This window comes from Pseudomonas sp. MWU15-20650, from assembly GCF_023242475.1.
Lineage (GTDB): Bacteria > Pseudomonadota > Gammaproteobacteria > Pseudomonadales > Pseudomonadaceae > Aquipseudomonas.
In genome coordinates, this window is record NZ_JALJFG010000025.1 from 1 (window position 1) to 57,671 (window position 57,671).

The following is a 57,671-nucleotide window of genomic DNA, read 5'->3' on the forward strand; positions in this document are numbered from 1 at the left end:
GCCTCCCACATTTGCCCTGTGCGCACCGGTCAGATCAGGTGATATCGGCCGACACCGGTGCATCCAGGCCCATCGCGTGCAGACGCGCGTAGTAGCCGTTCTGCGCCAACAACTCGCCATGTGTGCCGCGCTCGACGATCCGGCCATCGTCCATCACCAGGATCAGGTCCGCCTTCTCGATGGTGGACAAACGGTGCGCGATCACCAGGGTAGTGCGACCTTGCATGACCTTGTCCAGCGCCGCCTGGATATGCCGCTCGGACTCGGTATCGAGGGCCGAGGTGGCCTCATCGAGGATCAGCAACGGCGAGTTCTTGAGCAATGCACGGGCAATCGCCAGGCGCTGGCGTTGACCACCGGACAACAGCACGCCGTTCTCGCCGACCTGGGTATCGAAACCCTTGGGCAACTGGTCGATGAAGTCCTTGGCATTGGCATCTGCCGCCGCAGCCTCAACATCGGCACGCGGTGCGCCAGCCAGGTCGCCGTAGGCGATGTTGTTGGTCACGGTGTCGCTGAACAGGGTCACGTGCTGGGTGACCTGGGCAATGTGCTTGCGCAGGTTAAGCAGCTTGTAGTCTTCGACCTCTACGCCATCGAGCAGGATTTCACCGCTTTCATGGTGGTAGAAGCGCGGGATCAAGCTGGCCAGGGTCGACTTGCCGCTGCCCGAACGGCCCACCAGGGCGATCATCTGCCCAGGCTCGGCGGTGAAGCTGATGTCCTTGAGCACATGGCGCTCGGTGCCAGGGTAGGTGAAGTTCAGATGACGCACTTCCAGGCGACCGCTGACCTTGTCGCGCTCGATAGTGCCGTGGTCGATCTCAACATCTTCATCCAGCTGTTCAAAAATGCTTTCGGCACCCGCCACGCCTTTCTGGATCGTCGAGCTGACTTCCGACAGTTGGCGGATCGGCTTGGGCAACAAACCAGCCAGCGTGATGTAGGCCACCATGTCACCGGCCGACGCATCCCCACGAAGATACAGGACCAGGAACATCAACACCGCCATCGCGGAGTAGATCACCAATTGCAGCGCCGGGGTGTAGATGGCCCCAGTGCGGGTCATCCGCAGCTGCTTGTTGGTGTTGCTCTGGCTGGCCCTGAAGAAGCGTTTCTGCTCGTAGACCTCACCACCGAAGCTGCGCACCACGCGATAGCCCTGGATGGTTTCCGAGGCCACGTGGGTCACGTCGCCCATGGCCACCTGGATTTTCTTGCTCTGCTTGCGGAATTTCTTGCTGGCCGTACTGACCATCACGGCAATCAACGGCAGGATAGCGATCATGACCAGCGTCAGGCGCCAGTTCATGTACAGCAAGGAGGCAAACAGGAAGATCACCGTCATGCCTTCGCGAATCACCACCTTGATCGCATCGGTCGCCGCCCCCGTGACCATGGTCACGTTGAAGGTGATGCGGGAAATCAGGTGCCCGGAGTTGTGGTTGTCGAAGTAGCGGTTTGGCAGCGTGAGCAAGTTGTTGAACAACTGCACCCGCAGGTCGTGCACCAGGCCCAGGGAAACCTTGGCCAGCAGGTAGTTGCCCAGGAACGACCCCAAGCCCTGCCAGGCTGCAATCAGAATGATCAGCAGCGGCACAGCCTGCAGCAATTGCAGGTCGCGCAGTAACGGCACGGTGGGGAATAGCACGGCTTCCGGATTGGAAAGGCCGTCGACAAAATACTTGAGGATGTAACCCAGCATTGGCTGGGTCGACGCGAAAATCAGAAATCCGACGATACTCAACGCGAACAAGCCCATGTAGGGCTTAACGTAACTAAGCAGGCGGAAGTATATTTTCAAGCTCGAAGGGCTTGCGCTCGGACTGGAGTCGGTCATATCACGCGGCGTTTTGAAAAAGGAGGCTGACTTTATCACAGCTTCTCTGTTGTACTTGCACCCGACGTAACCCGCGGCTCTGTTGGATCTGACCGACGACATTACATAGCCACTACCTTAAGATGGTCGGCTTTCTCTTTCTGGAATGGCTCTACTGTATGCACTCCAAGCGCTTCATCTATGGCTCAAATCGCTTTTTAGACTTCTTGATCCTGTGGATTTTGCCCATCGGCCTGTTGCTGCTCCTGAGCTCATTGTTTTTTGTCACCAATCGCAATGTGCTGCACCGGTTCTTCTACATCACCTTCAGCGTGCCGACCCTGTTCCTGCTGTGCATGCGCCCTCGAGAGCTCAAGGAACTGTTGCGTGAGCCCCTGGCCATCGCGTTTCTGGTTTTCTCTGCCTGGGCGCTGACCAGCATGCTCTGGACCCCGGAGTCTTCCAACGACTCGGACCTGTTCAAGCGCCCGCTGAATACGTTCATGCTGTTTGGCGGCTTCGGGTTCTTGTTGCATTACCGTAACGAACTGTTCAAGCCGATCTTCTTCAGTGCCGCAGTGATTGCGCTGGTGGTGTGCTTGTGCAACCTGGTGGCGTTCGCCAAAGGCTTCGAACCGGGCATGCGCATGATCGGTGGTCGGGGAGCCCTCGACAACCCGCTGCTCAGCTCTCATCTTTTCGGCTTTTTCAGTATTTACTGGCTTTACGTTTGCATGACAACCCAGCGCCTGAAGGTGTTGTGGTTCAGCGTTCCAGCCCTTGCAATCATGATCGCAGCGGTCTTTTCGACAGGCTCCCGAACACCATTGGTCGCGTTGACGCTAGCAATCCTGTGGATGAGTTTTATCAGCCGTAACCGCCGCTCGGTAATATTTATTGCTGGATTGGTCCTGAGCTCTATTGTGCTCCTGCTGTTCTATCCAGCGTTGATCACTGACCGTGGCAGCTCGTTCCGCCTTGAATTGTGGAGCATGTCGCTGCAACGTATCGCCGAACACCCTTGGATCGGCCATAGCTACGACTCCGAGCTGTACTTGACACTCGCAGATGGCAACCAACTGCGCGAGCCCCACAGCTTCGCCCTCGGCGTGCTTTATTACGTCGGCATCATCGGTTTTATCCCATGGCTCTTCATGCTCGGCTGGGGCCTGCGCAAAGGCTTCAAGGAACGGGCACAACCGCTGTTCATCCTGGCCTCTTCCCTGCTGGCCTACGGCATCGGCGCCGGCCTGACCGAAGGCGGCGGCATTCTGTCGCGCCCCAAGGAACATTGGTTCCTGTTGTGGATTCCCCTGGCCATAATCGCCGGCCTGAGCATCGCCCAGCGTCGCCGCAGCGTACTGCGCATGCCCGTGCAAAGCATCAAGACCCAGGCATTCGATCAGCTTTGCAACAACGCCCATGTGATAGAAGCCGACGGCCTGGGACCAAAAGTCTTACGCCTGGAAGACGGCAGCTTCCTCAAGATCTTTCGCGCACGCCGCTGGTACACCTCGGGCAGCTTCAACCCGTATTCCGAGCGTTTTGCCAGCAACAGCGAGCAATTACGCACCTTGGGGATCCCCACCCCTGAAATCCTCGCGCTCTACCGCCTGGACGACGCCAGCAGTGCCGTGACTTACACCCCCTTGCCCGGCCTGACCCTGCGCCAGGCGCTGCAAAGCCTGGACAGCAGCTTGCGCGAATCGCTGATTGAGCGCTTTGGCCGGTTCATGGCGCAGTTGCATGAGCGCGGCGTGTACTTCCGCTCGCTGCACCTGGGTAATGTGCTGTTGATGGACGATGGCGAGTTCGGCCTGATCGACGTGGCCGACCTGCGCATCTACCCCTCGTCACTCCGTTATGCCCTGCGCCAACGTAATCTGTGCCATATGCAACGCTACCCGCAGGACCGCAACTGGCTGTTCGAAACCCACTTCGAGCAACTGCTCAAGGGCTACGCGTGCGTTGCAAGCCAGAGCGCCACGACGAAAATTCGCGAACAGGTGCAGCGCCTCCCCCGCCCCGCCAAATGACAAAAAAGGCGACTATCACAGGTGATAGTCGCCTTTTTCACATCCCTCGCCGCGCTCAGCTCCTGAGCGGCATCAGATACAGCCGCACCAGCCCACGCAAGGTCTTGCGTCCCCAGAACTTCAGCGGGATCTGCTTGAGGATCTCCCGCGCCAGCGGGCGGTCACGGTCGGCAGTCTTGAGGAACATCGAGTTCAGGAAGTTGTAACGAACCTGATCATAAGCCGGGTGATCGCTGAACAAGCCATAAGTCTTGAGGATGTTCTCGATCATGTAGCGATGATTCTTGTACGTGTTGGTCGCGTGCTGACGATAGCGCGCCATTACCACGCCCAATACATCGATGGTGTAGCCCGCATGGGCAATCTTCAGCTCGATCAGCAGGTCTTCCAGGGGGATCAACGGATCGAAACCACCCACCTCTACAAGCGCATCCCGGCGAATCATCAAGGTGGGCGCCGGAGGGAACGGCTTGCGGTCCAGGAACAGGTCATCGAAGTCCAGGCTGCGAAACGGCAGGTCGCGGTGCTGCTTCTTCTCAGGGTACGGTATGCCTTGGCCATCGATCAGTTCAATGTTGCCGGCGCAGATGCCAACCTTCGGCTTGCCTTCCATGTAGGCCACTTGGGTCGCAATACGTTCGGGCAGCATGATGTCGTCGGAGCCGAACGGAACGATCAGGCTCCCCTTGGCCCGGGCGATCGCGCCGTTGAGGGTGTTGGTCAGGCCCTGGTTCTGTTGCACCTGGAAATCAAAGCCGTGCTCGGCCTGCAAGCGCCGGATGCGTTCGACACTGTCATCCTTGGAGCCGTCATCCACCACCAACAACTCGATAGCGGTATAGGTCTGCCCCAGCACACTGAGGATACTCTGTTCGATATACGGGCCATGGTTGTAGGACGCAATGATCACCGAGACCAGAGGTTGTTGCCGAGTCATGCTCTACCCACTTCACGTAAACCGGTTTCAATCAGAGTCAGGTACTTGTGCCTGAACTCTTCAAGGGTGTGGTTGGCCTGCAGATAGCGGAACACCTCTTCACCCTTGGCGCGTAACTGTTCATCGCTCAGCGCCAGATAAGTATCCAGGGCGACGGCCAATTGCTCGACGTTGCCCGGGTCATGGGACAGGCCGCCCGCGCCCTGCACCAGTGGCAACATCGCAGGGCCGTTGGAGGCGATGACCGGCAGGTGTCCACTCATGCCTTCCAACAGCGCCAGGCCCAGGCCCTCAAACAGCGACGGCATGGTCCAGATGTCGAAGCCACGCACGTACCTCATGCCGTCTTCGCGAAAGCCCAGCAAATGCGCGCGACCGGTCAGGCCCAGGCGCTCGATGTCTGCACGCAAATCGGCTTCTGCACGACCGGAACCAATGATGCCTACCTGTGCCTCGGGGTACTTGTCCTTGAGGCTGGCAAAGGCTTGCAGCAGGTGAGTGTGGCCCTTGATCGGCACCAGCCGCCCCAACGCGCCGATCATCCGAGCGTCCATTGGCAGGCCCAGGGCCTTGCGCGCCTCTTCGCGGGTGAACTGCAAGGCTTCTGCCTGGGGAATATCGATCGCGTTGGTGACATAGCTGGTGTTTTCACGGGTGAACCCACAGTCGAGGTCCACCAGATAATCCTTCACCGCTTCCGACACCCCCACAAAACGCCACGCCGGGCTGACCCAGCGTCGCGTCTGGCGCCGACGGTAACCACGGTCATACTCGCCAAAGCCGTGCGAGATACCAACGCACAGCGGGATTTTCAACCAACGGTTGAGCGACAGCATCATGTTCACCGACTTGAAGCGGTTACAAATGACCACATCGAATTTCTGCTCGCGGCAATATTTGTAGATCTGCCACATGGCGCCAAAGCGGATGCCCTTGAGGGACTTCTCCGGCAGCTCGAAATAGTGGGAGTGCTCGGCCACACTCAGGGGCTGGCCCGGCAATGGGCGCCCACTGAGAAACCCCGATGTGACCTCGAAACGCTCAGCCGGCAAGGATTTGACGATTTGCTCACCCAAGTCGGCGAAGTCATTGGTCTTGACGTTGTAGTCCGGCTGTAACTGCAAAACCTTGAAACGAGGCTTCATAACTCTCCATACAGCGATCTGGCGACGGGCACGCGGCCCGGTAAAAGGGCGACAAGCGATTGTTAGCCTGCCTTCGATAGGTTCTCAATCCTGCTTCAGAACCCACAGCAGTTCGTGCCGACGCACGGCCTTGCGAAAGAATTCGTCCTCTCCATAAGGCGACGGCCTACGGCCCGCCAGTATCCGCTGCACAACCCGGCGCACCCGACGCTTGAACGGCGGTCGCGGCTGCAGGTCATGCATCATGCCCAAGGCCATGGCCTTGTCGTGCTGCTGGCTCAAGGTGAGCGAGAAGCTGCAAGGCACAAACTCACCCCCAGCATAGAAATGCGGTGGCAGCGCCACGCCAGCCCCCGAATCCCCCATGGGCCATCGGTCGTTATCATGCAGGTGATTGGCATAGCCGAGCAATGTGTCGGGCTGCCACTCCAGGCCCTTCAAGGCTTCCAGTGTCGCCGCATGGGCACAGATGTGGTCAGCGTGAGGGTCGAGTAATGGCGTGGGCAACACGACCACCTGCGGCCGCGCCTTGAGCAACAGTGCCCGCAAGTCCGCGATCAGGTTGTTCCAGGTCGGCGCACCATCCTCGTCGCCGGGCAGTGTAAACGCGTTGAACTGGCGAAACAGTCGTGTGTCGCTCAATTCGGCTTCGCGAGAAGCCTTAGGTTGACTCGGTTCGGCCTGCATGGCCTGCAGCCGCATGCAGAAGTAACCCAATTGCACGCACTGGGCCTCGGGCACGCCCGCCCACCGCGGCACGGCAATGCTGTCCCAGGCACGCAGGCGGCCCTTGATACGCGCCGCTTCAGCCTTGGGCATACCCATTTTCCGATAATGCTCGGCTTCGATTTCACCGGCAGTCAGGGTGACAATCCAGCTTTCGGCGGCCTGGCTGTATAGGGCGAATGCGGCCAGTTCAGCATCGTCGGCGTGGGGAGCAATCACCATGACGCGCTGTTGCTGATAGTCCGCGTGACGAAAGCGCCACAGCGTCGGCTGCCCCTTGATCCGGCAAAAACGTCCGCGCAGCGTGATCTTGCCCGCGCTCAGTGCTTCGGCGGCCCCCGTGAGGTTGAGGTAGCGAAACCCAGCAACACCGCGCTCGAACACCTGCCGGTCCCGCGTACCCAGGCCCCGCAGCTCCACCGCAGGGTCGACGAAGCGCCCCAGCCACGTGCTTTTCAACTCGACACCGACGATCAGGGTTTCGTCGGCCCCCAGGGGCGTATCCAGAAACAGCTGCCCGGACTCCAGGCGCAAACCGGGCTGCTCGCTGCCGGCAGGGAACGCGTACTCATAATTGTCTTTGGGCGAGTAAAACAAGCTATCGGCAAACCAGGCTTCATGGGCGACCCACAGCAGCACCGCCAGGATCGGCGGCAACCACCAGGCCACAAAAATGCCGACCTTGAGCAGCAACAGGAAGCCGATAAAGAGCGCAATGCGCTTATTACGCCGATGGCGCTTGAGCAGTAGTTGCTTGCGATTCATACGCTGAAAACCTGCACTGGATTGCACCAGCGCTCCTTGTATTCGCGGTCGGAACGCCCAAAAGAAAAGCGCAACGACTTATTGGCCGCTCGCGCCTGTTCCCAGGCGCTTTGGGTGTTGAGAAAGCTCAGGACACTGCCGGGGCTGAACGCACGGGTTTCAGGGTCGACACCGCCGTTGACGTACTCAGCACTGAACCATTCGCTGGACTGCACCTGATACACCAATTGCACAGCGATCGCGGCATCATTGAGAAACAGTACCGAACCGAACAAGAAATCCTTGAGCAATTCCAGCACCTCAGCCAGACGCGCCGCGCCTACGGGTGGGAAGCCCCAGCGACGTTGGAACAGATCGCAGTAAATCGCCGCCAGCTCCACGCTGGAAAACTCACTGACCGCCCGTACCACGCCGCCCGCTTCTTCCAGCAGACGCAACTCGCGCCGCTGGTTGTAGCGAAACTTTTTCGACAGTTCTTCAGGGGTGCGTGCCATGGCCAATTGCTCGGCCTGAGGCTTGAGGGTGCTGACGCGCCCATCGTTCAACGCCGACAGGTAGCGCGCACGATGACGCAACGGCACCTGTGCATCGGCGGCAATCGGCAAGATGATCTCGGCATTGCCCAGGTCAAACAGGCCTTTCTTGCCGGCACGCTTGAGTACGTCCTTGGACAGCGCCAAGTCCCGCCCCCAGGTGGCTATCGCCCCCTTGAGTTCACCGCCTTGCTCCCAGCCCAGGTAACGCACGGGAAGCTGAGCCAGGCAGGCCAACCGTTCGATCACCTGCGGATGGGTTGCCACACTGCCGCCGTAACGCTGCCAGGCCTGGGCGTAAACCTCGGCCTCGACAGGCGCCCAGCCACGTTCACGCCAACCCTGAAAGCGATTTAGCATCTAGACCACAGCGTCATAAGGGTCCACACCCTCTTTGACGACCAGGATGTCTTCCATAATCAGGTACTGCAGGTCCGAACCAAAAAACATGTTCAGCGCGTCGGTCGGCGAGCAGATCATTGCTTCGCCACGACGGTTGAGCGACGTGTTCAAGGACACGCCGTTACCGGTCAGCACTTCCAGCTCTTTCATCATGTCGTAGTAGCGCGGGTTGTATTCGCGCTTGAGCACCTGGGCGCGGGAGGTGCCGTCTTCATGCACCACTTCCGGCACGCGGGTTTTCCATTCTTCCGACACTTCAAAGGTGAAGGTCATGAACGGCGCCGGGTGATCGACCTTGATCATCTGCGGGGCCACGGTGTCGAGCATCGACGGGCAGAAAGGCCTCCAGCGCTCGCGGAACTTGATCTGGTGGTTGATGCGGTCCGCCACGCCGGTGGCGCTCGGGCAACCGATGATCGAACGACCGCCCAGTGCGCGCGGGCCAAACTCCATGCGCCCCTGGAACCAGGCCACTGGGTTACCGTCGACCATGATCTTGGCAATGCGCTTAGGCATGTTTTCGATCTTGCGCCAGTTCGGCTTGCTCTCGTGCTTGGCGCACGCGGCAATCACGTCCTCGTTGCTATAGGACGGGCCGAGATAGACGTGTTCCATTTTCTCCACCGGAACACCACGGGCATGGGACACATAGGCAGCAGCCCCCACCGCAGTACCGGCATCGCCGGACGCCGGCTGTACGAACAGCTCTTTGACGTCATCGCGGGCGATGATTTTCTGGTTCAGCTTGACGTTCAACGCACAACCACCGGCGAAGGCCAGCTTGCCGGTGTCCTTGAGGATGTCGCCCAGGTAGTGGTCGATCATCTGCAGGGCCAGCTTCTCGAACAGCGCCTGCATGCTGGCCGCGTAGTGGATGTACGGTTCGTCAGCAATATCGCCTTCGCGCTTGGGCCCCAACCACTCGATCAGTTTTGGCGAGAAGTAGAAACCCTTGCCCTTCTCTTTATAGCGGCGCAGGCCGATGACGTTGGCGTAGTCGGTATTGATCACCAACTCACCGTTTTCAAAGGAGGCCAGGCGCGAGAAGTCGTACTTGCTGGCATCGCCATAGGGCGCCATGCCCATGACCTTGAACTCACCGTCGAGCATCTCGAAGCCGAGGAACTCGGTGATCGCGCCGTACAGGCCGCCGAGGGAATCCGGATCGTAGAATTCCTTGATCTTGTGGATCTTGCCGTTTTCGCCGTAACCGAAGAACGTGGTGGCGTACTCACCTTTGCCGTCGATCCCCAGGATCGCGGTTTTCTCCTGGAAGCCCGAGCAGTGGTAGGCGCTGGAGGCGTGGGCCAGGTGGTGCTCAACCGGTTCGATCTTGATTTTCTTCGGATCGAAGCCCAATTGCTCCAGGCACCAGACGATCTTGTTGCGATAGCGCTTGTAGCGACGGTTGCCCATCAGGATCGCGTCAAGCGCGCGGTCCGGGGCGTACCAGTAACGCTTGGCATAGTGCCAGCGTGCCTCGCCGAACAGGCTGATCGGTGCGAACGGGATCGCCACCACGTCAACGTCCGAAGGCTTGATGCCGGCTTGTTCCAGGCAGAACTTCGCCGATTCGTAGGGCATGCGGTTCTTTGCATGTTTGTCGCGTACGAAGCGCTCTTCTTCGGCGGCCGCAATCAGCTTGCCGTCGATATACAGGGCTGCGGAAGGATCATGGCTAAGGGCGCCGGACAGGCCAAGAATCGTCAATGCCACAGGGGTCTAGCCTCTTTTAGTCTGCATGCAGGCGCAGGGCGCCTGAAAAAAGTGTGCCTCTCGCCTGGGGCGGGAAACAGCTAAAGGGCGGGATTATAGCTTAAAAGCAGTAGGAAGCTGTTAGCGGCGAGGACCTAGCGCAGCTCAATGCTGCCGTCGACATTTTGCCGGTAGATCGTATAGGGCAGGATGAGCGTATCCAGAACGCCAGAAATGGGAACATCGATAAATGCCCAAGGAACGTCGTTCAACGACACGCCACTTCCGGAATGCGGAGGGGCGTGCAACACACAAAGGTCATAGGCCACTCCGCTGTAGACACGCGGAACTGTCTGGCAATAGGTTCTGTTCGCCTTGAGCTCACGTGCTACCACATCGCCGTCCCGAAACACCGTCGTCACGGTCCCGCAGCCCTCCAGAACCGAAACGATCCCCATCAGCACCAGCAGCCCCTCAATTCCCGCTTTCATACTGTTCTCCCCTGTTGAGGGCTGGAACCTAACACCCCAAGGCCCGCACTCACAGGCACCTCGCTACGCAATCAGGCGTAGGAAGCGTCCGATTTCCCCACCCAGACCATAGCGTTCGGCAAAAGAAGAGGTAACCGTTAAACTTGCGCTCTTTTGCGCCGACGCCAACCACTGGCGTCGCGCTATGGACCCAGCCTGCCTATGAATCCTTCTGCCCTTTCCGCCCTGCTTGCATTGGGCCTGTGCACTACCGCCCTGGCTGATGACGCACCACTGGTCCTCGACCCCAGCGTCGTCACCGGCTCACGCAGCGCCAGCCCAACGTTCGACCTGCCGTACTCGGTAGATGGCATCAGTCGCGAACAGATCAGCGACGGTCAGTTGGGCATCAACGCCTCCGAAGCCTTGTCCCGCGTGCCTGGCCTGGTGGTACAGAATCGCCAGAACTACGCACAGGACCTACAGATTTCCTCCCGCGGCTTCGGTGCGCGCTCGGCATTTGGTGTCCGCGGCATCAAGTTGATCGCCGATGGCATCCCCGCCAGCACCCCGGACGGCCAGGGCCAGGCCGCTACGTTTAACCTCGACACAGCTGAACGTATCGAAGTACTGCGCGGCCCCGCGGCGACGTTATACGGCAGTAATGCCGGTGGCGTGATCCAGATGTTTTCCCGCGACGGCGAAGGCCCGCCGCGCATCGGCGCCGAAACCCTGGTGGGCAGCGACGGCCTCAACAAAAACCACCTCAGCGCAGAAGGCGCAGCCAATGGCGCAGGCTTCGTACTCGACGCCTCGCGCATGGACACCAACGGCTACCGCGACCACAGCAGCGCCCGCCGCGACCAGACCTTCGCCAAACTCAACTTCCAGCCTGATGACGACAGCAAGCTGGCGTTGATCTACAGCAGCCTGGAGCAGAACGGCACGCAAGATCCGCTGGGGCAAACCTGGGCGGCGTACAAGGCCGACCCGCGCTCGGTGGCGCCTGCGGCCCTGCAATACAACACACGAAAAAGTATCGATCATCAGCAATTGGGCCTGAATTACGAACGTTACATCGGCGACGCGACGTTGCAGGTCAACGCGTATACCGGACGGCGGAGCGTGATTCAGTACCTGTCGATTCCGGGCGGCACGGCACCCGACAAGCGCGGTGGTGTTGTAGATTTTGACCGGAAGTTCTACGGAGGCTCAGTCCACTGGCTACAGCCTGTCACTCGCGCACCGGGCGATCTGACGGTTATTGCTGGCCTGGATTACGATCGCAGCCAGGATGATCGCCAAGGCTATTCCAACACCCTCAACGGCGAGCACGGCGTAAAAGGTGCACTAGGCCGCGACGAAATCGACACGGCCACCAGCCTTGACCCGTTCGTGCAAGCCAACTGGCTGCTGGGCGACTGGACACTGCAAGCCGGGCTGCGCCACAGCACGATGAAAATGGACGTGGACGACCACTTCCTGAGCGACGGCAATGACAGCGGCAACAAGACCTACCAGAAGAGCACGCCCTCGGTCAGCGCGATGTACGCCTTCACTCCCGACCTGCACGGATACGTCAGCGCCGGCAAGGGCTTCGAAACCCCGACCCAGGCCGAATCGGCTTATTCGACGACCTCAAATGGGTTCAACTTCGCTCTCAAGCCGTCGGTCAGCAAGCAATACGAAATAGGGCTCAAGGCAAGGATCGGCCAAGATACGCGGCTCAATGCCGCCCTGTTTCAAATTACCACTGACGACGAATTGGTCGTCTTATCGTCCAAGGACGGCCGCACCACCTACCAAAACGCCGGCCGCACCCTGCGCCGAGGCTTTGAGTTGGGCGTCGAAAGCCAACTCAGTGAGCAGTGGAGCACCAACCTCGCCTACACCCGCCTGCAAGCCACCTACGACAGCGACTTCATCGGCGGCGGCAAACCCGTGGACAAAGGCAACTACCTCCCCGGCGTCCCGCAAACCACCTTGTTCGCCGAGCTGAACTGGAAGCCACGCGACTGGGTCAGCACCGCCCTCGAAGGCATGTACCGCAGCAAAGTCTACGTAGAAGACACCAACCAACAACACCCCGCGCCAGGCTATAGCGTGTTCAACTGGCGCGCGCGGTTCGAGCAGAAAGTGGAGCACTGGACCTTTCACCAAACCTTGCGCCTGGACAACTTGCTGGATCGCCAGTATGTGGGCTCGGTGATTGTCGGCGACGGTAATGGCCGCTACTACGAAGCGGCGCCGGGGCGGTCGTGGTATGCGGGGGCAGGGGCGCAGTATCAGTTTTGAATGCAGCGCATGGACGGCCGCCATCGGGGACAAGCCCCCTCCCACACTTTATTAATGTGGGGGCTTGCCCCCGATAGGGCCGAAGGCCCGCTTCAACTGGCGACCCTGATCTCTTTAGGCAAGCGCTGATCAATCACCTGATACAGCGCACTGCTCTGCGGCCAATTGCGCATAAACCGCGCACGATCCTTGGCATACGCCGGGGCGAAGCTGGCAATGGAACGGTGCTGACGCATGGAGTCCAGGTCGATCATCGCCCAGCGGCCTTCATCCCAGTACAGGTTGTGGCCCTTGAAATCGCCATGGCTGATGCGCTCGCCAATCAACTCGGCGAACAGCTGGTCCAGCGCCAGCAGTTCATGTTCAGGGGCATCACCGTGCTCAACATACGGGGCGAAGCGCTCGATGATGTCCGGCCCCGGCAGGAACTCAGTGACCAGGTACGCACGGCTGCGCAACCAGAAACACCGTTTTTCCAACACAGCCAGCGGCTTGGGCGTGGCAATACCGAGGAATGCCAGGCGGTTGCCTTCGCGCCAGGAGTGCCAGGCGCGGCTCGGCCGCCAAAAGCGGGTGAGCCAGTGAGCGAAGCTTTTGATGTTGTAACGCTTGATCACCAGCGGGCGGCCGTTCACTTCGACCTTGGCCACGCTCGCAGTGCCACCGGTTTTATACAGATGGCCCTGGTCGAGCAATGCATCCGCCTGCGCCAGCACCGGCAACATCGCCGCCTCTTCTTCGCGACGAATCGCTCGCAGGCCAAAAGCGCCACGCACCACGCTGAACAGCGTGCATTCGCGCCCCACTTTGCTCAAGAAGTCTTTCAAGCGCCAGGCGCTGACTTTGTGCACCTGCTTTTCGAGGGCCTCCAGGGGCAGAGCATGCTCGCCGTTGCTGAGCAGGTAGTACACCAGCAACTCTTCGGTAAACGGCGCGAGGCTTTTGGGCAACTGGGCAAAAAACACCCCGAGGTTTTCCAGCACCCGGTTACGCGACAGCGGCTTGCCCGGCGTTTCGACACGGACCCCGGCACCATCGATCAAATACAACTGGCCGCCCTGGCGCAGCAGGTTGTCCAGGTGCAGGTCTTCCTGCCAAAGCCCTTTGGCGTGCATCAGGGCAATGGCGCCCAGTGCCTCGGCGAGCACAGCGGTCTGCTCGTCCGCCAATGGCGGCAAACCTTCGACGGCATGCCAGGCGTCGGCCAGGCTCTGGGCACCTTCGAGAAATTCGAACAACAGCCAGCCACCCTCGCCTTCCTGCAAGCCATCGGCCAGCAACAAGGGTGTGACCAGGCCCTGCTCGGCCAACAAACGCACGCCCTTGAGCTCACGCTGAAAATGCCGCACAGCCTTGCTGCCGACCAACAACTTGGCCAGCACCGGGCGACCGCGCCACACCGCCGCACCCACATAGCGTTGCCCCGGCAGAACGCGCAACAGGCTCAACAGCTGCAACTGCCCAGGGCCTGCCGAATCCGCCAAGTCGAGGGTCAACGGCAAGCTGGGTGTACGGCCGGCATGTTTGAGCTCGGATAGACGCATCAGCGGTTTTCCTTGTGGCTGCGGCGCGCCGTCAGGCGTTGTTGCCAAGTGCGAACCAGCGAGCTGTCCTCAGGTTGCTCAAGGTAAGCCGCCAGCAATTGCCGCTGCTGCGCCGGTGCCCATTGCGGGGCTCGACGCAGCAGCGGCTCCAGATCCTTGACCCGGTCGCGCCAGCCAAACAACAACGGCCGGGTTTTTTCCAGGTCGATCAACTGCGCGGCATAACCGTCACCGTTAGCCTGCATGAAAATATGCTTGGGGTAAAAACAGCCGTGCACCTGCCCCATGCTGTGCAGGTGGCGCGCCAATTGGCCACAGGCCAACAAGATAGCGCGCTGTTGGGCATCGTTCAGTTGCGCCCATTGCTCCAGCAACGAGTCCAGGTCATTCCAGTCATCCAGGGCACGGGTGAGCAGCATCGCACGATGCTCGCCCTTCACCTTGCGTTCGCCAAAAAAGGCCGCTTGCAACGCAGGGATCCCATACTTTCGGTAACGGCGGATGTTGCGAAACTCACGCGCAAAGCTCGGTTCGCCAAAGGGTCTGTGCAAGGTCCGCGTCAGGTAGTTGCTCTGGCGCTTGAGGTAGTACCCCTGACCTTCAAGTTCCAGGCGATACACACTGCTCCAGCCGCCTTCGCTGGTGTTCGGCTCGTCCACCGCCTCCAGTTGCTTGGCCCACAGGGCGTCGAAGGTAGTGAGGCCGTTGCGCGCCAAGAGGGCGCGGTCTTCGGCCGCCAGGAAATCACTCATTCACGTCCCTCGAAAAACTTCACCACGTGGCGAATTCGCTGTTTGTCCGACGCCGCCAGGTGCGTGCGTTGACGGTATTGCAGATAAAAGCGCAAGCGCTGGGTGGCCGACAAGTGATACTTGGCGACTTTATCCAGGCAGGCCAGATCCTTGGTGATGCGGTACTTGAGCCAGAAGCCGCGCCAGAAATCACCATTAGGGCAATCGATCAGGTACAGGGTTCGCTGGTCGTCCACCAGGAGGTTGCGCCACTTCAAGTCGTTATGGGTGAAACGGTGATCGTGCAGGGTACGCGTGTATTCGGCCAGCTGGCGGCTGATGGCATCGACCCACCGGGGGTCTTTCAGGCGCGGATCATGGCGCTCGGCCAGCACTGACAAGTCTTCCGTCTTGGGCAGTTCACGGGTAATCATTGCACCCCGGCTATACGCCAGGCCCTTGCGGTCCAGGCCCCAAGCGACCACATCGGCCGTGGGAATGCCCCATTTGGCAAAGCGCTTGAGGTTCTGCCATTCAGACTTCACTCGAGGCTTGCCCAGGTAACGCCGCAGCCCCTTGCCCGCGCCCGTGTAGCGCTTGACGTAATAATTGACCCCGCCACGCTCCACCCGAATCACTTCCGACAGCGGATCGCAGGTCAGTTGTTCGCCTTGCAGGGCGAATACCGCTTCCAGGCTTCCAAAATCGTCCGCCAAGGCGGCGTAAGCGGGCTCCAGGTTCCAACCCGCCATCAGAGCGCGTCCCCGTATCGTTGCTTGCGGGCATAGAGTTTATCGGCCATGCGTTCCAGCTTGGCCAGCAGCGTCTTTTGCTCTGCCAGGATCTGGCGCAATGGCTGCTGAAAGTAACCTTTGAGAAAGCGCAGTTTATCGCGCGGGGTCAAGCCGATCTCCAGTGCGGAGTAATACAGCCCGGCCAGGTCTTTGTCGCGCCAGCGCGCGGGAATCGTCGCACGCACCTGGGCACGGTGCAGGTCGATCACCGACAACTTGAGGTTGTCGACGGTGATGGGTCGATCCGTGTGCAAAAGAAAATGGCAGAGGTAGCAATCACGATGATTGACGCCACCCCGGTGCATCGCACCGACGGTCCGTGCCAGCTCGGCGGTCAAGGCGTGCTTGATGGCCGGCACAGGCGGCTGCTTGACCCAGTCCAGGGTCAAGTCTTCCAGGCTGACAATCGGGGCCAACTCCTGGGTGACGATAAACGAATGCTGGTCGGCCGGGTTGCTGCCTTTTTCGCCAAACGCCACAGCGGTCATGGTCGGCACGCCGAGCGCCTGCAAGCGCTGGATCGCCAACCATTCCTGGCCTGCCCCCAATACCGGCAGCTTGGCCGTGATCAGGTTCTTGATGATTTCGCCCCAACCGACCCCACGGTGAATCTTCACAAAATAGGCGTGACCGTCCACGACCGTACGCAACGTACGACGCGCGGCCAGCTCGCGGAACACCTGGCCTTGCAGCTTCTCGACCTCGGCGAACGCATCGCGTCCGGCCCACAGGGTCTTGAAGGGTTCGGCAAGAATCAACTTCATCGGTTCGGCTCCGCCAGAATCAGGTCCGCAGCGTACTGCGGCATGCTAAAGAGGTCGGCCGTCTCGGCGAAGGCCAAACCATTGCGACTCCAGGTCGCGCGCGCTTGTGGATCGTCGAGCATATCGACCAGGTAACGGTTGAGCTGCGCCTGCTCGAATGGCTCGTCCAACACCCGGCCACTCTGGGCCTTGTCGATGTAAAACGCGTAGCCGCAGACCTGGCTCACGAGGACTGGAAGGCCCGCGACCACCGCTTCGACCAGCACCATACCGGCCGCCTCGTTGTAGGCAGGGTGAATCAACAGGTCCGCTCCCAGCAGGAAGCGCGGGATATCGCTGCGCCCCTTGAAGAACTGTACCTGCTCGCCCAGACCCAGCGCAGCACTCTGCAATTGGAATACTTTGGGGTCGTCCTGCCCAATTACAAATAGCCGGGTGCGCTTCTTCAATTGCGACGGCAGCGCGGCCACAGCCTTGAGGCTGCGGTCGACACCCTTGGTCTTAAAACCCGAACCAATCTGCACCAGTAACAAATCGCTGTCGGCCAGGCCGAATTCACGGCGAAACTCAGCGCGAATCTCGGCGGCGTTCGGGGGGGCGCGGCGGTCGCGGGCGATGCCGGGCGGCAACAGATGAAAACGCTCGGCCTGGGTCCCGTAATACTGGGTGAACAGCTTCTGTTGATGCTCGGACAGCACCATGATCTGCGTCCTGGCGTTCTTGTCGAACACCGCGCGCTCGTATTCGGCGAAGTGCTTGTAACGCCCGAACCAGCGGTACATCGGGTTGCGCAGGGTCTGGGCCTTGTCTTCAAACACACCATCGGCGGCAAAGTACACATCCAACCCTGGCATCTTGTTGAACCCCACCACACGGTCTACCGGACGCTTGGCAAGGTCGGCCTGGATCCAGGCATAGAGTTTTTCGTTACGACGATGGTTGACCAGCGCCTTGACAGGCGCCACCAGCACTTCGAAGCCCGGTGGGATCTCCCCCTCCCAGATCAATGTGTACACACGAATCTGATGGCCGCGCTGCTGACACTCCAGGGCGATGCGCATGAAGTCGCGCTGCAAGCCACCGAAGGGAAAGTATTTGTAGAGGACAAAAGCCAGTTGCATCAGTGCTGCTCCTCAGCCAGTAACAACGTACTCAGTCGGTTTGCTACACGCTCAGGGTTCAAGCGCGTGAAGCACAACGGCGACTCACGCGCGATGTCGAACCGACGCAGGTCATCGGCGGTGGGTTGGTAGGTGCACTGCTTTTGCAGGCACGGAGCACACGCAAAGTCGCTGGCCAAGTGAATCTGGCCTTTGCCGTAGGCACCGGTCAGGCCGGGGTTGGTGGGGCCGAACAGGGAAATGGTCGGGACATCCAGCGCGGCCGCCAGGTGACCCAGGCCGGTGTCCACCGCCACGCAGGCCCGGGCACTGGCCAAGACACCGGCCACGCCCGCCAGGTTGAGCTTGGGCAGCACTTCGGCATGTTGCAGGCCCCGGGCCAGGCGCTCGGCCCGGGCCTTTTCGGCGGCGTTGCCCCATGGCAGCTTGACGTCCACGCCCAGGCGCCCCATGCGTTCGGCCAGTTCGCGCCAATAGGCTTCGGGCCAGTGTTTGGTGTCCCAAGTGGTGCCGTGCAGCAGCAACACAAAAGGTTTTTTCGGTGGCAGGCCGAGCAGTTTCTCGACGTTCAGGCCATAGTCGCCCAGACCTTTGGGCAGGTCATAGCCCAAGGCCACGGCAAACAGTTGGCGCAAACGCTCCACCGCATGCTGCCCGCGAGCCACGGCCAGACGCCGGGAATAAAAGCGCGCAGCCATCGGTTCACGGGCCGAATGTTTATCGAAGCCAGCCACCGGCGCACGCACATAGCGAGTCAGCCAGGCGCTTTTCAACAGGCCCTGGGCGTCGATCACCAGGTCATACTTGGTGGACTGGACACGCTGCTTGAAGCGCCGCCACTCGCCACTCTTGATGGTTTGCCAGATGTTCTTGCGCCAGCGGCGAATCGCCACCGGGATCACCTTGTCCACCGCCGGGTGCCAGCTAGGGATTTCGGCAAAACCCTCTTCCACCACCCAATCAAAGCGAATGCCGGGGATCGCCCGCGCTGCGTCAGTCAGCGCCGGCAAGGCGTGGATCACATCACCCAGGGATGAGGTCTTGATTACCAGAACCCGCAACTCAGTGAACCTCGACCACGTGGCCCTGCAACCGCTGCAAGGCATCGGTTACCGGTTGCGGCAGCAGTTGGCGCAGGCAGTTGTAGTGGCCGAAACGGCAGGTGCGGTCAAAGCATGGGCTGCAGTCCAGGCCCAGGCGCACCACTTCGACCTGATCGGCCAAGGGTGGAGTGAAACCTGGAGATGTGGAGCCGTACACCGCCACCAGCGGACGGTTCAACGCCGCGGCCACATGCATCAGCCCGGAGTCGTTGGAGACCACCGCGTCGGCACAAGACAGCAAGTCGATGGCCTCGGCCAGGGACGTGTCGCCACTGAGGTTCACCGCTTCTTCGCGCAGGCCGGGAATCAGGCGCTGGCGAATGTCTTCACCGACCGAGTGATCGTTCTTCGAACCAAACAGCCACACCTGCCAGCCTTCACGGATTTTCATCTCGGCGACTTTGGCGTAATGCTCCGACGGCCAGCGCTTGGACTCGCCAAACTCGGCGCCAGGGCACAGCGCCAGCACCGGGCGGTCCAGGCTCAGGCCGAACTTGGCCAACGCCGCATCACGGGTGACCGGGTCGATCTGCAAACGGGGGCGCGGATACGGCGTCGGCAACTCGGCGCCCGGCTCGTACGCCAAGGCCATGAACCGTTCGATCATCAATGGGTAGCGCGCTTTGTCGAGGGTGCGCACATCATTGAGCAGCACATAGCGAAACTCGCCGCGCCAGCCGGTGCGCTTGGGGATGCCGGCAAAAAACGGCACCAACGCCGACTTCATCGAGTTGGGTAACAGGATCGCCTGCTCGTACTCACCCGCCAGGGATTTGCCGATGCGACGGCGGGTCGCCAGTTCGAGGGCGCCATGGCCGAGCGGAAAGCTCAAGGCTTTGCGCACCTGGGGCATGCGCTCGAGGATCGGCCGGCTCCACTCAGGGGCGAGCACGTCGATTTGGCAGTCGGGATGACGCTGCTTCAGGCACTGGAACAGTGTCTGTGCCATCACCATGTCACCGACCCAACTGGGCCCAACGATCAGAATATTCATGTAGTTTCCACAAACGATGCGGGGAGGCTTATGCCTCCCCGCCCTACCTAATAATGTTTCAGCTCAACCCCAGCTCCTGCCAGATTCGCATCACCTGCCGCCGTTCGTCGGCGAACTGATCCCCGGCGACTGTGCCGGCCTCGTTCTGCAGGGCCTGGCGGTGAGCGGCGGAACGGTAGGCCTTATAGACCTCGCGCAGCAAATGGGCATCGGCGGCGGGCATCAGCCCGACCTGCTCCAGGCCCTCCAGAATGCGGATATTGTCGGTGTAGCGCAGCAACGATGGATGTTGCGCAGACCACGCCAAAGCCGCGTATTGCACCATAAATTCAATATCGACGATACCTCCGGCGTCCTGCTTGAGGTCGAACGCTGCCGTGGCTTCGAAGGCATTCGCGCCCATACCGGCGGCCGTGGTCTTGGTGCCCAGGTTGTCGCGCATCTTGGCACGCATCTCGCTGACCTCCTGGCGCAGCTTCGCCAAGTCCCGCTCACGCCCCAACACTATAGCCCGTACGTGTTCGAATGCATGACCCACATCCTGGCTGCCCACCAACACTCGTGCCCGTACCAGGGCCTGATGTTCCCAGGTCCACGCTTCATTTTGTTGATAGCGGTCAAACGCCCCCAAGGAACTCACCAACAAGCCGGATGCGCCTGAAGGTCGCAGGCGCATGTCCACTTCGTACAACTGGCCGGAGTTGGTCTGGGTAGTCAGCAGGTGAATGATCCGCTGGCCCAGGCGTGTGAAGAACTGCGCACCGTCGATCGGCTTGGCACCGTCGGTTTCAGCCTGCGGGTCGCCATCGTGGATAAACACCAGGTCCAGGTCCGAACCATGCCCTAGCTCGATCCCACCGACTTTCCCATAACCGACAATGATGAACCCAGGATCGCACAGCGTCCCATCTGAGCGCTGCGGCGAGCCATGACGGGCCACGGTCTGGCGCCAGGCCAGGGCCAGCACTTGTTCGAGGATGGCTTCGGCAAGCCAGGTGAGGTAGTCGCTGACTTTCATTAACGGCAGGCTGCCGGCGATTTCCGAAGCCGCCACGCGCAGACGGTGCGCCAGCTTGAAGTGGCGCAGGGCCTCCATCTGCTGTTCGAGGTCATCCTCAGGAATGCGCGTGAGGCGCTCGCGCAGCTCGGCCGCAAGTTCCGGCGCCAACGGCGGCTTGAACAGCCGGCCCTCGTTGAGCAACTCATCGAGCAACAACGGGAAACGGGTGATCTGCTCGGCGATCCACGGGCTGGCGGCGCACAGTGTCAGCAGCCGGCGCAAGGCATCGGGGTTCTCCGTGAGCAGCACCAAATAGGCAGAGCGACGAGCGACCGCCTCCACCAGAGGCAGCACACGCTCCAGCACCAGGTCCGGGTTGGCATGCTCGACAGCCTGGGCCAGCAAGCGCGGGATAAATGCATCCAGCCGCTCACGCCCCAGGCGTTGCATGGCACGCAATTGCGGGCTGCTGCGCAGGCCCGCCAAGGCTTTGAGGGCTTTGGCTGCGTCGGCAAAACCGCCTTCGCTTAACTGGCGACACGCCGCGTCCTCGTCCTGAGACTCTTCCCACAACGGCAACCACTCGCCGCCGACGACCAACTCGCTCTCTTCGCCCTCTTCTTCATCGGGATCGGCAATCACTTGGCGAAAGTGCCAGTCCACACGGCCACGCCAGTACATCAGGCGTTCATGGAAAGCTGCCCAGTCAGCAAAACCCAGCATAAAGGCAATGCGCGCCTGGTCTTCCGGGCTGTCCGGAAGCATTTGCGTCTGCCGGTCGGCAATCGCCTGGATCGCATGTTCGGTGTAACGCAGAAACTCATAGCCATTGCGCAATTCGGCTATTACCGCCGAGGGCAAATACCCCTGCCCTTCCAGGGTGCCGAGTACCTTGAGCAACGGCCGCTGTTGCAGGCTCAGATCACGACCGCCGTGGATCAGTTGGAACGCCTGGGCGATGAACTCCACTTCGCGGATGCCGCCCGAGCCCAGCTTGATGTTCTCGGCCATGCCCTTGCGCCGTACTTCCTGCTGAATCAACTGCTTCATGGTGCGCAGCGCTTCGATAGCAGAAAAGTCGAGGTAGCGGCGATAGACGAAGGGCCGCAGCATATCGAGCAGTTCGGCACCAGCCAACTGGTCGCCGGCGACCACGCGCGCCTTGATCATGGCGTAGCGTTCCCAGTCGCGGCCCTGGTCCTGGTAGTACTGCTCCAGCGCATTGAAGCTGAGCACCAAGGCACCGGCCGAACCGTATGGGCGCAGACGCATATCCACGCGAAAAACAAACCCATCGACGGTCATCGGGTCGAGGGCCTTGATCAGCTTTTGCCCCAACCGAATGAAAAACTCCTGGTTATCCAGGGCGCGCTTGACGCCCACCGTCTCGCCCCCCTCGGGGTAAGCGAAGATCAGGTCGATATCGGAGGACAGGTTCAGCTCCACCGCCCCAAGCTTGCCCATGCCCAGGATGACCATGTGCTGGGCTTGACCGCTGCGCCGGCCGGTGGGGGTGCCGAACTGCACGCAGTGGCGCTGGTACAACCACTGGTAGGCTTGGTCGATGCAGGCGTCGGCCATATCGGAGAGGTCACGACAGGTTTGTACCAGGTCCGCCTGTCGGGTCAGGTCGCGCCAGATAATGCGCACTTGTTGGCGCGTGCGCTGGCGACGCAGCACCCGGCCCAACTCATCTTCCGTTTCGGCTTGTTGCACGGCAGCGGCAATCTGCCCGCACAGCTCGCCCGGTGCAAACCCGCGGTCCAACTCGCCCCAGGCCACCAGCTCGAGCAACATCAAAGGGTCACGAACACTCTGTTCAATGACGAAATCACTGGCGGCGCACACGCGGGCAAAGTCGGCCCACCGTTGCGGCGTCCACGCAGAAAGGCCATGATCGTCGTCCAGCGCGGCCACTGCGTCACGAAATGACTGCTCGGCCCGGCTGGCGAAAGGCAAGAGAATGGCCGGTAGTTCGGCCAGTATTGGAAGGCTCATGGTCTATCCTTGGTCGGCGCGTAAAAGGCTTGTTGCTGTGAACGCAAGAACCACGCTCGGTGAAGGACTGTCGAACAAAGGTTATAAATAGCTGAAATTAAATTAATCTTGGCAGGCAACATCAAACTTTCACCTTTTCTTGTTCGCAAAAGATCAACAATAACGATTATGCTCACCAGCCAGACCGAGCAATCCACTCGGTCTTGTGTAGTTTTACTACTCGTATATACATTCGAAAGGCTGAAATGGCCGACGATTTGTAGTAAAACTACAGGACGCCGAAGCAACCTTCGGCCATCCAAGAATTTATGTCGTCTGCCCACAAGGCCAGTCGCAAACTTCAGGCAACCGATTCTGGTAGCCTTTCCGCCCTGGAGCAAGCCATGCAAGACCTCGATCCCGTCGAAACCCAGGAATGGCTGGACGCCCTGGAATCGGTTCTCGACAAAGAAGGCGAAGACCGTGCTCACTACCTGATGACCCGTATGGGCGAACTCGCGACCCGCAGCGGCTCGCAACTGCCCTACGCCATCACCACGCCGTACCGCAACACCATCCCCGTAACCCACGAAGCACGCATGCCTGGCGACCTGTTCATGGAACGCCGCATTCGCTCGCTGGTACGTTGGAACGCCATGGCGATGGTAATGCGCACGAACTTGAAAGATTCTGACCTGGGCGGTCACATCTCCAGCTTCGCTTCCAGCGCAACCCTGTACGACATCGGCTTCAACTACTTCTTCCAGGCCCCGACCGACGAGCACGGCGGCGACCTGATCTACTTCCAGGGCCACACCTCGCCAGGCGTCTACGCCCGTGCGTTCATGGAAGGCCGTATCACCGAAGAACACATGAACAACTTCCGCCAGGAAGTGGACGGTAACGGCCTGTCGTCGTACCCGCACCCTTGGCTGATGCCTGACTTCTGGCAGTTCCCGACTGTATCCATGGGCCTGGGCCCGATCCAGGCGATCTACCAGGCACGCTTCATGAAGTACCTGGAAGCCCGTGGCTTCATCCCTGAAGGCAAGCAGAAAGTCTGGTGCTTCCTGGGCGACGGCGAGTGTGACGAGCCGGAATCCCTGGGTGCCATCTCCCTGGCCGGCCGCGAGAAGCTGGACAACCTGATCTTCGTCATCAACTGCAACCTGCAGCGCCTCGACGGCCCGGTTCGCGGCAACGGCAAGATCATCCAGGAACTCGAAGGTGTGTTCCGCGGTGCTCAGTGGAACGTGACCAAAGTCATCTGGGGTCGCTTCTGGGACCCACTGCTGGCCAAAGACGTCGACGGTATCCTGCAACGTCGCATGGACGAAGTCATCGACGGCGAGTACCAGAACTACAAGGCCAAAGACGGCGCGTTCGTACGTGAACACTTCTTCAACACGCCTGAACTCAAGGCGATGGTTGCCGACCTGTCCGACGACGAGATCTGGAAACTCAACCGTGGCGGCCACGACCCGTACAAGGTCTATGCGGCGTACCACGAAGCGGTCAACCACAAAGAACAACCTACCGTCATCCTGGCCAAGACCATCAAGGGTTATGGCACCGGTGCCGGCGAAGCGAAAAACACTGCGCACAACACCAAGAAAGTCGATGTCGACAGCCTGAAGTTGTTCCGCGACCGCTTCGACATTCCAGTCAAAGATGAAGAGCTGGAAAACCTGCCATTCTTCAAGCCGGAGCCGAACAGCGCCGAAGCCCGTTACCTGAGCGAGCGTCGTGCCGCACTGGGCGGTTTCGTGCCACAGCGCCGCGCCAAGTCCTTCGACATTCCTACACCGCCACTGGATACCCTCAAGGCGATCCTGGACGGCTCGGGCGACCGTGAAATCTCCACCACCATGGCCTTCGTGCGGATCCTCGCACAGCTGGTCAAGGACAAGGAAATCGGTTCGCGTATCGTCCCGATCATCCCGGATGAAGCCCGTACCTTCGGTATGGAAGGCATGTTCCGTCAGTTGGGCATCTACTCCTCCGTCGGCCAGCTCTACGAGCCAGTCGATAAAGACCAGGTGATGTTCTACAAGGAAGACAAGAAGGGCCAGATCCTCGAAGAAGGCATCAACGAAGCGGGCGCCATGAGCTCCTTCATCGCTGCCGGTACGTCGTACTCCAGCCACAACCAGCCGATGCTGCCGTTCTACATCTTCTACTCGATGTTCGGTTTCCAGCGTATCGGCGACCTGGCCTGGGCAGCAGGCGACAGCCGCACCCGTGGTTTCCTGATCGGCGGCACCGCCGGCCGTACCACGCTCAATGGCGAGGGCCTGCAACACGAAGACGGTCACAGCCACATCCTGGCTGCTACCATCCCGAACTGCCGCACCTTTGATCCAACCTACGGCTATGAGCTGGCGGTGATCATCCAGGACGGCATGAAGAAGATGACCGAAGAACAGCAGGACGTTTTCTACTACATCACCGTGATGAACGAGTCCTACCAGCAGCCAGCGATGCCGGCCGGTGTGGAAGAAGGCATCATCAAGGGCATGTACCTGCTCGAAGAAGACACCAAGGAAGCGGCGCACCACGTGCAACTGATGGGCTCCGGCACCATCCTGCGTGAAGTGCGTGAAGCAGCGAAGATCCTGCGCGAAGAGTTCAACGTCGGCGCCGACGTATGGAGCGTTACCAGCTTCAACGAACTGCGTCGCGACGGCCTGGCCGTAGAGCGCAGCAACCGCCTGCACCCTGGCCAGAAGCCTGCCAAGAGCTACGTCGAAGAGTGCCTGGCCGGCCGTAAAGGTCCAGTCATTGCCTCTACCGACTACATGAAACTGTTTGCTGAACAAATTCGCCAGTGGGTCCCGTCCAAGGAATTCAAAGTCCTGGGCACCGATGGTTTCGGCCGCAGTGACAGCCGCAAGAAGCTGCGTCACTTCTTCGAAGTCGACCGTCACTTCGTGGTGTTGGCAGCCCTGGAAGCCTTGGCTGACCGTGGTGAGATCGAACCCAAGGTGGTGGCTGACGCTATCGTCAAGTTCGGGATCAACCCGGAAAAACGCAACCCACTGGACTGCTGAGGAGATTTTTTGTGAGCGAACTCATTCGCGTACCTGACATCGGCAGCGGTGAAGGTGAAGTAATCGAGCTGTTTGTGAAGGTCGGCGACAAAGTCGAAGCCGACCAGAGCATCCTGACCCTGGAATCGGACAAGGCGAGCATGGAAATCCCTGCTCCCAAGGCCGGCGTGGTCAAGAGCCTGAAAGTGAAGCTGGGCGACCGCCTGAAAGAAGGCGACGAACTGCTGGAACTGGAAATCGAAGGTGCCGCTGATGCGGCCCCTGCGGCGGCTCCTGCTGCCGCTGCTGCACCCGCACCTGCTGAAAAGCCAGCCCAAGCGCCTGCCGCACCGGCTGCTGCACCGGCTGCTGCGACTGTCCAGGACATTCATGTTCCGGACATCGGTTCCTCGGGCAAGGCCAAGATCATCGAGCTGCTGGTCAAGGTCGGCGACACCGTCGAAGCCGACCAATCGCTGATCACCCTGGAGTCCGACAAAGCCTCCATGGAAATCCCTTCGCCGGCTGCCGGCGTGGTGGAAAGCATCGCAGTCAAGCTCGAAGACGAAGTCGGCACTGGCGACTTCATCCTCAAGCTGAAAGTGGCGGGCGCTGCTCCTGCTGCTCCTGCTGCCGCCGCCCCAGCCGCCGCTCCGGCTGCCAAGGCTGAAGCCGCACCTGCCGCTGCCGCGCCGGCTGCAAAAGCCGAGGCTGCACCTGCCCCGGTTGCTGCACCTGCGCCAAGCGGCGCCAAGGTTCATGCCGGCCCTGCCGTGCGCCAACTGGCCCGTGAATTCGGCGTCGAGCTGAGCGCTGTGTCGGCCACTGGCCCACACGGTCGCGTGCTGAAGGAAGACGTGCAGGTCTACGTCAAATCCATGATGCAGAAGGCCAAGGAAGCTCCGGCTGCCGGCGCTGCTACCGGTGGCTCGGGCATTCCGCCGATCCGCACTGTCGACTTCAGCCGCTTCGGCGAAATCGAAGAAGTGCCGATGACCCGCCTGATGCAAATCGGCGCGGCCGGCCTGCACGCCAGCTGGCTGAACATCCCACACGTGACTCAGTTCGACCAGGCCGACATCACCGACCTGGAAGCTTTCCGCGTTGCGCAGAAAGCCGTGGCCGAGAAGGCCGGCGTGAAGCTGACCGTGCTGCCGCTGTTGCTCAAGGCTTGCGCACACCTGCTCAAGGAACTGCCGGACTTCAATAGTTCGCTGGCACCCAGCGGCAAGGCGATCATTCGCAAGAAGTACGTGCACATCGGCTTTGCAGTCGACACCCCAGATGGCCTGCTGGTACCGGTCATCAAGAACGTCGACCAGAAGAGCCTGCTGCAACTGGCTGCCGAAGCCGCCGCACTGGCTGCCAAGGCCCGCGACAAGAAGCTCACCCCGGACGACATGCAGGGCGCATGCTTCACCATCTCCAGCCTCGGGCACATTGGCGGCACTGGCTTTACGCCAATCGTCAACGCGCCGGAAGTGGCGATCCTGGGTGTGTCCAAGGCCACTATCCAGCCTGTCTGGGACGGCAAAGCGTTCCAGCCGAAGCTGATGTTGCCGCTGTCGCTGTCCTACGATCACCGTGTGATCAATGGCGCCGCGGCCGCACGCTTTACCCAGCGTCTGAGCCAACTGCTGAACGACATCCGCACCATCTTGCTGTAACTCTCAACCAGCCTCCTTTACCGAGGAGGCTGGGTTGCACCGATTTCCGAGCGCCACGCTCGTACCTCAACCCCGCCACTTGGCGGGGCTTTTTTTGCCTGTGTTTTTTGTAGGAGCGAGCTTGCTCGCGAAGATCGTCAACGATGACGCGGGCCTTCTGGATAAACGCGGTGCTCTGGCGTTTTTCGCGAGCAAGCTCGCTCCTACAGAGGACAGGCGTGAACCACCGATCACCTCGATTGCAGAAATCCCACTCGCGGCCGATAACAGCCTTATAGCACTTAGCCTTCATCCTCTCTTGTCAGTGCGTGCTGCATGATGCAACCTTGCCGCAGGCGACAGTAAAGAGGGCGTGAGCCCGGCGCCTTGCGTATTTTTCCAAGCGAGTTTCCCCATGAAAAGCCAACCCGATGTCGCCCGTATGGCGGCCGAGGTAGTGACGCAATTACCGGTGCCTTCGCGCCTCGGTATGCTGCGTTTCGAGCGGCTTAATGAGGCAAGCTGGGCACTGCTCTACCTCGACCCTAACTGCGAACGCCAATTCGGCCTGCCGGCGGTCGAACTGTGTGCCCTGCTCGGCACCCCCTACGCCAGCCTGATGGAGCCCCAGGCGCGGTATCAGTTGCACGATGCGATCCAGCAGCAACTGACCCAAAGCCCCCATTACCTGGTGCGCTACACCCTGCATACCCAGGACGGCCCATTGAGCCTGCTGGAAATGGGTGAGGCGTATAAACAACACAATCGTCACCTGCTGCGCGGTTACTTGATGGTGGTCGATGGGCTGTTCAGTGAAGTCCCCATGCCCGTTCCGACCGCCGACCTGGAAAACCAGAACAGCCGCCTGCAAATCGCCCTGGAACTGAACCAACGTGCACAGCAGGAACAGTTGCTGCACCTGGAGCGGGTGCGCGCGCAGCAAGAATTGATCCTGCTGCTGGCTCGCCAGCGCTACACCACACCCAACTCGCTGCAAGAAGCCGCCGAGCTGATTACCCGTAGCGCTTGCGACATCTACCAGATCGATTGCGCCAGCATCTGGAACCTCGAAGGCCAACGGCTGGTGCCGATCTCGGCGTACCACCGCGCCGACCAGCGATACCGCCTGCCCGAAGCGATCGACGCCAGCGGCTTCCCCGATTACCTGGACGCCCTGCACTCCAGCCGCGCCATCGACGCCACCCATGCCCTGCGCGACCCGCGCACCCGTGAAATGGCCGAGACCTTGCGCGCCAGGGATGTCCACGCGATGCTCGACGCGAGTATCCGTGTCGACGGCCAGGTCGTCGGTGTGCTGTGCCTGGAACAAGGTGGCAGCCCGCGCGCATGGCAGGCCGATGAAATCGCATTTGCCGGTGAGTTGGCGGACCAGTTCGCTCAAGTCATCAACAATCACAACCGCCGTACCGCCACCAGCGCCCTGCATTTGTTCCAGCGTGCGGTGGAGCAAAGTGCCAACGCTTTTCTGCTGGTCAATTGCGATGGCGTGGTGGAGTACGTCAACCCAAGCTTTACCGCGATTACCCAGTACAGCGCCGAAGAAGTCCACGGCCACCGCCTCGCGCAGCTACCGGCCCTGGAGAACCTCAGCGAGCTGCTGTTCGACGCGCCGTCAAGCCTGGCCAAAAGCAACAGCTGGCAGGGTGAATTCAAAAGCCGGCGCAAGAACCTGGAACCCTACTGGGGCCAGTTGTCGATCTCCAAAGTGTATGGCGACAACCGTGAGTTGACCCACTACATCGGCATTTACGAAGACATTACCCAGACCAAGCTGGCCCAGCAGCGCATCGAACGCCTGGCCTATACCGACAACCTGACCAACCTGGGCAACCGTCCGGCGTTTATCCGCAACCTCGACGAACGCTTTGCCCGCGACAGTGACAGCCCGATCAGCCTGTTGTTGGTGGACATCGACAACTTCAAGCGCATCAACGACAGCCTCGGCCACCAGACGGGTGACAAGCTGCTGATCAGCCTGGCGCGACGCCTTCGCAACAGCCTGAGCGCCAGCGGTAGCCTGGCGCGGTTTGCCAGTAACGAATTTGCCGTGCTGCTCGACGACACCGACCTTGAGACCGGCCAACAGGTTGCCAGCCAACTGCTGGCAACCCTCGACAAACCCATGTTCGTCGACAACCAGTTGATCAGCGTCACCGGTTCCGTGGGCCTGGCCTGCGCCCCCCTGCATGGGCGCGACCCGCAAACCCTGATGCGCAACGCCGGGCTGGCCCTGCACAAGGCCAAGGCCAACGGCAAACATCAGGTGCAAGTGTTTACTGAAGCCCTCAATGCCGAAGCCAGCTACAAGCTGTTCGTGGAGAACAACCTGCGTCGCGCCCTGACCCAGAACGAGCTGGATGTGTTCTACCAACCCAAGCTGTGCCTGCGCAGCGGCCGCCTGCTGGGCATGGAAGCGCTGTTGCGCTGGAACCACCCGGAAAAAGGCATGATCCGCCCCGACCAGTTCATCAGTGTGGCCGAAGAAACCGGGCTGATTATCCCCATCGGCAAGTGGATCGCGCGCCAGGCCTGCCGCATGAGCCGGCAGTTGACCGCCGCGGGCATGGGCAACCTCCAGGTAGCGATCAACCTGTCACCCAAGCAGTTTTCCGACCCGGACCTGGTGGCCTCGATTGCCACAATCCTCAAGGAAGAACAGTTGCCCGCCAACCTGTTGGAGCTGGAACTGACCGAAGGCTTGCTGCTGGAGGCGACCGAAGACACGCGCCTGCAACTGGACCAGCTGAAGAGCTTTGGCCTGACCCTGGCCATGGACGACTTCGGCACCGGTTACTCGTCGCTTAGCTACTTGAAAAAGTTTCCCATCGACATTATCAAGATCGACCGTAGCTTTATCCACGAAATCCCGGATAACCAGGACGACATGGAAATCACCTCGGCGGTGATCGCCATGGCACACAACCTCAAGCTCAAAGTGGTGGCCGAAGGTATCGAGACCGCCGAGCAGCTGGCGTTCCTGCGTCGACATCGCTGTGACGTGGGCCAGGGCTACCTGTTCGACAGGCCGATTCCCGGTGGGGAGCTCATGAAGATGCTTAAACGCTATCCTCGCGGGCCAATCGCCTGACAGCGCTGTAACACTCGGGCACACTGGCTGTCTGACAATTTACTGCTACTCAACCTGACGAGAGGACTGATCATGGTCTTGCGCTCGGAAATTCTGGTGAACAAAAACGTGCTTCCTACTGCAGAACAAGCTTTGCCTGGCCGCGAAACCCCGATGACCCTACCGCAGACGCACTTCGTCAACGGCAACCCATTGCTGGGCCCGTTCCTCGATGACGTTGGCTTTGCGATTTTCGGCCTGGGCTGCTTCTGGGGCGCGGAACGCAAATTCTGGCAGCGCGATGGCGTCGTCAGCACCGTGGTCGGCTATGCCGGTGGCTTCACGCCGAACCCGACTTACGAAGAAGTCTGCTCGGGCCTGACCGGCCACAGCGAAGTGGTACTGGTGGTGTATGACCAGGCCAAGGTCAAGTACGAAGACCTGCTGAAGATGTTCTGGGAACTGCACAACCCGACCCAGGGCATGCGCCAGGGCAACGACATCGGCAGCCAGTACCGTTCGGTGATCTATGCGACCACACCTGAGCAATTGGCGGCGGCGCAGGCCAGTGCCGAGGCGTATCAGGCTGAGTTGACCAAGGCGGGCTTGGGCACCATCACTACGGAAATCGCAGAGGCGCCAACGGTGTACTTCGCCGAGGCGTATCACCAGCAGTACCTGGCGAAGAATCCGCAGGGTTACTGCGGGATCGGCGGCACTGGCGTGACCTGTCCGATCTGACGATCGGAGCGGCAAGTTTGAAGCTGCAAGCTACAAGTAAAAGCTGGAACACCTCTCTTGCAGCTTGTAGCTTGAAACTTGCAGCTCTCATTCACTAATGAGCCAATCCATCTGCCATCCACCCTGGGTCTGGCCAAGCTTTTTGGACAGCCACGGCAGCAGCTCGCGTAACTCCTCTTCCAGACCCCACGGTGGGTTGGCAATCGCCAGGCCCGAGCCGGTCAGGGTATTGGGCGTGTCCAGTGGATGCACCAGCAGTTCCACCCGCAGCAACTTCGGCGCACCGGTGCCGGCCAGGTCCTGGTAGAAGCGGCGCAACATGCGCTGGTCCTTCACCGGGTACCAGATCGCCGCGACCGTCTGGCGCATGCGGCTAACCGCCTCCTTGAGCGATGCCGCGCAACGCTGCATCTCATCGAGCTGTTCGAACGGCGGGTCGATCAGCATCAACGCGCGTTTCTCCGGCACGGGCAGCAGGGCCCGCGGCACATGCCAACCTTCACCCAGGTGCACTTTGACCCGGCGATCGCCCTTCATGTTGTCCTTGAGCAGCACACCGTCTTCCGGGTGTTTCTCATTGAGCAGCACTCGGTCCTGAGGCCGCGTCAGGCGGCGAGCCAGTTCCGGTGAACCCGGGTAGTAGCGCAACTGGCCATCAGGGTTCATCTCGTGCAGCACACGCATGTAATCGGCGGTGAGTGGCGGCAGGTCGCTTTCGCCCCACAGGCGCGCAATGCCTTCCAGGTATTCACCGGTGCGGTTGGCCTGGTCGCCCTGCAGGTCGTACAGCCCAATCCCCGCGTGGGTGTCGAGATAGGCGAACGGCTGCTCCTTGCGCGACATCAGGGCGATGAGGCGGGTCAAGGTCAGGTGTTTGAAGACATCGGCGTGGTTGCCGGCGTGAAAGGCGTGACGATAATTCATGGTTGCTCCTGCGCAGGGGGCGAAGTTTACCTTCTACAGGCGCAAAGGTGCAGGGCCGCATGGCGGGCGGCGCTCATATCGCGCTCAACTCTGAGGCGAGGTAACCCGCCAGTGCTTCATGACTGATCTGCGGCCTGCGCGCAAAGTAGGCGACCTTGTGCCGCAAAGTCGTCGCGGTAAAGGCGGTGTACAGGTCGGGGCGCTGCTCTTCAAGCCATTGCAGCAGGTTGTTGACCAGTACCTGCGCGGACTGCTCTGCCAGATGCGCCAGCAACGGCGCCGGCACTTGCCACCAAGGGCTGGGCTTGGCTGGCGTGACCGGCACAGCCTTCACGACAAGCGGCTGACCATTGATCAGGTAACGCTGGAACACTGGCAGTACGCTCCCAGCTTCGTCACCCAGCTTCTGTAAAATCGGCAAAAATTGCGTGCCGTCCCAGAAACGTAAAAACACCTCCTGGTTTTCAGGCAGGTACACCTTGGTCAAGCCTTTCACGTGCGCGATCACGGTTTGCAACGGGCTGGACGAGACCGCCAGCCACCCCCAATCCGACGCTTGCGTGGTGGCTATCCAGTCAAGGAAGGGACTGTCCGGTTCGACGACACCAACGAAAGGCATGACCTCATCCCAATCGGCGTAGACCGTGCCCGCCCAGATCGACTGCGGCGCCGCTCCCGCCGCCATGGTTTGCCAGGCGGCAAATGGCTTGGCGTCACTGGCACTGCCCAGTACGACAAAGATCTGTTCACCGGGGAGCAGAGGGTATTGCCCAAGCCAGGCACTGGGAGCCAAGGATGTCGGCATCAGGGAAAGCTCCTTGTATGACCGGGTATATCGCACTGCCCGTTTTTGCAACGTTCACACTCCTCACAAAACGGCGCACTGCGCTTCAAGCTGGCCACTTGCACACGACTTAGCGGTGCAGGACTAACCGCCAGCAACGCCTCCTTTGATCCGGGCATCAACGGTGCAGCCGCAGGAGCGGGCGCCCCTCCCAGCTGGATCGGCACGCTGCTGAAAATCCCGCCTGCCGACAGCGTGATCGACTGGCCACCGGCCTGGATGGTCACGCTGGCGCCCGCATCGATAACGACACTCTGGCCTGCGCCAATCTGGATGGTCCGCCCGGCACGCATCTGCTGCGAGCCCCCGACAACCAGATGATCATCCTGCTTGAGTTCGGTCAGGCGATTGCCATGGGTGATCCGCTGCTCTTCACCCAACAGCTCATGGTGCGACTCGCCGCCCACGCTTACCCGGCGCTGGTTATCAACCTGCACCTGCTGGTCATGCAATACATGCTGGTTCCAGTCCCGCTGAGCCCGCAGGTAGATTTCCTCGGCCCCCTTGCGATCTTCGATGCGCAGCTCGTTGTAACCGCCCCCGCCCGGACTGCTCTGGCTGCGGAAAACACTGCGGGTCTTTTCGGCTGGCAAATCAAGCGGCAGGCGGGTTGCCTCATTGGGCAGGCAGCCGATAACCAGCGGCATATCCATGTCGCCATTGGCGAACCCCACCAGCACCTCCATGCCGACCCTTGGGATCAACACCGAACCGTAACGGTGATGAGCCCAGCCACTGGCGACTCGCAGCCAGCAACTGGAGTGTTCGTGATGGCCCGCGTCACGATCCCAGGCCATCTGTACTTTGACTCGGCCGTATTCGTCGCAATGGATCTCACTGCCAGCGGGCCCCGTGACCACTGCGCTCTGGTAACCCGATATTGACGGCCGCGACATATACAGGCGCGGTCGGAACGGCACGTCCCAAGGCGTGACAACAAATTCGTTGCTGTAGCCCAGAGGCGATTCATCGCCATAGCGTTCGGGAGCAGACTCCTCAAGCACCTGAGGCTGGTGCCCTGAATGGTGCAGCTGGGTGACCAACCACAGGTCATTCCATTCTTGACGCGGATGCCCGTCCATCCTCAGGAATTGCCCGCAGACCAAGGCAGGCTGGTCGCTATAGCCGCTGGCTTGACGAAAGTCGTGACGGTGACGCTCCAACAGGCGCTGTGCCAGGTACTTGCCGTGATCACGATCCGTAAAGTACCCGGGATAGCGCTGGTCAACCAGCGCGGGAAGTTGCGCGCCGGACGCCCCGCTTTCCAATACCAGGCCCGGTTTTGTGAAGTCATAGTCCCGCAGGTTCACACCCGTGGTACGGGTCTCCATCCGCAGGATAAAGCGCTTGATTGCCGGCGTGTCCGCCACCATTCCGGAACCGGGTGAGTAAGGGGTGGCTTGAGCGGGCTGGGCGAACACGCTCTGGTCATCGCCGAACACCAATAAGTGGCGTTCGGGGCTGTGCTGAAAGTGATAGTGAATACCCGACTCGGCACACAAGCGCTGAATAAACTCCAGGTCGGTTTCGCCGAACTGAACACAGTATTCACGCTCGGGATACTCGCCGCTCAGTTGAAACGCGAAAGCATCCCCTTGGATAGCCTGGGCTTCCAACACCAGAGCAATGACCTGCGGCACGGTCTTGTCCTGGAAAATCCGCTGGTGGGTACTGTGCTCCAGATACGCCAACTGCGGCACCAGGGTGATCTGATAACGCGTAAGACGCTTGCCCGAATCGCCTTGTGCCACTCGGTATACCTGGCCGTGCACACCATGACCCTGAGCATCAAACGCCAGGAACGCCTGGTGGTGCAGCAGGCTCTCGAGGTCCAGATCGGGCTGTTCGCTGACCAGTTCAAGATCAAAGCGAAAGGGCAGGCTAATGAACTCATCCCCTGTGAACCCATGAACCTTGAGATCGCTGGGTTTTCCATCGAGGGCCAGGGTAAATGCACTTTGATTGGCAGGAGCGAACATCCGGTGTTTCTCTGCGAGGGGTGGGCGGGCGATTCTGCACCAGCTTTTTGCCGATCTGAGCACACCACTGGCAAATCAGTAAGCTCCTACATCAGGCGTGCTGGATTCTTCACGCATCAGGCGTCGAAGGCATGTCATGAGCGTGCTAGCGTAACGGCCTCTCTCTTCGGCAGAACACTGGAAAAAAAGCATGGCTAACCGCTACGCAAAAATAATCCTGACCCTCGCCCTTGCGGCCTTCGCCACCTTGGTTGCGTTCAACAACATCACCGACTACGGCTCCAACTTCGCCTTCGTCAGCCATGTGTTGAGCATGGACACCACGTTCCCCGACAACGCCGCCATGTACCGTTCAATCACCACGCCTTGGCTGTGGCACGGTGCCTACGGGTTGATCATTCTCGGCGAGGCACTCACGGCACTGTTGCTGGCACGGGGGGCGTGGTCGTTGTGGCGCGCCAGACACGCTACGGGTGTTGAGTTCAACCGATCCAAAGCCAGCGCAATCACCGGTCTCACCCTGGGCTTCATGGTGTGGTTTTTCGGCTTCATGGTGGTGGGCGGTGAATGGTTTCTGATGTGGCAATCCCATCAATGGAATGGCCAGGAAGCGGCGTTCAAGTTCTACATGGCAATTTTGGGTGTGCTGATTTTTCTCAATCAGGCGGATTCGGACTGAACCCGCAAAAAAAGGCCCACCATCCGCAGGACGTGGGCCTTTTTTCAAATCAATGGGCGCTGAACGCCCGCTGAATTACTTGTTGAGGTTGTAGTCTTTTTCCGCAGCGTCAAAACGCTCGACCATGCCGGCAGTCGGTGCGCCCATCTTGCTGACGAAGTAGATCGCCAGGCTGGCGAAGAGGAAGCCTGGGATGATTTCGTACAGGCCCAGCAGGGAAAAGTGCTTCCACACGATCACGGTGATCGCGCCGACCAGGATGCCGGCGAGTGCGCCGTTGCGGGTCATGTCCTTCCAGATCACCGAAATCAGCACCACAGGGCCAAAGGCCGCGCCGAAACCAGCCCAGGCATAGCTCACCAGGCCCAGTACGCGGTTGTCCGGGTTGGCCGCCATGGCGATAGCAATCAAAGCCACCAGCAGCACCATCGCGCGGCCGACCCATACCAGCTCGATCTGGGAGGCGTTCTTGCGCAGGAAGGTCTTGTAGAAGTCTTCGGTCAGGGCGCTGGAGCACACCAGCAATTGGCAGCTCAGGGTACTCATTACCGCGGCCAGGATGGCCGAGAGCAGCACGCCGGCAATCCATGGGTTGAACAGCAGCTTGGCCAGTTCAATGAACACGCGCTCGTGGTTCTCGGTCACCGGGCCTGCAACTTCAGGGTGCGCCGAGAAGTACGCGATACCGAAGAAGCCCACCGCCACGGTGCCGCCCAGGCACAGGATCATCCACGTCATGGAGATGCGGCGCGCCTTGGCAATCGACTTCACCGAATCGGCCGCCATGAAACGCGCAAGGATGTGCGGCTGACCGAAGTAGCCCAGACCCCAGCCCATCAGCGAGATGATGCCGATGAAGCTGGTGTTTTTCAGCATATTGAAGTTGTCAGGGTTCTTCGCTTCGATCGCCAGGAAGGTGGTATCGACACCGCCGGTTGCCAGCAACACGATGATGGGCGTCAGGATCAGCGCGAAGATCATCAGCGTGGCTTGTACGGTGTCAGTCCAGCTGACGGCTAGGAAACCACCGACGAAGGTGTAGGCAATCGTCGCAGCAGCACCGGCCCACAACGCTGTCTCGTAGGACATGCCGAAGGTGCTTTCAAACAAGCGGGCACCGGCCACGATGCCGGAGGCGCAATAGATGGTGAAGAACACCAGGATCACTACCGCGGAGATGATCCGCAGCAGGCCACTTTTATCTTCGAAGCGGCTGGAGAAGTAATCCGGCAGGGTCAGGGCGTCGCCGTTGTGTTCGGTCTGCACCCGCAGGCGGCCGGCCACGAACAACCAGTTGAGGTAGGCACCGACGATCAGGCCGATGGCAATCCAGCTTTCCGACAGACCAGACATGTAGATCGCGCCGGGCAACCCCATCAACAACCAGCCACTCATGTCGGAAGCACCGGCCGACAAGGCTGTTACCACGCTACCGAGGCTGCGACCGCCGAGGATGTAATCGGAAAGGTTGTTGGTGGAGCGATAGGCCATGAAGCCGATCAGCACCATTGCTGCGATGTAGATCACGAAGGTGATCAGGGTTGGATTACTAACGCTCATAAGAGTGACGCCCTGGCTTTGTTTTTATGTAGCGACGGTCTGTCGGACGGCCACCCATTGATATCCGGGTAGACGAGCCTGCGTGCCGCGCATTTATGACTGACGTTTCCCCAGGAAAGCCGCCAGCCGATGAACCGAACCAATCAGGTGGTTGCACCTTGGCCGCGAATGCTATTCAACAAAGCAAATAAGGTGCAACCAGTTTCTTGAGAATAAGTTGCACCTTGATGTGTTTTACGCCAAACAGCTCGTTTTTGCTCCTTTTCGGAGCAAGAACAGCCGATCTCAGAAGCAAATGCACCAAAGCGAAGCGGTTTGTGTCGAAGGCCGGATTTTTTCGTGTGAAGCGTCGAAAATTTCATGAACAAAAAGGGTTGCACCCGGTTGCACCTCTTCATGGGCAAAGCTAATCTTGCCGCCAGCAGATGCCACTCGGTAGTGGCACCCATGAGGATAAAAAGATGGCAACGACCACCCTTGGGGTCAAACTCGACGACCCGACCCGCGAACGCCTGAAGGCTGCCGCGACCTCCATTGATCGCACGCCGCACTGGCTGATCAAGCAGGCGATTTTCAATTACCTGGAGAAACTCGAGGGTGGTGCAACCCTGTCCGAGCTCAATGGCTTGGGCAGCAAGGACGCTGAAGACGCGGGCGAGGTCCAGGCCGACCACGCGCACCAGTGCTTCCTTGAGTTCGCCGAAAGCATCCTGCCGCAATCGGTATTGCGTGCCTCGATCACCGCCGCCTACCGTCGCCCAGAGCCGGAAGTGGTGCCGATGCTGATCGAGCAAGCGCGTCTGCCGCAGCAGATGGCCGAGGCCACCAACAAGCTGGCAGCATCGATCGCCGAGAAATTGCGCAATCAGAAAAGCGCTGGCGGCCGTGCCGGTATCGTTCAGGGCCTGCTGCAAGAATTTTCCCTGTCGTCCCAGGAAGGCGTGGCACTGATGTGCCTGGCCGAAGCGTTGCTGCGCATCCCGGACAAAGGCACCCGCGATGCGCTGATCCGCGACAAGATCAGCACCGGCAACTGGCAACCGCACCTGGGCAACAGCCCGTCGCTGTTTGTCAACGCCGCCACCTGGGGCCTGCTGCTGACCGGCAAACTGGTCGCCACCCATAACGAAGCCGGCCTGACTTCGTCCCTGAGCCGCATCATCGGCAAAAGCGGCGAGCCGATGATCCGCAAGGGCGTCGACATGGCCATGCGCCTGATGGGCGAGCAGTTCGTTACCGGCGAAACCATCGCCGAAGCCCTGGCCAATGCGAGCAAGTTCGAAGCCAAGGGTTTCCGCTACTCCTACGATATGCTCGGTGAAGCCGCGCTGACCGAACACGACGCCCAGAAGTACCTGGCCTCGTACGAACAAGCCATTCACTCCATCGGCAAAGCCTCCCATGGCCGTGGGATCTATGAAGGCCCAGGCATCTCCATCAAGCTTTCGGCGCTGCACCCGCGCTACAGCCGTGCGCAGTACGAGCGCGTGATGGATGAGCTGTACCCTCGCCTGCTGTCCCTGACCCTGCTGGCCAAGCAATACGACATCGGCCTGAACATCGACGCCGAAGAAGCGGACCGTCTGGAGCTGTCGCTCGACCTGCTCGAACGCCTGTGCTTCGAGCCGCAACTGACCGGCTGGAACGGTATCGGTTTCGTGATCCAGGCGTACCAGAAACGTTGCCCGTATGTGATCGACTACGTCATTGACCTGGCACGCCGCAGCCGCCACCGCCTGATGATCCGCCTGGTGAAAGGCGCCTACTGGGACAGCGAAATCAAGCGTGCCCAAGTCGAAGGCCTGGAAGGCTATCCGGTCTATACCCGCAAGGTGTACACCGACGTTTCCTACATCGCCTGTGCACGCAAATTGCTGTCGGTACCGGAAGTCATCTATCCGCAGTTCGCCACGCACAACGCCCACACGCTGTCGGCCATCTACCATATCGCGGGTCAGAACTACTATCCCGGCCAGTACGAGTTCCAGTGCCTGCACGGCATGGGTGAACCACTGTACGAGCAAGTTGTAGGCAAGGTCTCCGATGGCAAGTTGAACCGTCCCTGCCGCGTGTACGCACCCGTCGGCACTCACGAAACGCTGCTGGCTTACCTGGTCCGTCGCCTGCTGGAAAACGGCGCCAACACCTCGTTCGTCAACCGGATTGCCGACCAGTCCATCTCTATTCAGGAGCTGGTGGCCGACCCCGTGGCCAGCATCGAGCAGATGGCGACGCTGGAAGGCGGCTTCGGCCTGCCGCACCCGCGCATCCCGCTGCCGCGTGACCTGTATGGCAGCGACCGCGCCAACTCGGCAGGTATCGACCTGGCCAACGAACATCGCCTGGCATCGCTGTCCTGCGCGCTGCTGGCTACCGCACACAACCACTGGAAAGCTGCGCCGATGCTCGGTTGCACCTCCAGCGATCAAGCGGCCGCACCGGTATTGAACCCGTCCGACTTGCGTGACGTGGTCGGCCACGTACAGGAAGCCACCGTCGAAGACGTCGACAACGCGATCCAGTGCGCCATCAGCGCCGCGCCGATCTGGCAGGCGACCCCGCCCGCCGAACGCGCCGCGATCCTGGAGCGTGCCGCCGACCTGATGGAAGGCGAGATTCAGCCGCTGATGGGCCTGCTGGCGCGTGAAGCCGGCAAGACCTTCGCCAACGCCATCGCCGAAGTGCGTGAAGCGGTGGACTTCCTGCGCTACTACGCGGTGCAGGCGCGCCACGACTTCACCAACGACGCCCACCGCCCATTGGGCCCAGTGGTGTGCATCAGCCCGTGGAACTTCCCACTGGCCATCTTCAGCGGTCAAGTCGCTGCCGCATTGGCTGCCGGCAACCCGGTATTGGCCAAGCCTGCCGAGCAAACGCCACTGGTGGCTGCACAAGCCGTGCGCATCCTGCTGGAAGCCGGTATCCCGCAAGGCGTGCTGCAATTGCTGCCGGGCCAGGGCGAAACTGTCGGTGCCCGCCTGGTGGGTGATGATCGCGTCAAAGGCGTGATGTTCACTGGCTCCACCGAGGTTGCGCGCCTGCTGCAACGCAATGTCGCCGGGCGCCTGGATGCCCAGGGGCGTCCGATTCCGCTGATCGCCGAAACTGGCGGCCAGAACGCGATGATCGTCGACTCCTCGGCACTCACCGAACAAGTGGTGATCGACGTGGTGTCCTCGGCCTTCGACAGCGCCGGCCAACGTTGCTCAGCCCTGCGCGTGTTGTGCCTGCAGGAAGATTCGGCAGACCGCGTCATCGAGATGCTCAAGGGCGCCATGGCTGAATGCCGCCTGGGCAACCCGGAGCGTTTGTCGGTGGATATCGGCCCGGTAATCGACGCCGAAGCCAAGGCTGGCATCGAGAAACACATCCAGGCCATGCGCGACAAAGGCCGCACGGTTTACCAGGTGGCGATTGCCGACGGCGAAGAAATCAAGCGCGGCACTTTCGTGATGCCAACCCTGATCGAGCTGGAAAGCTTCGACGAGCTGCAACGGGAGATCTTCGGCCCGGTGCTGCACGTGGTGCGCTACAAGCGTAAAGAGATCGACCAGTTGATCGGCCAGATCAATGCCTCGGGCTACGGCCTGACCCTGGGCGTACACACCCGCATCGATGAGACCATCGCCAAGGTGATCGACAACGTCCATGCCGGTAACGTCTACGTTAACCGCAACATCGTTGGCGCCGTGGTGGGCGTGCAGCCGTTCGGCGGCGAAGGCTTGTCGGGTACCGGCCCGAAAGCCGGTGGCCCGCTGTACCTTTACCGCCTGCTGTCGACTCGCCCTACCGATGCGATCGAGCAATCCTTCGTACGTGGCGACAAGCTGGCGGCGCCGGATGTGCGCCTGCGCGATGCCATGAGCCAACCGCTGACTGCACTGAAAACCTGGGCCGACGGCAATAAGTTCAGCGAACTGAGTGCACTGTGCACGCAGTTCGCCGCACAGTCCCAGAGCGGCATCACACGTCAGTTGGCCGGCCCGACCGGTGAGCGCAACAGCTATGCCATCCTGCCTCGCGAGCACGTACTGTGCCTCGCCGAAGTAGAAGGCGACCTGCTGGCCCAACTGGCGGCGGTATTGGCAGTGGGGGGTTCGGCGGTATGGCCGGAAACCGACCTGACCAAGGCTTTGTTCCCACGCCTGCCGAAGGACATTCAGGCGAAGATCAAGCGTGTGGCCGACTGGACCAAGGACGAAGTCGTATTCGACGCCGTCCTGCACCACGGCGACTCCGATCAACTGCGCGGGGTGTGCCAGCAAGTGGCGCAGCGTAGTGGCGCGATTGTTGGCGTGCATGGCCTGTCCCAAGGCGAAACCGCAATTGCCCTGGAGCGCCTGGTGATCGAACGTGCACTGAGCGTCAACACCGCAGCAGCAGGTGGTAACGCCAGCCTGATGACCATCGGCTAACCCTGACGGAACGCGGTTGAACATGTGGGAGGGGCGGTGCGACGATTCGCACTTGCCCCCTCCCACATTTTGCTTGTCCATCACTTAAATCAATCTTGCTATCCAGCTTCTATTCGCGCACTTAGACTCAGGCCCATTCCCTTAGAAGGTAAGCCGCCATGTCCGAGACGCTGCTCAGTTCCCGCAATCTGGCTTTCGAGCTGTACGAAGTCCTCGATGCCCAGGGCTTGACCCAGCGCGAGCGGTTTGCCGAGCACACTCGCGAAACCTTCGATGCAGCCATCAGCACGGCACGTAGCATTGCCGAAAAGTATTTCGCCCCCCATAACCGCAAAAACGACGAAAACGAACCGCGCTATGAAGATGGCAACGCGATTCTGATTCCAGACGTCAAACCGGCCGTGGACGCGTTCCTGGAAGCCGGCTTCCTCAACGCTGCGCGCAGTTTCGAAGCGGGTGGCATGCAACTGCCAACCCTGCTGTCCCAGGCTTGCTTCGCGCACTTTCAAGCGGCCAACGCGGCCTCGACGTCCTACCCTTTCTTGACCATGGGCGCGGCCAACCTGATCGAAAGCTTCGGCACCCCCGATCAGAAACAACGCTTCCTGCAACCGATGATCGACGGCCGCTTCTTTGGCACCATGGCCCTGACCGAACCCCACGCAGGCTCATCCTTGTCGGATATTCGTACCCGCGCAGAACCTGCGGCTGACGGCAGCTATCGCCTCAAGGGCAACAAGATCTTCATCTCCGGTGGCGACCATCCGCTGTCGGAAAACATCGTGCATATGGTGCTGGCCAAATTGCCGGACGCACCTGCGGGCGTGAAGGGCATTTCGCTGTTTATCGTGCCCAAATTCCTGGTCAATGAGGATGGCAGCCTGGGCGCGCGTAACGATGTGCTGCTGGCCGGGCTGTTTCACAAGATGGGCTGGCGCGGCACCACCTCTACCGCGCTTAACTTCGGCGATAACGGTAACTGCGTCGGCTATCTGGTGGGCAAACCGCACCAGGGCTTGAGCTGCATGTTCCAGATGATGAACGAAGCACGTATCGGGGTGGGCATGGGCGCAGTGATGCTCGGTTACGCCGGCTACCTGTACTCATTGGATTACGCCCGCGAACGCCCCCAAGGCCGCTTGCCCGACAGCAAAGACCCGAGCACGGCGCCGGTCCCGATCATCCAGCACGCCGACATCAAGCGCATGCTGCTGACCCAGAAAGCCTATGTGGAAGGTGCCTTTGACCTTGGCCTCTACGCCGCACGGCTGTTCGACGACACCACCACCCTGGAAACCGACACCGAGCGCAAGCAAGCCCACGAACTGCTGGACCTGCTCACGCCCATCGTCAAATCCTGGCCGTCGGAGTTTTGCCTCAAGGCCAACGAACTGGCGATCCAGATCCTCGGCGGGCACGGCTACACCCGTGAATACCCGGTGGAGCAGTACTACCGCGACAACCGCCTCAACCCGATCCATGAAGGCACCCATGGCATCCAATCCCTGGATTTGCTCGGGCGCAAATTGGCGCAGAACGGTGGCGCCGGCTTGAAGCAATTGATTCGACTGATCGCCGAGACGGGCGCACGAGCGCACCGATACCCATCCCTTACACCCTTGAGAGAACCACTGGAACACCTGGTGACGCGCCTGCAACAAGTCACCCTGGGCCTGCTGACGGACCTGGCCCAGGGCAAGGTCAACAGCAGCCTGGCAAACTCGGCGCTGTACTTGAAAGTATTCGGGCATACGGTGATCGGCTGGCGCTGGTTGGAACAGGCGATCCGCGCCGAAGAAGGGCTGGCCAAGGGGAATGCGGCCGATGTGGCCTTCTATAAGGGCAAGCTCCAGGCCGCCCGGTACTTCCTGACCTGGGAAGTACCGAGCTGCCATCATGAACTGGCGATTCTGCAGGCACGGGACGATACGTGCCTGGGGATGCAAGACGACTGGTTCTAACCCGGGTCAGGGCTGCCCGATCACCTTGGTAATCACATCGACCGTGGCGCTGACTTGCTCTTGGTAACGGTCGAGTTCCTGCTGATGAGCCTGTTGCATTTCGATCTGCTCGGCGCACAGGTTCAGCGCGGCCAGTACCAATAATTTGTCACCGATCAGCGTCGGGTACTTTTTCTTGGTGGTGGCCAGTGAGGCTTTGAGCATGGTCACGGCGTGCATCAGGGTCTGGTCTTCCCCGGCCGGTGCCTTGATCGAGTAATCCTCTCCGAGAATCGAAACGACCTTTATCCCGTCATTCATGCGCTGACAGGCCCTGCACTCACACGCTCAACCAGCGCCTGGATGCGGGCGGCAGTGGCGCCGTTCTTTTCTTCCTGCTCCATCAGGTTCAGTTGCAGGCTGTCGTTCTCATCCTTGGCGCGGGCCAGTTCCGCCTTGAGGGATTCGTTGCTGCCCAACAGGTCTTGATTCTGCTGTACCAGGTCGCTGACCAGTTGTTCCAATTGGCTGAGGGATGCTTCTAACATTTTGATTTCTCGGGCATTTTTAAAGGGCGGTGACGATAAAGAAAATTCACCTCGGATGCCAGGGTTATCCCCGGCGCGCAGCCCGATAGTTCAGGGCCGGGCCGCACTTTCGAGCCTTAGTGACTGCATTTACCCGATCTGGTTCCTGAATCCGTCCAACCCCTTGTCAGATGCGACAAAAGCGCGCATCCGCTTAAGACTTTAGTCGCATGGCCGATACCGGATGCATACCCCGTCTCATGGCCGCACGGATCGCGCTTCCCCCCAGGACTCCAGCATGTCTCTTCGTAATATGAATATCGCCCCGAGGGCCTTCCTCGGCTTCGCGTTTATTGGCGCCCTGATGTTGTTGCTGGGTGTGTTCGCCCTGAACCAGATGAGCAAGATTCGCGCAGCCACCGAAGACATCACCTCGGCCAGCGTGCCCAGCATTCGTGCCCTCGACGATTTCACCCAGTTGACCCTGCGCCTGCGCGTGCTGTCATACCGCTTGCTGACCAACCGCGAGCCGGATGTACAGCAAAAGACCCTGCAAGCCTTTGAGCTGCGTAACCAGCAGATTCGCACGGCCCAGGGTATCTACGAGAAGCTGATTACCAGTACGCAAGAACGCAACGCCTACGACGAGTACGTCCGCCTGCTGGGCCAGTACCACCAGATTGAAGAGCGCATGAAGAGCTTGTCCCGCGCCAATCAGATCGACGAGCTGCGTAACCTGCTGAACACCGAGTTGCTGAACAACTCCGAGCAGGTCAACGCCGTACTGACCCGTTTGCTGGATATCAATAACGACGACGCCAACGCCACCAACCAGCAAGCCAAAGACCAATACGATATGGCCTTTGACCTGGTGGTGGGCCTACTGATCATTGCCACGGGCTTGACCCTGCTGTTTGCGTGGCTGCTGACCCGCAGTATCACCCTGCCGATCGCCCGGGCCCTGGAAGCCGCCGAAGAAGTCGCCGAAGGCAACCTCACACGGCCAATCAAGGTGGATGGCAACGACGAAGCCGGTCGCCTGCTGGCAGCCATGGCCAAGATGCAGAACAAGCTGCGCGATACCCTGCACCGCATCGCCGGCTCCGCCACCCAGTTGGCGTCTGCTGCCGAAGAGTTGAACACCGTCACCGACGAAAGCGCCCGTGGCCTGACCCAGCAAAACAACGAAATCGAACAAGCCGCCACCGCGGTCAACGAGATGACCAGCGCAGTGGAAGAAGTCGCCCGTAATGCGGTGAGCACCTCCGAAGCCTCCCGCAACGCCACCACCTCCGCCGGCGACGGCCGCGACCTGGTGCAGGAAACCGTCAGCGCCATCGAACGCATGAGCGCCGATGTGCAAGCCACCGCCTCCCTGATTGGCGACCTGGCCAATGAATCGCGAGATATCGGCAAGGTACTGGACGTGATTCGCGGACTGGCCGACCAGACCAACCTGCTGGCCTTGAACGCGGCGATCGAAGCGGCGCGCGCCGGTGAGGCCGGTCGCGGGTTTGCCGTGGTGGCCGACGAAGTGCGGGCACTGGCCCATCGCACCCAACAATCGACCAGCGAAATCGAGCGCATGATCGGCAGCATTCAGGCCGGCACCGAACATGCCGTGGATTCGATGCGCAACAGCACCGAGCGGGCCGAATCGACGCTGAATATCGCCAAAGGCGCGGGCCTGTCGCTGGACACCATCAACACCGCGATTGTCGAGATCAACGAGCGCAACCTGGTGATCGCCAGCGCTGCGGAAGAACAGGCTCAGGTGGCGCGGGAAGTGGACCGCAACCTGGTGAATATCCGTGATCTGTCGGTGCAATCGGCCACCGGCGCCAGCCAGACCAGTGCGGCAAGCAGTGAGTTGTCGCGCCTTGCAGTGGATCTGAACGGGATGGTAGGGCGCTTCCGCCTCTAACTGACTGCACTGGCTTTAAAATGTGGGGGCAAGCCAGTCAGTTAAGAAGGAGCAAGGCTAAAAGTAACCTGTGGCGAGGCCGCTTCGCGGCCCAACGGGAGCAGGCTCCCTCGCCACCGATACAGCGTTCACCCTTGACTGACTGGCAAGCCCCTCCTGCATTTGGATGTGCGCGAATCAGAAAAAGCTTTTTGACAGCGCTGCAATTCAACAGGTTAGAATCGCTGGCACGCAGACTGCATGGTCAGTTTGCGCCCCGTCTTATCTGCTCATGGAGTACTGCCTTTGAATGCGACGACCATCAACAGCCTGTTCTTGATCGGCGCGTTGCTGGTGGGTGCGAGCATTCTGGTGAGTTCCCTTTCGTCACGCCTGGGCATCCCGATCCTGGTGATCATCCTGGCCGTGGGCATGGCCGCCGGCGTCGATGGCGGCGGCATCATCTTCGATAACTACCCCACCGCTTACCTGGTGGGCAACCTCGCCCTGGCCGTGATCCTGCTCGACGGCGGTTTGCGCACACGGGTGGCCAGTTTTCGCGTGGCACTCTGGCCGGCATTGTCGCTGGCCACCGTGGGGGTGTTGATTACCACCGGCCTCACGGGCATGGCGGCAGCCTGGCTGTTCAACCTCAACATTATCCAAGGCTTGCTGATCGGCGCCATCGTCGGCTCCACGGACGCCGCCGCCGTATTCTCGCTGCTCGGCGGCAAGGGCCTGAACGAGCGGGTCAGCGCCAGCCTGGAAATCGAATCCGGCAGCAACGACCCGATGGCGGTGTTCCTGACCGTCACCCTGATCGACATGCTTGCCAGCGGCCAGACCGGCCTGCACTGGAGCCTGCTGACCCACCTGATCCAGGAGTTCGGTATCGGCGGGCTCATCGGCCTGGGCGGCGGCTGGTTGATGCTGCAAATGGTCAACCGCATCAACCTGGCGACCGGCCTTTACCCGATTCTCGTCATCGCCGGTGGCCTGGTGGTGTTCGCCTTGACCAACGCCCTGCACGGCAGCGGCTTCCTCGCCGTGTACCTGTGCGGCCTGGTGATTGGCAACCGGCCCGTGCGCAGCCGTCATGGCATTTTGCATATGCTCGACGGTATGGCCTGGCTGGCACAGATCGGCATGTTCTTGGTGCTGGGCCTGCTGGTCACGCCCCATGACTTGCTGCCCATCGCCTTGCCGGCCCTCGGCCTGGCGCTGTGGATGATCCTGTTTGCGCGGCCGCTGTCGGTCATAGTCGGCCTGTTGCCGTTCAAGGCGTTCCACGGGCGCGAAAAAGCCTTTATTGCCTGGGTCGGCCTGCGTGGCGCGGTCCCGATCATTCTCGCGGTGTTCCCGCTGATGGCGGGCCTGCCCCACGCGCAGCTGTACTTCAACCTGGCGTTCTTTATCGTCCTGGTGTCGTTGCTGGTGCAGGGCACGAGCCTGCCGTGGGTGGCCAAACTGTTGAAAGTCACCGTACCGCCAGACCCTGCACCGATTTCCCGAGCGGCCCTGGAAGTCCACGTCACCAGCGAGTGGGAACTGTTCGTCTACCGCCTGGGCGCGGAGAAATGGTGCATCGGTGCCGCCCTGCGCGAACTGAAAATGCCCGAGGGCACGCGCATCGCTGCGCTGTTTCGTGGCCAACAACTGCTCCATCCGTCGGGTAGTACGGTGCTGGAAGTCGACGATTTACTCTGCGTCATCGGCCATGAACACAACCTGCCGGCCCTGGGAAAACTGTTCAGCCAGGCTCCCCAGCGCGGCCTCGACCTGCGCTTCTTCGGCGACTTCGTATTGGAAGGCGATGCCCAGCTGGGCGCGGTGTCGGCCCTGTACGGGCTCAAGCTCGAAGGTATCGACCCGGATATGCCACTGAGCCGTTTCATCACCCAGAAAGTCGGCGGCGCCCCCGTGGTGGGCGACCAAGTGGAATGGAACAACACCATCTGGACCGTCGCCGTCATGGACGGGAACAAGATTGGCAAAGTCGGCGTCAGATTCCCCGAAGGAAGTCGCCCGGGCCCCGGGCTCTTCCTCTAAACTGCGGTGCGACGACGCCCCGATTCTTCACCTAGCTCGACCGGTCTCTATGCCAACCCTGCGCACTTTTCTCGCCACTGCCCTGCTGGGCCTGACCCTTTGTGTCGGCAGCGTATACGCCGCCGACCCGCCCAGCGCCGACGCCATCCAGCAAACCCTGGACAAACTGCCCGACCGCAAGCTGCCCGACGCCGACATGAAGGCGCTGCAGTCGATCCTGCAACAAACCCTGACCTACCTGGGCAACAAGCAGGATTACGAGCAGCGCCTCACCGACCTCAAGCGCCAGCTGGCAGACGCTCCGCGCCAGACCGTCGATAACCAGCGCGAACTGGTCCGGCTCAAGGCCACCAAGGTCATCCCGGTGGCCCAGCGCTACGCCACGTTGCCCGTGCCGCAACTTGAACAACTGTTGGTGCAGCGCTCGACCCAGCAAGGCGACCTGCAAAAAGAACTGTCCGACGCCAACAGCCTGACCATCGCCGCCCAAACCCGCCCCGAGCGCGCCCAAACCGAGATCAGCAATAGCCAGACGCGCATCCAGCAGATCAATTCGACCCTCAAGCTCGGCAAGGACAATGGCAAACCCCTCAGCGGTGACCAACGCAACCAACTGAACGCCGAACTCGCCGCACTGAATGCACTGATTCCCCTGCGCCGCCAGGAACTGGCCGGCAACAGCCAACTGCAAGACCTCGGTAACAGCCAGCACGACCTGATCCAGGAAAAAACTGCACGCCTGGAGCAAGAGATCCAGGACCTGCAAACCCTGATCAACCAGAAACGCCTGGCCCAATCCCAACAGACCGTCACCCAACAGTCCATCGAAGCGCAGAAAGCCGGTAGCAGCAGCCTGCTGGCCACGGAAAGCGCAGCCAACCTGAAGCTCTCCGACTACCTGCTCAAAAGCACCGACCGCCTCAACGAGCTGACCCAGAAAAACCTGCAGACCAAGCAGCAACTGGACACCGTGACCCAGAGCGACTCGGCGCTGGACGAACAGATCAACGTGCTCAAGGGCAGCCTGCTGCTCTCCAAGATCCTCTATAAGCAGAAACAGGCGCTGCCGCGCCTCACCGTGGACCGCAACCTGGCGGACGACATCGCCAACATTCGCCTGTACCAGTTCGAGGTCAACCAGCAGCGTGAGCTGATCAGCTCGCCCGCCGCCTATGTGGATAACTTGCTGGCCACCCAGCCGCCAGATGAAGTCACCCCACAACTGCGCCGTACCCTGCTGGAACTGGCGGTCACCCGCAGCGATCTGCTGGAGCGCTTGAGCCGTGAGCTGAGCGCGCTGCTGAACGAATCGATCACCCTGCAACTGAACCAGAAACAACTGCTCAGCACCGCCGCCAGCCTGCGCGCGACCCTCGACGAGCAGATGTTCTGGATCCCCAGCAACAAGCCGCTGGACACCGAATGGCTGGAAACCGTGCCGGACCACCTGAGCAAGCAGGTCACTACCCTGCCGTGGGCGTCCAGCGTCAGCGAGCTGTATGACGGCCTGATCCAGCGCCCGCTGCTGTTCCTGCCGCTGTTGCTGCTGATCGGCGCGCTGTTGTGGCGGCGCAAAGCGCTGTACGAGCGCCTGAAAAAGATCCACCTCGATATCGGCCACTTCAAGCGCGACAGCCAATGGCACACGCCGGTGGCGATTCTGGTGAATATCCTGCTGGCGCTGCCTGTGACCCTGGCCCTCGCGCTGTGCGGTTATGCACTGCAGATCGACGCCCGCGGGCAAAATGCCAATTTAGGTGCGGCACTGCTACTGATCGCCCAGGCATGGCTGGTGTTCTACACCGCCTACCGGATTCTCGCGCCGGGTGGCGTGGCCGAGCTGCACTTTCGCTGGGAAAAGCCCCAGGTTGAATTCCTGCAAGGCTGGATACGCAAGCTCGGGCTAGTGGTACTGGCCCTGGTGGCCGTGGTAGCCATCGCCGAACACCAACCGGCGGCACTGGCCGATGACGTGCTGGGCATCGGCGTGGTGCTGACCTGCTACGCACTGATGGCCTGGCTGCTGAGCCGCTTGCTGTTGCACAGCCCGACCCACGAAAAAGCCTCGCTGTTTCGCAAAGCCGTGGGCCTGGTATTTACCGCCCTGCCCATCGCCCTGTTTATCGCCGTGTGCTTTGGTTACTACTACACCGCGCTCAAACTCAGCGACCGTTTGATCAACACCCTGTACCTGCTGATGTTCTGGCTGGTCATTGAAGCCACCTTCGTGCGCGGTCTCGGCGTTGCCGCACGGCGCCTGGCCTATGCCCGCGCCCTGGCCAAACGCCAGGCGGCCAAGGAAGCGGGCGACGGCGAAGCGGTGATCGAAGAGCCGACCCTGGACATCGAGCAGGTCAACGAACAGTCCATGCGCCTGATTCGCCTGGCCTTGCTCGGCGGCTTTATCGCCGCGCTGTACTGGGTGTGGAAAGACCTGATCACCGTGTTCTCCTACCTGGACAACGTCACCCTCTACGAATACACCAGCGGCACCGGCGCCAACATCAGCATGGTACCGATCAGCATCGGCGACCTGCTGGGGGCCTCGATCATCGTGGGTATCACCTTTGCACTGGCGCGCAACCTGCCCGGTTTGCTGGAAGTACTCGTGCTGTCCAAGCTGGACCTGGCCCAAGGCAGCGCGTATGCCACGACCACCTTGCTGTCCTATGTGATTGCCGGCGTCGGCTTTGTCTCCACCCTGTCCACCCTCGGCGTGAGCTGGGACAAATTGCAATGGCTGGTGGCAGCGCTGTCGGTAGGCTTGGGCTTTGGTATGCAGGAGATCTTCGCCAACTTTATCTCCGGCATCATGATCCTGTTCGAACGCCCGGTGCGTATCGGCGACACCATCACCATCGGTAACCTGTCGGGCACGGTGAGCAAGATCCGCATCCGCGCCACCACCATCACCGACTTCGACCGCAAGGACATCATTGTCCCGAACAAAACCTTCATTACCGGGCAGTTGATCAACTGGTCGCTGACCGACACCATCACTCGCGTCACCCTCAAGCTCGGCGTGGACTACGGTTCTGACCTGGACCGCGTGAAGGAACTGCTGCTCAAGGCCGCCCGCGAGAACCCGCGGGTGCTCAAGGAACCTGAGCCCCACGTGTACTTCCTGAACTTCGGCGAAAGTACCCTCGACCACGAACTGCGCATGCATGTACGCGACTTGGGCGACCGTAACCCGGTGATCGACGAAGTGAACCGCTTTATCAACCGCGAGTTCAAGAAAGAGCACATCAACATTTCGTTCCGCCAGATGGAGGTCTACCTCAAGAACCTCCACGGCCAGGAATACAAACTGGTGGAAGTCGACCCACCCACCAAACCCGCCAACGACGGTGGCGTGCAACAGCCACCGCCCAGCAAACTCGACTAACGCCGCTATCCCCAGCAGAATGCTCGGACATTCTGCTGGAGATGGCCGGTGAAAGCCCTCGACGAACTGACCTTCGACAACCGCTTCGCACGCCTGGGCGACGCGTTCTCAACCCACGTGTTACCCGAGCCCCTCGACGAACCGCGCCTGGTGGTGGCCAGCAATGCCGCCATGGCCCTGCTCGACCTCGACCCAGCCGTGGCCGAAACGCCGGTGTTTGCCGAGTTGTTTGGCGGGCACAAACTGTGGGCCGAAGCAGAGCCACGCGCGATGGTCTATTCCGGGCATCAGTTCGGCGGCTACACCCCACAGTTGGGCGATGGCCGTGGGTTGCTGCTGGGCGAGGTGTATAACGCAGCCGGTGAGCATTGGGACCTGCACCTCAAGGGCGCGGGGATGACGCCTTATTCGCGCATGGGCGATGGGCGGGCCGTGTTGCGCTCCTCGATTCGTGAGTTTCTGGCGTCCGAAGCGCTGCATGCACTGGGCATCCCGAGCAGCCGCGCCTTGTGCGTCATCGGTTCCAGCACCCCCGTCTGGCGCGAGAAACAGGAGCGCGGGGCAATGGTTCTGCGCTTGGCGCGCAGCCATATCCGCTTCGGTCATTTCGAATACTTCTACTACACCAAGAAGCCCGAACAGCAGGCCGAACTGGCCGAACATGTGCTGAACCTGCACTACCCCGAGTGCCGGGAACAGCCCGAGCCGTACCTGGCGATGTTCCGTGAAATCATCGAGCGCAATGCCGAAATGATCGCCAAATGGCAGGCCTATGGCTTCTGCCACGGCGTGATGAACACCGACAACATGTCGATCCTGGGCATCACCTTCGACTTCGGGCCCTTTGCCTTTCTCGATGATTTTGACGCGCACTTCATCTGCAACCACTCAGATCATGAAGGGCGCTACTCCTTCAGCAATCAAGTGCCGATCGGGCGGTGGAACCTCAGCGCGCTGGCCCAGGCGCTCACGCCATTCATCAGCGTCGACGCCTTGAAGGAAGCCCTTGGCCTGTACCTGCCGCTGTACCAAGCCCATTACCTGGACTTGATGCGTCGCCGGCTGGGGCTGACCACCGCCGAGGAAGAGGACCAGACGCTGGTGGAACGATTACTGAAGCTGATGCAGAACAGTGGCGTGGACTACACACTGTTCTTCCGACGGCTGGGTGATGAGTCACCAGCGCCGGCCGTGGCGCGGCTGCGCGATGACTTTGTCGACCTGGCCGGGTTTGATGCCTGGGCAGAACTCTACAAGGCCCGTGTTGCGCGGGACGGGGACGACACCGAAGCACAGCGCCGTGAGCGGATGCATGCGGTTAACCCGCTGTATATCCTGCGCAACTACCTGGCACAGAACGCCATCACTGCTGCCGAGTCAGGCGATTACAGCGAAGTGCGGCGGCTGCATGAGGTGTTGAGCAAGCCGTTTGAAGAGCAAGCGGGAATGGAGCAGTACGCGCAGCGGCCACCGGATTGGGGTAAGCATTTGGAGATTAGTTGTTCGTCGTAATCGCTGGCCTTGATAAACCACGCATACGGCTCCAGATTGAAGCTATTGGCCACATCCAAGGAGCCTCCGATGTCCGAACCTCTTGTAATCCCCTGCCCACATTGCAATGGCCTCAATCGTATCCCCGGCGAACGCCTGGGTGATGCGCCCAAGTGCGGGCGTTGCAAGCAGCCCGTGTTGCTGAATAAACCTTTCGAGCTGAAACAAGGCGACTACGCCAGCCAGATCAAGGGCGACCTGCCGTTGCTGGTGGACGTGTGGGCCGATTGGTGTGGGCCGTGCAAGTCGTTTGCGCCGGTATTCGAGCAGGCCGCCGGGCAGCTGGAAGGCAAGTGCCGGCTGGCCAAGCTGGACAGCGAGGCCAACCAGCAACTGTCGGCGCAGTTGGGGATTCGTTCGATCCCCAGTCTGATTCTGTTCAAGCACGGCCGTGAAGTGGCGCGCCAGAGCGGGGCGTTTCCGCTGCCGCAACTGATGAGCTGGTTGCGTAGCCAAGGGGTGTAACTCGATCTTCTGAACACCACCGGACAGTGTGGGAGGGGGCTTGTTCCCACATTTGGATCGCGTTTTACCTTCAGGCTACGGGGGGCGGACGTAGGAGAAAAGGCGCAACCCCTCTTGCCAACCCCTTCCTACAGCCTCTATGGGACAAATCCAAATCCCTGCTGGAACGCAATGCAAATGTGGGAGGGGGCTTGCTCCCGATTGCAGTGGGCCAGTCAACAAATACAGTGACTGACACACCGCCATCGGGAGCAAGCCCCCTCCCACATTTGGATCGCGTTTTACCTTCAGGCTACGAGGGGCGGACGTAGGAGAAAAGGCGCAACCCCTCTTGCCAGCCCCTTCCTACAGCCTCTGCGGGACAAATCCAAATCCCTGCTGGAACGCAATGCAAATGTGGGAGGGGGCTTGCTCCCGATAGCGGTGGATCAGTCAAAACATCAGTGCCTGACACTCAGCCATCGGGAGCAAGCCCCCTCCCACAGGGTTTTGCGTAGCCTTTTTGATCACGCGGTTTCCAACAGGTTGTGCAACTCCACAAACTGCAACGTCAACTTATGCCGTGGGTCCAGGTGGATCAGTGGCTTGCTCTCCTGGTGCGACTCGCGCATGCGCACGGAGCTGGCCAGGTACACCGGCAGCACCGGCAAGCCTTCGGCAATCAACTCATCCAGCATCTGCTGTGGCAGGCTCGCGCGAGCCTGGAACTGGTTGACCACAATGCCCTCCACTTCCAGCCCTTCATTGTGGTCTTCCTTCAATTCTTCGATTTCACGCAGCAGCCCATACAGCGCCTGGCGGGAAAAGCTGTCGCAGTCAAAGGGAATAAGCACGCGATCGGCGGCAATCAACGCCGAAACCGCATAAAAATTCAGCGCGGGCGGCGTATCCAGGTAGATCCGATCGTAATCCTCGCTCAACTCATCCAGCAGCTTTCGCAGCTTGTTGATCTTGTGCTTGGCCTCAAGCTTGGGCTGCAGGTCCGCCAACTCGGCAGTCGCGGTGATGACATGCAGGTTGTCGAAGGGCGTTTCGTAGATATCGACTTTGTTCTTCTTGGAAAACGGCCCGGAGGACAGGGTTTGCTTGAAGAAGTCCGCAATCCCCATGGGGATATCGTCGCCGGTCAACCCGGTCAGGTATTGGGTTGAGTTGGCCTGTGCATCGAGGTCCACCAACAGGGTTCGATAGCCTTCGCTGGCGCTGACTGCCGCCAGGTTGCAGGCAATGCTGGATTTGCCAACACCGCCTTTTTGATTGAACACCACGCGCCGCATGGAAAAACCTCCGTGTATCAATGAATGTCCGAGTGTAGAGGGCAAAAGCGCCTGTTAGCTACCTCGTTCATCGATACACAGCCGCATCAGAGACAGGTCACGTACAAGTGAATAGGAAAGGGCCGACAATCCAACCCGGCCCTCGGTAAAGGACAATCTGAAAATCTTTCCAATCAATTTGTAATCAGCTGTGAACAATTTTTTACCAAAGTTTGCTAGAACCCCACGGCACCGGGATAATGCGCGCCACTCGGCTATTGCTCCCTGTCCCGGTATTCGGGGCCAACGGCCGCACATGGAAGCCCGCAGGGGCGGGATAACGTCTCAGTGATCAACTTCAACATCGCCCAATGGCGCGCCTGGGCTCCCGGCCTGGAGAGTGCGGACGACTGGCACGCCTGGTGCCAGGCGCCGGTGTTGCTGCCCGCTAGCGATGCGGGTCCCGATGTATCGTTCCTGCCGGCCATGCAGCGCCGTCGCCTCAGCCGCCTGGCGCGCATGGCCTTCAGTGTGGGCTGGCCGCTGGCAGAGGGCCTCACGGACCTGCCGCTGGTGTTTATCTCCCGACATGGCGAAACCCCACGCACCCTCGACATCCTCAGCGACCTGGCCAACGACCAGCCGCTGTCGCCGACCCAGTTCAGCCTGTCGGTGCACAACGCGGTGATTGGCCTGTGGTCGATCCTGCGCAATGAAACCAGCGAAATGACGGCCCTCGCCGCTGCCGGGGATGGCCTGGAACATGGCCTGCTCGAAGCCGCTGCGCTGCTCAATGAAGGCGCGCCGGCCGTGTTGCTGGTGATTACCGAAGAGCAACCGCCAGCGGCCTATACTCACTGGATCGCTGATGTGCCGTTCCCTTACGCCCTCGGCCTCTTGCTGACGCCGGGCGACGAGTGGCAACTGGAACTCTCCACCGGCACTGTCCAACCCACTCAAACTCAGTGGCCTCACGCCCTGAACCTGCTACGCACCCTGCTCACTGAGCAGGGTGCCTGCCAACATGCCTGGAAGAACCGAGTATGGAACTGGCAACGCAAGCCCTGAACGACAAACCACGGGACGCCTACTACTGGCGTCTGTTCGCCACCGCCGCCAGCTTCTTTCTGTTCGGCGTCGGCGGCTTGTGCCTGCGTTTGCTGGTGTTTCCGCTGCTCAGTTGCTGGCCAGGGAGCGCGCAAACACACCAGCGTCGCGCCCGCCACACCATCAGCAAGCTGTTCTGGCTGTTTATCCGCCTGATGCAGCGCGCAGGGGTACTCACTTACAGCGTTGAAGGCGCGGAACAGCTCGGCCGCCCGGGTCAGATGATCATCGCCAACCATCCGTCGCTGATCGACGTGGTGTTTCTGATCGGCCTGGTGCGCCAGGCCAACTGCGTAGTCAAGCAGAGCCTGTGGCAGAACACCTTCACCCGCGGCCCCGTGCGTAAAGCCGGCTATATCAGCAACGACGGCAGCGCCGAAATGCTCGATGCCGCAGCCGATGCCCTGCGCGCAGGCCAGCCCCTGATCATCTTCCCCGAGGGCACCCGCACCGCCCCCGGCGCAGCGCCTGCCTTTCATCGCGGCGCCGCCGCCATTGCACTGCGCGGTGCGACAATCATCACCCCCGTGGTGATCAAGGTCAGCCCCACCACGCTGACCAAGGCCGAACCCTGGTATCGCATCCCCAAATGCCGCGTGCACTTCAGTTTGCGCGTGGGTGCCGATATAGAACCACAGGCGTTTAGCGCACTCGGGCCTGCGCCCCAGGCTTCACGCAAGCTCAACGATTACCTGCATCACTATTTTATTAAGGAGCTCGCCGAAGATGAGCGACCAACACCGCCTTGAGCACGACATAAAGACGCTGATCATCGAGGCCCTGGGCCTGGAAGACATCAGCGTCGACGACATCGGCAGCGATCAGACCCTGTTTGGCGAAGGCCTGGGCCTGGATTCGGTGGACGCCCTGGAGTTGGGCCTGGCGATCCAGAAAAAGTACGGCATCAAGATCGACGCCGACGCCAAGGACACCCGCAATCACTTCACCAACGTGGCCAGCCTTGCGGCGTTCGTCACGGCCAGACAGGCAGCTTGAGACCGGACCATGCAAACTCGTGACGATATTTTCAACACCCTGCGCGATGCCTTGGTGGAACTGTTTGAACTGCCCCCCGAACGTGTCACCCTGGATGCCAACCTGTATCAGGACCTGGAAATCGACAGCATTGACGCCGTGGACCTGATCGACCACATCAAACGCAAGACCGGCAAGAAGATCGCCGCCGATGAGTTCAAGGCGGTACGCACCGTCAATGACGTGGTTGAGGCGGTGTACCGTCTGGTCCAACCGGCCGCATGAGCCGGTTGATCGGCCTTGGCCTGTTGTTGGCGGGGCTGCTGTACCCCTTTGCGGTGTATTACGGCACCGAACACTTTGCGCCCTGGCAATTCGGACTGCTGCTGGCTAGCCTGTGGCTGCTGCGCGCGCTCACCGGTGCGCGACGCCCCGGCAGCCGCTGGATGGCCGTGGTCGTGATCGTGTTTTGTTTGGGCCTGGCCTGGTTCGACAACCCGTACCTGTTGCGCTGGTACCCGAGCCTGGTCAGTGCGTTCATGCTGGCCCTGTTCGGCCTGAGCCTGAAATTCGGCCCGCCGATGGTCGAGCGCCTGGCGCGCATGACCGACCCGCAACTGCCGCCGAAGGCAATCGTGTATACCCGCCAGGTCACCGTGGTGTGGAGTGTATTTTTTCTGTGTAATGGCCTGCTCGCTGCCGCGCTCACCCTATGGGCGCCGCTGCACTGGTGGACGTTGTACAACGGCTTGAT

Annotated in this window: 41 protein-coding genes and 1 pseudogene (1 of these 42 running past the window's edge); 20 read left to right on the top strand and 22 right to left on the bottom strand. The window is 60.6% G+C overall.

The genetic code is table 11. The features are described from left to right. Positions 1 to 34 precede the first annotated feature (34 nt). Positions 35 to 1,840 (bottom strand): lipid A export permease/ATP-binding protein MsbA, encoded by a 1,806-nt coding sequence (msbA, locus tag M5B43_RS18355; RefSeq protein WP_248751424.1) that lies wholly within the window; start codon positions 1,838 to 1,840, stop codon positions 35 to 37. Positions 1,841 to 1,998: 158 nt separating this feature from the next. Between msbA and M5B43_RS18360 the strand changes: the two genes are divergently transcribed. Next, positions 1,999 to 3,855: a bifunctional O-antigen ligase/aminoglycoside phosphotransferase family protein gene (locus tag M5B43_RS18360; protein ID WP_248751425.1), complete on the top strand. Its 1,857-nt coding sequence runs from the start codon at positions 1,999 to 2,001 to the stop codon at positions 3,853 to 3,855. Positions 3,856 to 3,910: 55 nt separating this feature from the next. On the opposite strand, the gene M5B43_RS18365 is transcribed toward M5B43_RS18360, so the two are convergent. From M5B43_RS18365 to M5B43_RS18390, 6 genes are all read right to left on the bottom strand, one after another. Continuing rightward, the gene (locus M5B43_RS18365; protein ID WP_248751426.1) at positions 3,911 to 4,792 is read right to left on the bottom strand and encodes a glycosyltransferase; all 882 of its coding nucleotides are present in this window, start codon (positions 4,790 to 4,792) and stop codon (positions 3,911 to 3,913) included. Continuing rightward, a complete protein-coding gene (locus M5B43_RS18370; RefSeq protein ID WP_248751427.1) occupies positions 4,789 to 5,937 on the bottom strand; it encodes a glycosyltransferase family 4 protein in 1,149 nt (382 codons plus the stop codon). The genes M5B43_RS18365 and M5B43_RS18370 overlap by 4 nt, the downstream gene beginning before the upstream one ends. 84 nt (positions 5,938 to 6,021) lie before the next feature. Then, positions 6,022 to 7,428, bottom strand: a complete 1,407-nt coding sequence (locus M5B43_RS18375) for a PIG-L family deacetylase (RefSeq protein WP_248751428.1) — start codon at positions 7,426 to 7,428, stop codon at positions 6,022 to 6,024. Further along, a complete protein-coding gene (locus M5B43_RS18380) occupies positions 7,425 to 8,321 on the bottom strand; it encodes a GNAT family N-acetyltransferase (RefSeq protein WP_248751429.1) in 897 nt (298 codons plus the stop codon). The genes M5B43_RS18375 and M5B43_RS18380 overlap by 4 nt, the downstream gene beginning before the upstream one ends. Then, the gene (locus tag M5B43_RS18385; protein WP_248751430.1) at positions 8,322 to 10,079 is read right to left on the bottom strand and encodes a carbamoyltransferase; all 1,758 of its coding nucleotides are present in this window, start codon (positions 10,077 to 10,079) and stop codon (positions 8,322 to 8,324) included. A gap of 134 nt (positions 10,080 to 10,213) precedes the next feature. Continuing rightward, positions 10,214 to 10,549: a YceK/YidQ family lipoprotein gene (locus tag M5B43_RS18390; protein WP_248751431.1), complete on the bottom strand. Its 336-nt coding sequence runs from the start codon at positions 10,547 to 10,549 to the stop codon at positions 10,214 to 10,216. Between the two features lie 201 nt (positions 10,550 to 10,750). Here M5B43_RS18390 and M5B43_RS18395 point away from each other — a divergent pair, with 201 nt between their 5' ends. Further along, complete coding sequence (locus M5B43_RS18395) at positions 10,751 to 12,823, top strand: TonB-dependent receptor (protein WP_248751432.1); 2,073 nt, start codon at positions 10,751 to 10,753, stop codon at positions 12,821 to 12,823. A gap of 92 nt (positions 12,824 to 12,915) precedes the next feature. On the opposite strand, the gene M5B43_RS18400 is transcribed toward M5B43_RS18395, so the two are convergent. The 8 genes from M5B43_RS18400 to glnE are packed head-to-tail and all read right to left on the bottom strand — an operon-like array spanning position 12,916 to position 22,872. Then, positions 12,916 to 14,367, bottom strand: coding sequence for a lipopolysaccharide kinase InaA family protein (locus M5B43_RS18400; RefSeq protein ID WP_248751433.1), 1,452 nt, complete (start codon positions 14,365 to 14,367; stop codon positions 12,916 to 12,918). Continuing rightward, positions 14,367 to 15,119, bottom strand: a complete 753-nt coding sequence (locus M5B43_RS18405) for a lipopolysaccharide kinase InaA family protein (RefSeq protein ID WP_248751434.1) — start codon at positions 15,117 to 15,119, stop codon at positions 14,367 to 14,369. The genes M5B43_RS18400 and M5B43_RS18405 overlap by 1 nt, the downstream gene beginning before the upstream one ends. Beyond that, complete coding sequence (locus tag M5B43_RS18410) at positions 15,116 to 15,850, bottom strand: lipopolysaccharide kinase InaA family protein (protein ID WP_248751435.1); 735 nt, start codon at positions 15,848 to 15,850, stop codon at positions 15,116 to 15,118. The genes M5B43_RS18405 and M5B43_RS18410 overlap by 4 nt, the downstream gene beginning before the upstream one ends. Next, the gene (rfaP, locus tag M5B43_RS18415) at positions 15,850 to 16,656 is read right to left on the bottom strand and encodes a lipopolysaccharide core heptose(I) kinase RfaP (RefSeq protein WP_248751436.1); all 807 of its coding nucleotides are present in this window, start codon (positions 16,654 to 16,656) and stop codon (positions 15,850 to 15,852) included. The genes M5B43_RS18410 and rfaP overlap by 1 nt, the downstream gene beginning before the upstream one ends. Beyond that, positions 16,653 to 17,777, bottom strand: a complete 1,125-nt coding sequence (locus tag M5B43_RS18420; protein WP_248751437.1) for a glycosyltransferase family 4 protein — start codon at positions 17,775 to 17,777, stop codon at positions 16,653 to 16,655. The genes rfaP and M5B43_RS18420 overlap by 4 nt, the downstream gene beginning before the upstream one ends. Continuing rightward, a complete protein-coding gene (gene waaC, locus M5B43_RS18425; RefSeq protein WP_248751438.1) occupies positions 17,777 to 18,838 on the bottom strand; it encodes a lipopolysaccharide heptosyltransferase I in 1,062 nt (353 codons plus the stop codon). The genes M5B43_RS18420 and waaC overlap by 1 nt, the downstream gene beginning before the upstream one ends. Position 18,839: 1 nt before the next feature. Continuing rightward, the gene (gene waaF / locus M5B43_RS18430) at positions 18,840 to 19,874 is read right to left on the bottom strand and encodes a lipopolysaccharide heptosyltransferase II (RefSeq protein ID WP_248751439.1); all 1,035 of its coding nucleotides are present in this window, start codon (positions 19,872 to 19,874) and stop codon (positions 18,840 to 18,842) included. A gap of 58 nt (positions 19,875 to 19,932) precedes the next feature. Further along, positions 19,933 to 22,872, bottom strand: a complete 2,940-nt coding sequence (glnE, locus tag M5B43_RS18435; protein ID WP_248751440.1) for a bifunctional [glutamate--ammonia ligase]-adenylyl-L-tyrosine phosphorylase/[glutamate--ammonia-ligase] adenylyltransferase — start codon at positions 22,870 to 22,872, stop codon at positions 19,933 to 19,935. Between the two features lie 383 nt (positions 22,873 to 23,255). Here glnE and aceE point away from each other — a divergent pair, with 383 nt between their 5' ends. The 5 genes and pseudogenes from aceE (at position 23,256) to msrA (ending at position 31,355) form a co-directional block, all read left to right on the top strand. Next, on the top strand, positions 23,256 to 25,901 hold the full coding sequence (gene aceE, locus M5B43_RS18440) for a pyruvate dehydrogenase (acetyl-transferring), homodimeric type (RefSeq protein WP_248751441.1): 2,646 nt from the start codon (positions 23,256 to 23,258) through the stop codon (positions 25,899 to 25,901). Positions 25,902 to 25,912: 11 nt separating this feature from the next. After that, positions 25,913 to 27,547: a dihydrolipoyllysine-residue acetyltransferase gene (gene aceF, locus M5B43_RS18445; RefSeq protein WP_248751442.1), complete on the top strand. Its 1,635-nt coding sequence runs from the start codon at positions 25,913 to 25,915 to the stop codon at positions 27,545 to 27,547. Positions 27,548 to 27,641: 94 nt separating this feature from the next. Then, positions 27,642 to 27,755: pseudogene (locus M5B43_RS27355) on the top strand (outer membrane lipoprotein carrier protein LolA); the annotation flags it as partial. A gap of 186 nt (positions 27,756 to 27,941) precedes the next feature. Beyond that, entirely contained in the window at positions 27,942 to 30,635 is a 2,694-nt protein-coding gene (locus tag M5B43_RS18450; protein WP_248751443.1) for a GGDEF and EAL domain-containing protein, read from the top strand. A gap of 72 nt (positions 30,636 to 30,707) precedes the next feature. Further along, positions 30,708 to 31,355, top strand: coding sequence for a peptide-methionine (S)-S-oxide reductase MsrA (gene msrA / locus M5B43_RS18455; protein ID WP_248751444.1), 648 nt, complete (start codon positions 30,708 to 30,710; stop codon positions 31,353 to 31,355). Positions 31,356 to 31,442: 87 nt separating this feature from the next. Here the strand turns inward: msrA and rlmJ are convergent, their stop codons facing one another. From rlmJ to M5B43_RS18470, 3 genes are all read right to left on the bottom strand, one after another. Then, positions 31,443 to 32,279, bottom strand: coding sequence for a 23S rRNA (adenine(2030)-N(6))-methyltransferase RlmJ (rlmJ, locus tag M5B43_RS18460; protein ID WP_248751445.1), 837 nt, complete (start codon positions 32,277 to 32,279; stop codon positions 31,443 to 31,445). A 73-nt stretch (positions 32,280 to 32,352) separates the two neighbouring features. Continuing rightward, entirely contained in the window at positions 32,353 to 33,084 is a 732-nt protein-coding gene (locus M5B43_RS18465) for a DUF4123 domain-containing protein (RefSeq protein WP_248751446.1), read from the bottom strand. After that, positions 33,084 to 35,102: a type VI secretion system tip protein VgrG gene (locus tag M5B43_RS18470; RefSeq protein WP_248751447.1), complete on the bottom strand. Its 2,019-nt coding sequence runs from the start codon at positions 35,100 to 35,102 to the stop codon at positions 33,084 to 33,086. Before M5B43_RS18470 ends, M5B43_RS18465 begins: the two co-directional genes overlap by 1 nt. Before the next feature lie 190 nt (positions 35,103 to 35,292). Between M5B43_RS18470 and M5B43_RS18475 the strand changes: the two genes are divergently transcribed. Further along, on the top strand, positions 35,293 to 35,781 hold the full coding sequence (locus M5B43_RS18475) for a DUF2165 domain-containing protein (RefSeq protein WP_248751448.1): 489 nt from the start codon (positions 35,293 to 35,295) through the stop codon (positions 35,779 to 35,781). Between the two features lie 75 nt (positions 35,782 to 35,856). Here the strand turns inward: M5B43_RS18475 and putP are convergent, their stop codons facing one another. Beyond that, a complete protein-coding gene (putP, locus tag M5B43_RS18480) occupies positions 35,857 to 37,341 on the bottom strand; it encodes a sodium/proline symporter PutP (RefSeq protein ID WP_248751449.1) in 1,485 nt (494 codons plus the stop codon). 461 nt (positions 37,342 to 37,802) lie between these two features. Here putP and putA point away from each other — a divergent pair, with 461 nt between their 5' ends. Then, the gene (gene putA / locus M5B43_RS18485; protein WP_248751450.1) at positions 37,803 to 41,756 is read left to right on the top strand and encodes a trifunctional transcriptional regulator/proline dehydrogenase/L-glutamate gamma-semialdehyde dehydrogenase; all 3,954 of its coding nucleotides are present in this window, start codon (positions 37,803 to 37,805) and stop codon (positions 41,754 to 41,756) included. Positions 41,757 to 41,914: 158 nt separating this feature from the next. After that, a complete protein-coding gene (locus tag M5B43_RS18490; protein WP_248751451.1) occupies positions 41,915 to 43,717 on the top strand; it encodes an acyl-CoA dehydrogenase in 1,803 nt (600 codons plus the stop codon). 6 nt (positions 43,718 to 43,723) lie between these two features. On the opposite strand, the gene M5B43_RS18495 is transcribed toward M5B43_RS18490, so the two are convergent. Together M5B43_RS18495 and M5B43_RS18500 are read right to left on the bottom strand one after the other, a co-directional pair. Further along, on the bottom strand, positions 43,724 to 44,017 hold the full coding sequence (locus tag M5B43_RS18495; RefSeq protein WP_248751452.1) for a cell division protein ZapA: 294 nt from the start codon (positions 44,015 to 44,017) through the stop codon (positions 43,724 to 43,726). Beyond that, positions 44,014 to 44,244 (bottom strand): hypothetical protein, encoded by a 231-nt coding sequence (locus M5B43_RS18500; RefSeq protein ID WP_016972676.1) that lies wholly within the window; start codon positions 44,242 to 44,244, stop codon positions 44,014 to 44,016. Before M5B43_RS18500 ends, M5B43_RS18495 begins: the two co-directional genes overlap by 4 nt. 277 nt (positions 44,245 to 44,521) lie before the next feature. Here M5B43_RS18500 and M5B43_RS18505 point away from each other — a divergent pair, with 277 nt between their 5' ends. From M5B43_RS18505 to trxC, 5 genes are all read left to right on the top strand, one after another. Continuing rightward, complete coding sequence (locus M5B43_RS18505) at positions 44,522 to 46,147, top strand: methyl-accepting chemotaxis protein (RefSeq protein ID WP_248751453.1); 1,626 nt, start codon at positions 44,522 to 44,524, stop codon at positions 46,145 to 46,147. Positions 46,148 to 46,432: 285 nt separating this feature from the next. Continuing rightward, positions 46,433 to 48,175: a potassium/proton antiporter gene (locus M5B43_RS18510; RefSeq protein WP_248751454.1), complete on the top strand. Its 1,743-nt coding sequence runs from the start codon at positions 46,433 to 46,435 to the stop codon at positions 48,173 to 48,175. A gap of 49 nt (positions 48,176 to 48,224) precedes the next feature. Then, positions 48,225 to 51,563 carry a mechanosensitive channel MscK gene (mscK, locus tag M5B43_RS18515; RefSeq protein WP_248751455.1) on the top strand — a complete coding sequence of 1,113 codons (3,339 nt, stop codon included), beginning with the start codon at positions 48,225 to 48,227 and terminating at the stop codon, positions 51,561 to 51,563. Between the two features lie 48 nt (positions 51,564 to 51,611). Next, the gene (gene selO / locus M5B43_RS18520) at positions 51,612 to 53,075 is read left to right on the top strand and encodes a protein adenylyltransferase SelO (RefSeq protein WP_248751456.1); all 1,464 of its coding nucleotides are present in this window, start codon (positions 51,612 to 51,614) and stop codon (positions 53,073 to 53,075) included. Positions 53,076 to 53,144: 69 nt separating this feature from the next. Next, positions 53,145 to 53,579, top strand: a complete 435-nt coding sequence (gene trxC / locus M5B43_RS18525; protein WP_248751457.1) for a thioredoxin TrxC — start codon at positions 53,145 to 53,147, stop codon at positions 53,577 to 53,579. A gap of 506 nt (positions 53,580 to 54,085) precedes the next feature. On the opposite strand, the gene M5B43_RS18530 is transcribed toward trxC, so the two are convergent. Further along, a complete protein-coding gene (locus M5B43_RS18530) occupies positions 54,086 to 54,856 on the bottom strand; it encodes a ParA family protein (RefSeq protein WP_248751458.1) in 771 nt (256 codons plus the stop codon). Positions 54,857 to 55,183: 327 nt separating this feature from the next. Here M5B43_RS18530 and M5B43_RS18535 point away from each other — a divergent pair, with 327 nt between their 5' ends. The 5 genes in view from M5B43_RS18535 to M5B43_RS18555 are tightly spaced (at most 9 nt apart) and all read left to right on the top strand, a layout consistent with a single transcriptional unit that may run on beyond the window. After that, positions 55,184 to 55,903, top strand: coding sequence for a beta-ketoacyl synthase chain length factor (locus M5B43_RS18535; protein WP_248751459.1), 720 nt, complete (start codon positions 55,184 to 55,186; stop codon positions 55,901 to 55,903). Beyond that, entirely contained in the window at positions 55,879 to 56,691 is an 813-nt protein-coding gene (locus M5B43_RS18540; protein WP_248751460.1) for a lysophospholipid acyltransferase family protein, read from the top strand. The genes M5B43_RS18535 and M5B43_RS18540 overlap by 25 nt, the downstream gene beginning before the upstream one ends. Continuing rightward, entirely contained in the window at positions 56,669 to 56,938 is a 270-nt protein-coding gene (locus tag M5B43_RS18545; protein ID WP_032904077.1) for a phosphopantetheine-binding protein, read from the top strand. Before M5B43_RS18540 ends, M5B43_RS18545 begins: the two co-directional genes overlap by 23 nt. Before the next feature lie 9 nt (positions 56,939 to 56,947). Beyond that, a complete protein-coding gene (locus M5B43_RS18550) occupies positions 56,948 to 57,202 on the top strand; it encodes an acyl carrier protein (RefSeq protein WP_248751461.1) in 255 nt (84 codons plus the stop codon). Beyond that, a protein-coding gene (locus M5B43_RS18555; RefSeq protein ID WP_248751462.1) for a hypothetical protein crosses the window boundary here: on the top strand, positions 57,199 to 57,671 show its 5' portion. It continues 73 nt past the right edge of the window; 473 of the gene's 546 nt are visible here — the first part of the coding sequence; the start codon lies at positions 57,199 to 57,201; the stop codon falls past the right edge of the window. Before M5B43_RS18550 ends, M5B43_RS18555 begins: the two co-directional genes overlap by 4 nt.

What these genes read in the sequence shown, in the direction of transcription:
- msbA (WP_248751424.1), bottom strand. Translation starts at nt 1,840, where the DNA reads ATGACCGACTCCAGTCCGAGCGCAAGCCCTTCGAGCTTGAAAATATAC.
- M5B43_RS18360 (WP_248751425.1), top strand. Translation starts at nt 1,999, where the DNA reads ATGCACTCCAAGCGCTTCATCTATGGCTCAAATCGCTTTTTAGACTTC.
- M5B43_RS18365 (WP_248751426.1), bottom strand. Translation starts at nt 4,792, where the DNA reads ATGACTCGGCAACAACCTCTGGTCTCGGTGATCATTGCGTCCTACAAC.
- M5B43_RS18370 (WP_248751427.1), bottom strand. Translation starts at nt 5,937, where the DNA reads ATGAAGCCTCGTTTCAAGGTTTTGCAGTTACAGCCGGACTACAACGTC.
- M5B43_RS18375 (WP_248751428.1), bottom strand. Translation starts at nt 7,428, where the DNA reads ATGAATCGCAAGCAACTACTGCTCAAGCGCCATCGGCGTAATAAGCGC.
- M5B43_RS18380 (WP_248751429.1), bottom strand. Translation starts at nt 8,321, where the DNA reads ATGCTAAATCGCTTTCAGGGTTGGCGTGAACGTGGCTGGGCGCCTGTC.
- M5B43_RS18390 (WP_248751431.1), bottom strand. Translation starts at nt 10,549, where the DNA reads ATGAAAGCGGGAATTGAGGGGCTGCTGGTGCTGATGGGGATCGTTTCG.
- M5B43_RS18395 (WP_248751432.1), top strand. Translation starts at nt 10,751, where the DNA reads ATGAATCCTTCTGCCCTTTCCGCCCTGCTTGCATTGGGCCTGTGCACT.
- M5B43_RS18400 (WP_248751433.1), bottom strand. Translation starts at nt 14,367, where the DNA reads ATGCGTCTATCCGAGCTCAAACATGCCGGCCGTACACCCAGCTTGCCG.
- M5B43_RS18405 (WP_248751434.1), bottom strand. Translation starts at nt 15,119, where the DNA reads ATGAGTGATTTCCTGGCGGCCGAAGACCGCGCCCTCTTGGCGCGCAAC.
- M5B43_RS18410 (WP_248751435.1), bottom strand. Translation starts at nt 15,850, where the DNA reads ATGGCGGGTTGGAACCTGGAGCCCGCTTACGCCGCCTTGGCGGACGAT.
- rfaP (WP_248751436.1), bottom strand. Translation starts at nt 16,656, where the DNA reads ATGAAGTTGATTCTTGCCGAACCCTTCAAGACCCTGTGGGCCGGACGC.
- M5B43_RS18420 (WP_248751437.1), bottom strand. Translation starts at nt 17,777, where the DNA reads ATGCAACTGGCTTTTGTCCTCTACAAATACTTTCCCTTCGGTGGCTTG.
- waaF (WP_248751439.1), bottom strand. Translation starts at nt 19,874, where the DNA reads ATGAATATTCTGATCGTTGGGCCCAGTTGGGTCGGTGACATGGTGATG.
- glnE (WP_248751440.1), bottom strand. Translation starts at nt 22,872, where the DNA reads ATGAGCCTTCCAATACTGGCCGAACTACCGGCCATTCTCTTGCCTTTC.
- aceE (WP_248751441.1), top strand. Translation starts at nt 23,256, where the DNA reads ATGCAAGACCTCGATCCCGTCGAAACCCAGGAATGGCTGGACGCCCTG.
- M5B43_RS18450 (WP_248751443.1), top strand. Translation starts at nt 27,942, where the DNA reads ATGAAAAGCCAACCCGATGTCGCCCGTATGGCGGCCGAGGTAGTGACG.
- msrA (WP_248751444.1), top strand. Translation starts at nt 30,708, where the DNA reads ATGGTCTTGCGCTCGGAAATTCTGGTGAACAAAAACGTGCTTCCTACT.
- rlmJ (WP_248751445.1), bottom strand. Translation starts at nt 32,279, where the DNA reads ATGAATTATCGTCACGCCTTTCACGCCGGCAACCACGCCGATGTCTTC.
- M5B43_RS18465 (WP_248751446.1), bottom strand. Translation starts at nt 33,084, where the DNA reads ATGCCGACATCCTTGGCTCCCAGTGCCTGGCTTGGGCAATACCCTCTG.
- M5B43_RS18470 (WP_248751447.1), bottom strand. Translation starts at nt 35,102, where the DNA reads ATGTTCGCTCCTGCCAATCAAAGTGCATTTACCCTGGCCCTCGATGGA.
- M5B43_RS18475 (WP_248751448.1), top strand. Translation starts at nt 35,293, where the DNA reads ATGGCTAACCGCTACGCAAAAATAATCCTGACCCTCGCCCTTGCGGCC.
- putP (WP_248751449.1), bottom strand. Translation starts at nt 37,341, where the DNA reads ATGAGCGTTAGTAATCCAACCCTGATCACCTTCGTGATCTACATCGCA.
- putA (WP_248751450.1), top strand. Translation starts at nt 37,803, where the DNA reads ATGGCAACGACCACCCTTGGGGTCAAACTCGACGACCCGACCCGCGAA.
- M5B43_RS18490 (WP_248751451.1), top strand. Translation starts at nt 41,915, where the DNA reads ATGTCCGAGACGCTGCTCAGTTCCCGCAATCTGGCTTTCGAGCTGTAC.
- M5B43_RS18495 (WP_248751452.1), bottom strand. Translation starts at nt 44,017, where the DNA reads ATGAATGACGGGATAAAGGTCGTTTCGATTCTCGGAGAGGATTACTCG.
- M5B43_RS18500 (WP_016972676.1), bottom strand. Translation starts at nt 44,244, where the DNA reads ATGTTAGAAGCATCCCTCAGCCAATTGGAACAACTGGTCAGCGACCTG.
- M5B43_RS18505 (WP_248751453.1), top strand. Translation starts at nt 44,522, where the DNA reads ATGTCTCTTCGTAATATGAATATCGCCCCGAGGGCCTTCCTCGGCTTC.
- mscK (WP_248751455.1), top strand. Translation starts at nt 48,225, where the DNA reads ATGCCAACCCTGCGCACTTTTCTCGCCACTGCCCTGCTGGGCCTGACC.
- trxC (WP_248751457.1), top strand. Translation starts at nt 53,145, where the DNA reads ATGTCCGAACCTCTTGTAATCCCCTGCCCACATTGCAATGGCCTCAAT.
- M5B43_RS18530 (WP_248751458.1), bottom strand. Translation starts at nt 54,856, where the DNA reads ATGCGGCGCGTGGTGTTCAATCAAAAAGGCGGTGTTGGCAAATCCAGC.
- M5B43_RS18540 (WP_248751460.1), top strand. Translation starts at nt 55,879, where the DNA reads ATGGAACTGGCAACGCAAGCCCTGAACGACAAACCACGGGACGCCTAC.
- M5B43_RS18545 (WP_032904077.1), top strand. Translation starts at nt 56,669, where the DNA reads ATGAGCGACCAACACCGCCTTGAGCACGACATAAAGACGCTGATCATC.
- M5B43_RS18550 (WP_248751461.1), top strand. Translation starts at nt 56,948, where the DNA reads ATGCAAACTCGTGACGATATTTTCAACACCCTGCGCGATGCCTTGGTG.